This window comes from Burkholderia dolosa, from assembly GCF_902499135.1.
Taxonomy (GTDB): Bacteria; Pseudomonadota; Gammaproteobacteria; order Burkholderiales; family Burkholderiaceae; genus Burkholderia; species Burkholderia dolosa.
Window position 1 is genome coordinate 1 of record NZ_CABVPR010000045.1, and the last position, 46,017, is coordinate 46,017.

A 46,017-nucleotide genomic window follows, 5' to 3' on the forward strand; every position below is an offset into this window, starting at 1 on the left:
CGGCACGCCGCCCGGCGGACGCTGCATCGGCCAGCCCGGCTGCGGACGCCCTTGCGCGGGCGGCATCCCGCCCGGGCCGATCCGCGGCTCGGCGCGATGCGCCCAGCGGTCGCGATCGTGATACCACGGCCGATGCCGGTAATAGCGATCCCAGTACGCGCCGATCGCGAAGCCGGTCACCGGCACGCCGATGACGGCGCCGTATTCGAGCAACGGCACGTAACTGCCCTGATACGGATAGTCGAGCAACTGCGCGTCGATCCACCCGCGCACGCCCGGCAGCGCGACGTCGCACCACGTGTAATCGCTGACGCAGCCGAACACGTCGAGCGCCGTGCCGGGCGGCAGTTCGGCGACCACCGGATAATCGGGCGCCGGCCCCGCGTACAGCTCGGCCGGCGAGTTGGTATATGCACTGCTCTGCGCGTCGGCCGCGCCCGGAATGGCCGCCAGCCCGAACAGCGCAGCGCACAGGCTTCGGACGATCGTGTTAGTCATGATGCTCTCCCGCGCGATGCCGCCGCGCGTCGCTCAGTGCCGATGGCCGCCGCGTCCGCCGCCCCAGTGACCGCCGCCCCATGGACGGTGCCGGTATCCGCCGCCGCCCCAATGTCCCCAGAAGCCGAAACCGATCGCGACCGGCGGCCCGTACCAGCCCGGATAGTACGCGGGGTAGTAATACGGATACGGCACGTAGACCGGCGCGACGTATACGGGCGCTTCGGTTTCGGCGCCCGCCGTCGTCCCGCTGGCGGGCACGGCAGGCGTCGCGGCGACGGCCGGCACCTCGCGCTGCGCGACCGCGGCTGGCACCGCTGCGTAATAAGGCGCGTAACCGTACGGGCCCCCATAGTAGTAACAGCCGCCCAGCGCGAGCGTGGACAGCGCGATGGCCGCGGACGTCGCGGCGGGAAGCGGATTCATCCGGTGCTCCGACGAAAATTCCTCTGCGCGCCGCCGGGCGCGCGTCTGACTGTAGCTTACGTCTCCTGCATATTTCCGCGGGTATGATCCGTTACTTTTTGTTTCCCGCGACATACGCGCGGCGCGTGCGGCCGCGGGCATGCGTCGTGCTCGCGCGTTCGCCGCGCCGGCGTTGAAGTTGGCGCAGATGCCCTCACGTTGAACGATGTCAGGCCGGCCGGCGCGGACGAGTGTTCGCGGCGCTCCGGCGGCCGGAAACCCGCGGGCCCCGGCCCGCCCAGACAGGAATGCGGCTCGCGCCGCCATCGACATGACTACGCCACGCTCCGCTGCCCGAGCGGACACGCCGCTCGATCCGATCATCCAGTTGCTCGCGCTGGCCGGCGAGCAGGGATATCTGACGCACGCCGATCTCGTCGACGCGCTGCCGCCCGAAAGCGACAGCGCCGACGCGCTGGAGGTCGTGCGCGCCGCGCTCGCGGACATCGGCATCGCCGTGCTCGACGAACCGCCCGCACCGGTGCCGTTCACGGGCGCCGCGCCGGTCGACGTCGATCGCGACGCGCTCGACGAAGGCCGCGCGCTGCTCGGCGAGCTCGCGCGCGGCGCGAGCGCGTCGACCGATCCGCTCGCGCTCTACATGCGGCGCATGCACGCCGTGCCGCTGCTCACGCGCGAAGATGAAATCGCGCTCGCCCGCGAGATCGAAACGGGCCGTCATCAGGTACTGCATGCGCTCGCCGGCTGTCCGGCGGCGGTCGACGCGCTGCTCGCGCGTCACCGGGCGACGGCCGCGTCGGCATCGGCCGACGACGAAAACGGCGCGCCGATGCCCGCCCGCTACGACGCACTCGACGAAGCCGTCGCCGCGGTGCGGCACGCGTTGCACGCGCACGGCAGCCGTACCGCCGAGTACCGCGATGCGCGCAACCGCCTCGCGACGCTGCTCGGTTCGATCGAATGGATGGCGTCGGCCGTCGACGATGCGAGCCGCGTCGTGCGCGCGCTCGCTGCCGCCCCGAACGAAGCCGCCGCACACGCTGCCGCCGGCGCCGACGCCGGATACTTCGACGCCGTCGCGCGACGCGCGCTCGCCGCGGCATTGAGCGACGGTCAGCAGAAGCTGCGTGACGGCACGCGCGCAATGCTGGAAGCGAACCTGCGGCTCGTGCTGTCGATCGCGCGCAAGTACATGAACCGCGGCGTCGACCTGCCCGATCTCGTGCAGGACGGCTGCGTCGGGTTGATGCGCGCGATCGAGAAGTTCGAATACCGGCGCGGCTTCAAGTTCTCGACTTACGCGACCTGGTGGATTCGGCAGGCGGTCGCGCGCGCGGTCGCCGACCGGTCGCGCACGATCCGCGTGCCGGTGCACGTCGGCGATCAGTATCAGCGCGTGCAGCGGCACGCGCTGCGTTTCCGGCAGCGCACCGGCCGCCGCGCGACGCCGGCCGAGCTCGCGGCCGAAACCGGGCTCGACGAGGACAAGCTGCGCGCGATACTCGCGCTGCCGGCCGAGCCGGTGTCGCTCGACACGCCGCTGCCCGACACCGACACAGGTCTCGTCGACACGATCGAGGATCAGGCATCGGCAAGCCCGTTCGAGCGGCTCGCCGACGCGCGCATGCGCGAATGCGTGACGTCGCTGCTGCGCTCGGTCACGCCGACCGAAGCCGACGTGCTGCGCCGGCGGTTCGGCCTCGGCGGCGCCGAGCCCGACACCTACGATGCGATCGCGCAGGACGCGGGCATGTCGCGCGAACGCGTGCGGCAGATCGAGAAGCGCGCGCTCGCCGCGCTGCGTACGGTCGCCGAGGCCGAAGGCGCGCAGACGTTTCTCGACGTGTAACGCGTGACGGATGCGGTTCGTGCGGCGCGGCGGCACGAATCGCATCAACGCGCGCATGGCCGTGCAACGTTTGCCGTTGACGCGCATCAATTTTTTCTCCTCGCGCCCCGTAACAATGGTGAAATATCGACCGGCGCATCGTCCGTCGAGTCGATGCCGTTTGCGCGCATCCAGGGGCCTCGCCATGCAGACGCCCGTCAGCCAAACGCACGAGGAAAACCGGCACATCGCGAGCTGCCTGCGCGAGGCCGCGCAGCGGCTCGCCGAACAAGGCGCGAACCCGTATCGGGCGGCCGCCTATGCGGCGTCGGCGGACACCGTCGACGCGCTCGACATCGACGTGCGTGCGCTGTTCGATGCCGGCGGCGTCGATGCGCTCGGTGCGCTGCCCGCGATCGGCACCGGCGTCGCACAGGCGATCGCCGAGTGGCTCGTCACCGGGCATTGGCGCCAGCTCGACCGGCTGCGCGGGGAAGCCGAATACGCGTCGGCGTTCGAAGCCGTGCCGGGCATCGGCCACGCGCTCGCGCTACGCATTCACGAACGGCTGCACATCGATACGCTGGAGGAACTCGAACGCGCGGCGCGCAGCGGCCGGCTCGAAACGATTCCGGGCGTCGGCCCGCGTCGCGCGGCCGGCATCCGTGCCGCGCTCGGCGACGTGCTGAGCCGCCGCCGGCGCTGGCAAAGCCACGTATGCGACGCAGGCCCCGGCACCGAGCCGCCGGTCGAACTGCTGCTCTACGTCGATCGCCTGTACCGCAGCAAGGCCGCGGCCGGCACGCTGCCGATGCTCGCGCCGCGGCGGCTGAGCGCCGATGTCGTCGTGCCGTCCCCGGTGATGCACATGACCAAGGGCGGCTGGCACTTCACCGCGCTGTGCCCGCATCCGGGCGCGCGTGCGTCGGACCCCGCGCGCACCGCGGACTGGGTCACGCTGTACTTTTACGATGCGCGGCAATGCGAGCATCAGCGTACGGTATTCACCGGAACGCTCGGCTCGCTCGTCGGCAAGCGCATCGTGCGCGGGCGCGAAATGGAATGCCGCGTGTATTACGCGGGCTGAGCCGCGATGCGCGTCAAGCCGGCGGCGAGCCGCTCAGGTTTTTTGTGCCTTCTCTCCCTTCTCTGCCTTCTCCGCGCCGTTCACCCGGCGCGCCGGACGACGATGCGCGGCCACCCGCAGCAGCTTCCGGAAAGTCGGGCATTCTAGATGGCTCGGCGCCGGACACACGGCCGCATGCCGCAGCGCATCGCGCACCGCGACGAGCCGCCGGATCGTGCGATCGAGCTCGTCGGCCTTGCCGTCGAGCTTTGCGCGATCGATCGCCGGGCGGCCGTCAACACCGAACATCGCGAGGATGTCGTCGAGCGAAAAACCGGCCTCGCGGCCGAGCGCGATCAGCGCAAGACGTTCGAGCACGGACTCGTCGTATTGTCGCCGCAGCCCGTGCCGGCCGTTCGGCACGATCAGCCCCTTTTCCTCGTAGTAGCGCAGCGTCGACGCCGGCAATCCGGTGCGTCGCGCAACGTCGGCAATGTCCAGACGGCTCATGCTTGACCTCAAGTGAACTTGAAGCTGCAAGATAGGCGCTCCCGTCGTCGACGACAAGCCTGGACTGCCATGAGCACGCTGAAAACGATCCGAACCCCGACGCGCGGCGCGCCCGCCTGTGCCGATCGCGCCGATGGAGGCGCCCGATGAGCGGCGCCGATCTGCTGTGGCACGCGCTGCCCGTCGGCGCGGGCGCGACGCTCGTGATGGACCTGTGCACGCTGCTCCGACGGCGCGCGTTCGGCACGCCGTCGCTCGACTACGCGCTCGTCGGCCGCTGGCTCGGCCACATGACGCGCGGCCGGTTCCGGCACGCGTCGATCGCCGCCGCGCCGCGCGTGCGCGGCGAGCGCGCGCTCGGCTGGCTCGCGCATTACGCGATCGGCGTCGCGTTCGCGGTGTTGCCGGTCGTCATCGCCGGAGCCCGATGGCTCGACGCGCCGACGCTTGCGCCCGCGCTCGCCGCCGGCCTCGTCAGCGTCGTCGCGCCGTTCTTCGTGATGCAGCCCGCGTTCGGCTTCGGCATCGCGGCGTCGCGTACGCCTCGGCCGGCCGTCGCGCGTGCACGCAGCATCGTGTCGCACCTGTCGTACGGCGCCGGTCTGTATCTGAGCGCGCTGCTGCTGGCCGCCGCAACGACGCGCTGACGGCGCTCGCCGCGCGTCGCATCGGGCCGAGACGGCGATGCGGTCCGCTCCAGCACTCCAGCGCTCCCGGGCTCCCGGGCTCCCGGGCTCCCGGGCTTCAGGGCTTCAGGGCTTCAGGGCTTCAGGGCTTCAGGGCTTCAGAGCTCCAGCGCTCCAGCGCGTCACGCCTTCATCGTGCCGGTCCGCACGTACCGCTCGTGCCACGACAGCGCGTCCGCGAGCAGATGCGGCGTGTGCTTGCCGAAGCTCTCGCGCGACGCGCGTTCGAAATAGTCGTCGAGCATCGGCCGGTAATCGGGGTGCGCACAGGTCGAGATGATCTGGCGCGCGCGCTGCTTCGGCGACAGCCCGCGCAGGTCCGCGAGCCCCTGCTCGGTGACGACCACCGCGACGTCGTGCTCGGTGTGATCGACGTGGCTCGCCATCGGCACGATCCGCGAGATCGCGCCGCCCTTCGCGGTACTCGCCGACATGAAGCACGCGAGATAGCCGTTGCGCGCGAAGTCGCCCGAGCCGCCGATCCCGTTCTGGATCTTCGTGCCCATCACGTGCGTCGAATTCACGTTGCCGTAGATGTCGGCCTCGATCATCCCGTTCATCGCGATGCAGCCGAGGCGGCGCACGAGTTCCGGATGGTTGCTGATCTCCTGCGGGCGCAGCACGATCTTCTCGCGAAACGTCGCGATCTCGTCCGCGAAGCGCTGCACCGCGGCCGGGCTCAGCGACAGCGCGGTCGCCGATGCGAAGCTCAGCGTGCCGTCGGCGAGCAGGTCGAGCATCCCGTCCTGGATCACTTCGGTGTACGCGGTCAGGTTCGAGAAGCCGGCCGAGCTCAGCTCCGCGAGCACCGCGTTCGTGATGTTGCCGACGCCCGACTGCAGCGGCAGCAGGTTTTCCGGCAGCCGGCCGCGCCCCACTTCGTGGCGCAGGAAATCGATCAGCTGCTGCGCGATCTGTTTCGACGTGTCGTCCGGCGCGGAGAACGCGTTGCTGCGGTCCGGCGCGTCGGTCTCGACGATCGCGACGATCTTCTCTGCCGGGCAGCGCAGATACGGTTCGCCGATGCGGTCGTCGCTCTTCGTCAGCGGAATCGGCTTGCGATGCGGCGGCAGCGCGGTGCCGTAGTAGATGTCGTGCATTCCGTCGAGGCCGAGCGGCTGCCGCACGTTCACTTCGAGGATCACGTGCTTCGCGCGCTCGAGCCAGGTCTTGTTGTTGCCGACCGATGCGGACGGAATCAGCAGCCCGTCCTCGCGGATGCCCGCCACTTCGACGATCGCGACGTCGAGATCGCCGTACAGCCCGAACCACGCATATTGCGCGACGTGACTCAGATGGACGTCCTGATAGTCGACTTCGCCGCCGTTGATCTTGTCGCGCAGCGTCGGGTCCGACTGGTACGGCAGGCGCATCGAGATGCCGTCGGTGCGCGCGAGCGCGCCGTCGAGTTCCGGCGCGGTCGACGCGCCCGTCAGCACGTTGATCCGGAACGGCTCGCCGCGCGCATGCGCGGCTTCGATGCGCGCGGCGAGCGCGGCCGGCACGGCCTTCGGATAGCCGGAACCGGTGAAGCCGCTCATCGCGACGGTCATGCCGGGACGGATCAGCGCGGCCGCTTCGTCGGCGGTGCGGACGAGCGAACGCAGGGCGGGAGCGAGGATGCGTGATGAAGACATGGCTGAATCTCTGACGCGTTTTGGTCTGTCGTTGACGTCGCGGGGCGGTGTCTCCTGAGCGACGCGAAGCCCTGGGGCCGCGTGACGCGGCCGGCACCACAGGCACGGCCGGAGTATCGCAGACGCGATCGCCGCGAAATGTCCGCCGGATGCAAAAGATCCTTGCCGGATTTGCCGGATATCGAACGGCCGTTCTGTGACAGACGCGCGGCGCGCGCGGCCAATGCCGAAAGCTCCATGAAAGCGCGAGACCCGCTTGCCGCGCGACGGACGTCGGCCTTCGCACATCGGCGGCGCATCGATACCGCCGATACCGGGCGCGTGCCGCCCTGTCGTCAGGCGCCGGCGAACATCGCGGTCGATTGTCGCCGGCCGCCGTTTTTTCGGGTCTGATGCAGGTCAAGCGGCGCGCGGTCGATCGATCCGAAAAATCGCGAACGCGGCCGCGTCTCCGCTCGCCCGACGAACGACGATCCGCCCTTGACAGCCGCAACATGCGCGCCACACTGGAACGGATGAAACGCCCGCTCACCGTCCGTTTCGCGACTCCGTTTCGCGGCCGGCCGATTCGTGCAATACGCGGTAACACTCCCGCATGTCAGGATATTGAACGAAGAAAAAGCAACAAATTACAATTCCGTATATATTTCGCCGATGGACCAAAGAAAAACCGCCACACGTTCCGAGCCCCCGCTGCCGCGCACCTGGGATGCGCGCCTGGCGCGCTCGCTTGTCCGGCCGCTCGTCGACACGCCGGTCACCCCGAATCACCTCACCACCGTTCGTCTGCTGATCGGCCTCGCCGGCGCCTGGTGCCTCGCGCAAGGCGGCTTCGGCTGGAGCAATGCAGGCGCGTTCCTGATCGTGCTGTCGAACTTCGTCGACCACACCGACGGCGAGCTCGCCCGCATCAGCGGCAAGTCGAGCAAGATCGGTCATTTTTACGACCTCGCAGCGGATGCGCTCGTCACGATCGCGCTGTTCGTCAGCATGGGGCTCGGCATCGTCGCGCAAGGCGGCCGGATGGCCGCGTCGCCGGTGCTGCTCGGCGCGGCGGCCGGCGCAGCCGTGGCGCTGATCTTCTATCTGCGCATGCGGATCGAATCGTTCGCGGGCAAGGCCGGCACCAAGCAGGCGTTCGTCGGCGGCTTCGAAACGGAAGACGTGCTGTACCTGCTGCCGCTCGTCACGCTCGCGGACGGCGTCCGGCCGTTCCTGCTCGCGGCGTCGATCGGCGCCCCGCTGTTCGCCGCGTGGGTCGTGATCGACTGGTGGCGCATCGTCCGGCGCGGCCATCTTCCGCAGAACCCAACCGAAATCCAGGCTTCCAAATGACTCCTAGCACGCGCGACGACACCGTGCTGAGCCCGGCACGCCCCGCGCCTGCGCGCGCGGCGGCAGCCGATCCCGATCGCACCGTGGCCGACTGCGTCGGCCGCCTCGACATCGACCGCCTGCGCAGCGACTACACGCGCCAGGGGTCGTTTCTGTATCTCGACACGTTTCTGCCGCCCGACGCGCACGCGAAGCTCGCCGCCGCCGCGCGCGCGATGCAGCCGAGCCTGAACCGCAATTACCTGCCCGGCCACAAGCAGGGCGGCAGCGTGAGCCGGCACACGATCGACGAACAGGCGCCGTACATCGCCGAGCTGTACCGCTCGAAAGCGCTGATCGGCTTCCTCGAGAAGATCACCGGCGACAAGCTGATGCCGTCGCCGGACGACGATCCGCACGCCTATGCGCTGTATTACTACACGAAGCCCGGCGACCACATCGGCTGGCATTACGACACGTCGTACTACGACGGCCGCCGCTACACGCTGCTGATCGGCGTGATCGACGAATCGTCGTGCCGCCTCGACTACGAGCTGCATACGCGCAACCCCGACGTGCCGGACGAGCCGGGCTCCGTGCAGATCGCCGACGGCGGCATCGTGCTGTTCGACGGCGACAAGCTGCGCCATCGGATCACGCCGCTCGGCCACAACGAAACCCGCGTGTCGCTCACGTTCGAATACGTGACGAACCCCGGCATGCGGCCGTGGAAGCGCTTCATCTCGAACATGAAGGACGCGATCGCGTATTTCGGCTTCCGCCAGGTCTTCAAGCAGCTGGCGTCGCGGCGCACGACGGCGGGGTCATGACGCGCGCCGGCCTGATCCTGCTGTCTCTCGGGATGGCGCTGTTCGTCGCGCTGCTCGCGTGGCAAGGCGTCGGCGCAGTCACGTCCACGCTGCTCGCGGCCGGCTGGGGGCTCGCGCTGGTCGCGGCGTTCCACGTCGTGCCGCTCGCGATCGACGCGGTCGCGATCTCGGTGATGTTCCGCTCCGGCCAGCCGGGCGCCGATCTCGGCAACGCGGTGCGCGCGCGCTGGGTCGGCGAGTCGGTGAACAGCCTGCTGCCCGCCGGCCAGATCGGCGGGCCGGTGCTGATGGTGCGGCACCTCGCGCAGCGCGGCACGCGGATGGCCGATGCGGCCGCCGCGATCACCGTCAGCACGACGATGCAGGCGCTCGCGCAAATGGCGTTCGCGCTGATCGGCATCGCCGCATTCAGCGTCTATGCGACGCACGACTCGGTCGCTCATCTTCGTACGCCCGCGCTGATCGCCACGGGCGTGCTCGGCGCGCTCGCCGTGCTGTTCTATGCGGCGCAGCGGCGCGGGCTGTTCGGGCGCGGCATGCGTCTCGCATCGAAGCTGCTCGGCCCGCGCGACTGGTCGTCGCTCGCGACCCGCGCGGACGCGATCGACGGCGCGGTCGGCGCGCTGTACCGCGATCGCGCGAAGGTCGCGAAGACCTTCGCGCTGAGTCTCGTCGGCTGGATCGCCGGCACCGCCGAAGTGTGGCTCGCGCTGCACTTCCTCGGTCATCCGGTGAGCTGGCTCGACGCGCTGCTGCTCGAAAGCGTCGGCCAGGCGATCCGCGGTGCGGCCTTCGCGATCCCGGGCTCGCTCGGCGCGCAGGAAGGCGGCTACCTGCTGCTCGCGCCGCTCGTCGGCCTGCCGCCCGACGCGGCGCTCGCGCTGTCGCTCGCGAAGCGCGCGCGCGAGCTCGCGCTCGGCCTGCCGGGCCTGCTCTATCTGCATTTCACGGAAAGAAACTGGCAGCGGCGCCGTGCGCCGCAGCCGCTCGCCGACTGATCGTCCAGCAAACGATCGAAAGGCTTTTTGGTTGGAGAACCCATGCGAGCCATCATCCTTGCGGCAGGCCTCGGCTTGCGCCTGCAACAACCGCCTGAAGCGCAATACCCGAAGTGCCTGCTGCGCTTCGACGACGTGTCGCTGCTCGAGCGCCACCTGCGCGCGCTCGACGCGGCCGGCGTCGACGAGATCGTGCTGGCGCTCGGCTTCCAGTCCGACAAGGTCGTGCAGGAACTCGCGCGCCTCGGCCGCACGGCCGAGATCGTGCTGAACGAGCGCTACGATCTCGGCAGCGTGCTGACCGTGCACACCGTCGCCGATGCGATGACGCGCGGCGGCGACGTGCTGCTGATGGACGCCGACGTGCTGTACGACGAGCGCATCCTGCACGCGCTCGTCGCCGATCCCGACCGGCCGGTGGACCGCGTGCTGATCGACCGCGACTTCGAGGCGGGCGACGAGCCCGTCAAGCTGTGCGTGAAGAACGGCGTGCCGGTCGAGCTGCGCAAGCAACTCGCGGTCGGCCTCGACTACGACACGATCGGCGAGTCGGTCGGCTTCTTCCGCTTCACCGAGAGCACTGCGCGCCGCCTCGCGACGATCGTCGCGGGCTACGTCGACAGCGGCCGCGCGAACATGCCGCACGAAGAAGCCGTGCGCGACCTGCTGCTCGAGGGCGGCCGCACGTTCGACATCGCCGACGTGACCGGCGCGCCGTGGATCGAAATCGATTTCCCCACCGACGTCGCGCGCGCCGCGCAAGACGTCCTTCCCCTGATTCAACGCACTACCGCGGGAGCCGCACGATGAATGCACGCGAACCCAATTTCACCGAATCGCGCAGCGCACGCCTGCGCCGGATGCTCGTCAGCAACGAACTCGAATTCCTGATGGAAGCGCACAACGGCCTGTCCGCGCGGATCGTCCGCGAGGCCGGCTTCAAGGGGATCTGGGCATCGGGCCTCGCGATCTCCGCGCAGTTCGGCGTGCGCGACAACAACGAGGCCAGCTGGACGCAGGTCGTCGACGTGCTCGAGTTCATGGCCGACGCGAGCGATCTGCCGATCCTGCTCGACGGCGACACCGGCTACGGCAACTTCAACAACGTGCGCCGCCTCGTGAAGAAGCTCGAGCAGCGCGGCATCGCGGGCGTGTGCATCGAGGACAAGCAGTTCCCGAAGACGAACAGCTTCATCGACGGCGAGCGCCAGCCGCTCGCGGAGATCGACGAGTTCTGCGGCAAGATCAAGGCCGGCAAGGATTCGCAGAGCGACCCGGACTTCTCGATCGTCGCGCGCGTCGAGGCGCTGATCGCCGGCTGGGGGATGGACGAGGCGCTGCGCCGCGCGAACGCGTACGCGGAAGCCGGCGCCGACGCGATCCTGATCCACAGCAAGCTGTCGCGTCCCGACGAAATCCTGCAGTTCGCGCGCGAATGGAGCGGCAAGGCACCGCTCGTGATCGTGCCGACCAAGTACTACAGCACGCCGACCGACGTGTTCCGCCAGGCCGGCATCAGCACCGTGATCTGGGCGAACCATCTGATCCGCGCATCGGCGTCCGCGATGCAGGCCGTCGCGCGCGAGATCCACGAAAGCGAAACGCTGATCAACGTCGAGGATCGCGTCGCGTCGGTCAACGAGATCTTCCGGCTGCAGGACGCCGACGAATATTCGGCGGCCGAGCGCATCTACCTGTCGTCGTCGTCGCGCGCGTCGAACGCGGCGATCGTGCTCGCCGCGAGCCGCGGCAACGGGCTCGAGGCCGTCACCGAAGACAAGCCGAAGGTGATGCTGCCGGTCGCCGGCAAGCCGCTGCTGCGCTGGCTCGTCGACGGCTTCAAGAAGCACGGCGTGAACGACATCACGGTCGTCGGCGGCTATCGCGCCGACGCGATCGACACGTCGGGCATCAAGCTCGTCGTGAACGAGCGCCACGCGGAAACAGGCGAACTCGCATCGCTCGCGTGCGCGGCCGAGCGCCTGACCGGCGACACGGTGATCTCGTACGGCGACCTGCTGTTCCGCAGCTACATCCTGCGCGACCTCGCGGAGAGCGAGGCCGAGTTCAGCGTCGTCGTCGATTCGTCGCTGACCGAGCCGTCGAACCAGAGCGTGCGCGACTTCGCGTTCTGCTCGGCTGCCGACGATCGCGGGCTGTTCGGCCACAAGGTGCTGCTCGAACGCGTGTCGAGCGATGCCGCAGAACGCACGCCGCACGGCCGCTGGATCGGGCTGCTGAACGTGCGCGGCGCGGGCGTCGAACGCCTGAAGGCGATGCTCGCGACGCTGCAGGCGCGCGACGATTTCGACACGCTCGACATCCCCGCGCTGCTGAACGAACTGATCGCCGCCGGCGAGAAGATCGAAGTGCAGTACGTGCACGGCCACTGGCGCGGCGTGAACGATCTCGAGGACTTCCGCCGCGCGGGCGACTTCGCGCACGGCCAGACGCCGCTGTCCGAGCCGGGCGCCGGCAACGGGGGCGCGCAATGATCGAAGCGGCCCAGTTCGTCGAGGCCGCGCGCGAACGCGGCTTCGACTGGTACGCGGGCGTGCCCTGCTCGTACCTGACGCCGTTCATCAACTACGTGCTGCAGGATCCGACGCTGCACTACCTGTCGGCCGCGAACGAAGGCGACGCGGTCGCGCTGATCGCGGGCGCGACGCTCGGCGGCAAGCGCGGGATCGCGATGATGCAGAACTCGGGGCTCGGCAACGCGGTGAGCCCGCTCACGTCGCTCACGTGGACGTTCCGGCTGCCGCAGCTGCTGATCGTCACGTGGCGCGGCCAGCCGGGCGTGCCCGACGAGCCGCAGCACGCGCTGATGGGTCCGATCACGCCGACGATGCTCGACACGATGGAAATCGCGTGGGAGACGTTTCCGACCGACCCCGCACAGGTCGGCCCGGCGCTCGACCGCGCGATCGCGCACATGGACACGACCGGCCGCCCGTACGCGCTGGTCATGCAGAAAGGCAGCGTCGCGCCGTACGAGCTGAACGCGAATCCGGCCGCGAAGCCGCGCGCGCATGTGACGCCGCAATCGTCGTCGCGCGCCGCGTCGCCCGCTGCGTGGCCGACGCGCCACGCGGCGCTGCAGCGCGTGATCGCGCATACGCCGGTCGATTCGACGGTCGTGCTCGCATCGACCGGCTTCTGCGGCCGCGAACTCTATGCGATCGACGATCGTCCGAACCAGCTGTACATGGTCGGCTCGATGGGCTGCGTGACGCCGCTCGCGCTCGGGCTCGCGCTCGCGCGCCCCGACCTGCGCGTGGTCGCGGTGGACGGCGACGGCGCCGCGCTGATGCGGATGGGCGCGTTCGCGACGCTCGGTACCTACGGCCCGGCGAATCTCACGCACGTGCTGCTCGACAACGGTGCGCACGAATCGACCGGCGGCCAGGCGACGGTGTCGCAGCACGTGTCGTTCGCGGGCGTCGCGGCCGCGTGCGGCTACGCGTCGGCCGCCGAAGGCGACACGCTCGACGTGCTCGACGCGGCGCTCGACGCGTCGAACGCGGTCGACGGCGCGCGCTTCGTGCGGCTCGCGATCCGCACCGGCGTGCCGGACGGCCTGCCGCGCCCGACCGTCACGCCGGTCGAAGTCAAGACGCGCCTGATGCAGCACATCGGCGCCGCGCAGTCCGAAGCCCACGCTGAAGGAGCCCATTGATGCTGCTGCTGAACCCCGGCCCGGTGACGCTGACCGAACGCGTGCGCCGCAGCCTGCTGCAACCGGACCTGTGCCATCGCGAAAGCGAATTCTTCGATCTGCAGGACGAAGCGCGTGCGCGGCTCGTCGCCGCATACGAACTCGATCCGGCCGAATGGGCGGCCGTGCTGATGACGGGCTCCGGCACCGCTGCCGTCGAGAGCATGATCGCGGCGCTCGTGCCGCAAGGCGGCAAGCTGCTCGTGATCGAGAACGGCGTGTACGGCGAGCGGATCGCGCAGATCGCGACGCAGTACGCGATCGCGCACGACGTGCTCAAGCACGAATGGATGCAGGCGCCCGACGTCGCGCAGATCGCCGCGCGGCTCGACGCCGGCGGCTATTCGCACGTGGCCGTGATCCATCACGAAACGACGACCGGCCGGCTGAACGATCTCGGCGCGATCGCCGACGTATGCCGCGCGCGCGGCGTCAAGCTGCTCGTCGACGGCGTCAGCAGCTTCGGTGCGGAAGCGATCGACTTCGCGGGCGGCGTGATCGACGCGGTGGCCGCGACCGCGAACAAGTGCCTGCACGGCGTGCCGGGTGCCGCGTTCGTGATCGTGCGCCGCAGTGCGCTCGCGAACGCGGCGAGCCGCACGTACTACCTCGGCCTCGGCCGCCTGGCGAAGCTGCAGGATCAGCGCAACACGCCGTTCACGCCGTCGGTGCACGCGTACTACGCGCTCGTCGAGGCGTTGCGCGAGTTCGACGAGGCCGGCGGCTGGCGCGCGCGTCATGCGCGCTATCGCGCGCTGGCCGACCGCGTGCAGGCCGGCCTCGCCGCGCGCGGGATGCCGCTCGTGCTGCCCGACGGCGCATCGTCGGTCGTGCTGCGTGCGTACCGGCTGCCGCAGGGCGTCACGTACGAAGCGCTGCACGACGGGTTGAAGGCGCGCGGCTTCGTGATCTACGCGGGGCAAGGCGGGCTGTCGAAGGAGCTGTTCCGGATCTCGACGATGGGCGCGATCGAAGCGGCCGACGTCGATCGGTTGCTGGACGGATTTACCGCGCTGACGCGCTGAATATCGCGCGTTCGCCGGTTGGAGAAAAGGCCCGCAAGGGCCTTTTTTTCATTCTTCGTTCCGACGCTGCGGCGACGGCGGCCATGCCGCGATGCCGCGATGCCGCCCGAATGCGCGATCGAATCGGCATAATGACGATCGTCGTCCGGCGGCGTCCGGTCCGATGCGCGCGCAACGGATGCTCGTCGTGCCGCGTGTTCCGGTCGCGCGCAAACGGGCCCGCAACGTCGTCCGCCTTCTGTCGCCCCTTCACGAGGAGTCTGCCTGTGTATCCACCGATCGAACCCTATGCCCACGGCCATCTCGATACCGGCGACGGTCATCGGATCTATTGGGAGCGCTGCGGCAATCCGGCCGGCAAGCCGGCCGTGTTCCTGCACGGCGGCCCCGGCGCGGGCTGCAACGCCGACCATCGCCGGCTGTTCGATCCCGAGCGCTACGACGTGCTGCTGTTCGACCAGCGCGGCTGCGGCCGCTCGACGCCGCATGCGAGCCTCGACAACAACACGACGTGGGATCTGGTCGCCGACATCGAACGTCTGCGCGAGATGGTCGGCGCCGAGCGATGGCTCGTGTTCGGCGGCTCGTGGGGCAGCGCGCTCGCGCTTGCCTATGCGCAGACCCATCGCGAACGCGTGAGCGCGCTGATCGTGCGCGGCATCTTCACGATGCGTCGCGCGGAGCTGCTGTGGTACTACCAGGAAGGTGCGTCGTGGCTGTTCCCGGACCTGTGGGCGGAATTCGTCGCGCCGATTCCGGAAGCCGAACGCGGCGACCTGATGGCCGCATACCATCGCCGGCTCACGGGCGACGACGAAGCGGCGAAGCTCGAAGCCGCACGCGCGTGGAGCATCTGGGAAGGCCGGACGATCACGCTGCTGCCGAATCCGGCGCTCGCCGAGCATTTCGCGGACGGCCACTACGCGCTCGCGTTCGCGCGCATCGAAAACCACTACTTCGTGAATGGCGGTTTCGTCGACGAAGGCCAGTTGCTGCGCGACGCGCACCGCCTCGCCGGCATTCCGGGTGTGATCGTGCAAGGCCGCTACGACGTCGCGACGCCTGCACGCACAGCATGGGAACTCGCGCAGGCGTGGCCCGATGCGACGCTCGAGATCGTGCCCGACGCCGGACACGCGTACAACGAGCCCGGCATTCTGAAAGCGCTGCTAGCCGCGACGGACCGGTTCGCCGCGTAGCCGACACGGTGCGGCTCGACATCCGTGCGTGCGGCACGCGCAGCCGGCGATCAAAGCGCCGTTTCGACGATCGTCCGGTCGTGAATCGCGCGCTCGACGAGCCGCTCGTCGCCGACCTTGCGAATCGCGTCGTCGAGCAGCCCTTCCGGCTGCTCGGTCGCGACCTTCAGCAGCCCCGACAGCCCGCGCGCGTCGAGCACCACGAGCGTCTCCATGGAATCCGCGCGGCTGACCAGCACGCGGCGCCACGCCGGGCCCGCGCCGAAGCTCGCGCACAGTGAAATCGTGTCGTTGCCGAGCGGATAGTCGAAGTTCTTGATCATGATGTGCCGCCGTTGCAATGGACTGGCGACGCGCGACGGCGCGGCGCCGTGACGTCGACGCACCCGCGCGTGCCGCCGGGACGGGCCGCGATCGGGCCCGGCTACCGACATCGTCATGCTAGGCCTGCAGTATTAACGAAGACTTAAACGGCGCGCGCCGCTTGCCGGCGGGCGTGATCGCGCATCGGGCGGTCGATCTGCGCGCTCGGTCGTTTGATCGCGATACGGCAGTCGCCGGGCAGCCCGATCGCATCGCAAGCGCTGCCGGCGCGTGGCCGCAACGAACGGCGCGGTCGCCGGAAGCGATTGGCGCCGCCGTGGCCGCAACATCGCGGCCACGGCGGCGCCGACTACATCGACATTGCCGGTCGCCGAACCGGCACCGCGACGTACGCGGCACCGCGTTGCTCGCCGTCACGTCGGTTTCCCTTCAGCCGACGAGCGATTGCGCGCTCAGATATAGACGAGGTCGAACGTCGCCTGACCGTCCAGCTTTTCGGCCGTACCCGTACCGAGCTCGCTCGCCGAGTTCAGCATTGCGCGCACCTTGATCGGGAACGTGAAGTTCGTCCCGTTGATCGCGTGCGCGACGCCGCCGCCGACCACCGGCACGGTCGACAGCGCGTTGCCGATGTTGAACGCATTCACGGCCGAATACTTGAAGTTCTTCGCGATATACAAGCCGGTATCGCTGTCGAACGAGCCGAGCATCCCGCTACGCGTGATCCACAGCCCATGCGATGCGTTGAGGCCCGGCACCATGCCGGCGATCGTCTTGTATGCGGAATCGGCGATGCCGCCGACCGCCGGCATCCAGTCGCTCAGCGACACGCCGGTCGTGACCGCCATGTTGGTGATCGCGCCGAGGCCGCCGCTCGTCGAACCCGTGACCTTCGCCGCGCCGAGCTGCATCGAGTACGCGCCGATCTTCGCGCCCTTGGTCGTCTTGCCGAGGCCGAACAGCTGATCGTTCCAGCCCATGATGCCGCCGCCCTCGTTCGCGAGGTTCGGCACCAGCCAGCTCATCACCGTGTCCTTCGCGTTCGTCAGCACGCCGCGACTGACCTGCGTGCCGTTGCGGTTGTCGGTGACCTTGAACGCGATGAACGACGGCGACGTGCACGAGATTCGCAGCGACGTCTTTTTCTCGCCGACCTTGGTGAAATCCGCGCGGGGCGACACCTGGCCGAAATCGATCGTATCGCCGCCCTCGAACGTCGGCGTGCAGGCCGGCGGAACGATCGTGCCGGTGACCTTCAGCACCGCGGACGACTGCGCGAACGCATGCGGCGCAGCGCCCATCATCGCGACACCGATCGCGATCGCGCCAAGAGCCGGGTTCAACTTGATTCGATTCATGACTGCTCTCCTGTTGTATAGGCAGATTGCTTAATAAATATCCGATATGGAATGACCCAAAATCGGACGGAACAAATTCTATTTTTCAGTGATCCGAATTTATATAGAACAAGTTCTAAATTCGACGCCGATCACCGGGCGAACTTCCAAAAGTCAGCGCGATGCCGCGCCGCTCGGTGCGACACTCGCATCGCGGCCGTCCGTCGGCGTTTCGATCCGCGCGTCGTAGAGATCGGCCATATAGCCGTAGCTGGTCGCAGGCTGAAAGCGGATCGACGTCGCGCCCGGGAAGAGCTTCAGCATCTCCTCGACCTCGGCCTTCGTCTCGGCCGTCACGTCGGCATTCTTCTGCGCCGGCTTGCGCGGCGCACCTTTTCGCTTGTCGTCCTTCGGCATCATCACGTACGTCGACTGACCGGGCAGCATGTAGGTGTTCGGCAAGTACGCCTGCTTTTTCATCGGAAGCACCTCGACGGTCGCGCCCAGGCGCACGACGTACGGGCTCGCATTCACGACCCGCAACTTGCCGTCGACGGCTTCCCACTTCAGCAGCTTCCACGGTTCGCGATTCACCGCGAGCCCCTTCGGATGAATGATCACCGGCAGGTTCTGACGGACGCGAATCGCGACGACGCTCGCGTCCGGATCCTTGCGCTCGCCGATGCTGTCGAACACCACGCGCGCGAGCCGCTCGGTCTTCAGCGGCGTCTTGTTCGTCAGGATGAAACGCACGAGCTGCGTCTGGCCGGGATCGACGCGTGCGACGGGCGGCGTCACGGTGAACAGCTTCTCCTGATCGTCGGGCACGTGTTCGATGATCGTGTACAGCAGCGCCGACTTGTCGTCGGTGTTCCGGACTTTCATCGTCGCCTCCCCGACCGCCTCGTCGATCAGAACGACGGACGTTTCGGGAACCATGCCGGCCGCGTGCGCGGACGCGCCCGTACCGACGGTCAGAAAGAGCGGCAGCAGTGCCGACAGCAAACGTGAAAGACGAGACATGAGTAACTCCATACGGTTAAGGAAGGCGAATTGAACGGAATGCGCTCACGGCGCGGCAACGACACTGAAGCGAGGCTCGGACGTGACGGTGACCTCGCCGTTCAGCGCCGTCTCGGCCGCCCGGAACGCGTCGATCCGGATCAGCACGTCGAGACGTCTGCCGGCTGCCGGACGGTCGGCGTCGTACGGCACGAGCGTGTCGCCCGGCCGGAAAGTCTGCGGGACCGGCGCGACCGCCGTCGCGCTGCCGCTTCGCGCGAGGCCCGCGAGCACGTCGCGTCCGTCGAGCGCGACGCGCGTCACGGTGATCGTGTAATCGGCCACGTTGCCGAGGCGGATGCTGCCGTCCGGCGACGGGATGCCGTCGAAGCGAATGGCCGTCACGTCGGCCTGCCGGCACTGCACGGCGATCGCGCGATTCGTCGACGCGACCGGACGGCGATCGGCGCCGCGCGCCGCGCCGACCCGGTCACCGAACACCCGCCCGAAATCGACGTTCGGATCGTTGACGGTGATCGCGCATTGTTCGGCGCGGGCGAGCGTCATGCCGCCCAGCACGAGCGTGGCGGCGATGGCAAAAGCACGAATCGTGTTCATCGGATACTCGTCAAATGGCAGGTGGATCGGCATCGCAGGTCGCGTCGATCCGGGCGACGGTCGGCGCCGCGCTCGGTCCGTCCGGCGCCTGAAACCGCAGGCTGCAGCGGCCGCCGCCGGGCAGGCGCGCGACGAGCGACCCCGCCGGTTCCTGGTCGAGATAGACGACGCCGTCGCCGACGGCGGTCGTCACGTAGTTGTCTTCGGCATCGCGAATCGACGAGCCGACAGGCAGCGGAGTCCCGTCTCGCAGGCGCACGTCGAGCAGCATGCGTTTGGTCCTGCGCACCTCGATGTCGATGAAATTGACCGACCCGCGCCCCGCATTGAGTTCCGCGTAGCCGTTCTTCACGTCCACGTCGCGCGGCAGCGTCTGCGTACGGACGACCGTGCTGACGTCGGTATAGGCGGGAATGGTGCCGATCACGGCCTTGCCTCGCGCGTCGGTCCACACGACGCCCGCCGGCGTGCTGATGCTCACGCCCGACAGATCGCCGGTCGACACGATGCCGAACGTATCGCCGATGCCGTACGGCGACAGCGTGACGCCCTCCTTCGTCGCGACGATTCCGCCCTGAACCTGCGCGGACAGCGAGCCGCTGTTGCGCTGCGCCGAGCCGCTGACCGACACCTGCGTGTAGCGCGGGCGCAAGCTGAGCGTCGCGAATCCGCGCTCGCTGCCGCTGGCCTGCCCGCGCTCCGCGCCGACGTTGTAGCTGACGACGTCGTTGACGGTCTGGCTCGCATTCACGCCGCCGCGCAGCATCCCGCCGTTGCGCGTCACATAAGTGCTCAGGTGAACGGGCCCGAGCGGAAAGCTCAGCGACGCGTAGATCGCCGTGTCGTCGCCGGTCGTACCGCGGCCGAGCGAGCGGTCGACGTTGATGGACAGGCTCGCGCGCCCGAACTGGCGATTCCACGATGCGGCGACGTGCTGGCCGGAGAAGCCCGCATAGGTCGAGAAGCGGTTGAACGACACGGACAGCGCACCGAACCGGTTGCTGTTCCAGCTCGCGGCGCCCGACATCACGTCGCGTATCCGGTAGTTGCGCATGATGTCCCAGTACACCGAGCGGCGAACGGTGTCGGGCACGTCGTACAGCGTGTCGGACAGCGTGCGGAAGCCGACGCTCTGCCGGTTCGCCTGCACGTTCAGCGAGACGTCGCGCGGAAGTTGCGCGGACAACGACAGCCCGACGCTCGCGCCCCGCTCGCCGAGCGCCGGCGAACGACTGATCTGCGCGTTGGTTCCGACCGATACGCTGTTTCCGAACAGCGGCATCGCGTGGTTGACGCCGACGGCCTGATGACGGGAAGACACGACGGCCCCGGCGACCACGCTCGATCGCCGGCCGACGTTCCATCCCTTCGCGACAGAAATCACGACCGGACGCGCCATTTCGGTCGGCCCGCGATACTGGTACACGCGTCCGACGGCCAGCGACAGCCCGGCCGGTGCGCCGCGAGGCGCGACGAGCGACGCAGGCAACACGGTAAAGCGGCGCTTGTTGTTCGCGTCGTCGATCAACGTGACCTCGACCAGCGACGAACGGTCGATGAGCGTCACGTTGCGCAACAGGAACGGTCCGGCCGGCACCAGCGTCGTATAGAGCAGAATGCCGGCTTGCCGAACCTCGACGCGCGACTGCTGCGTCGCGACGCCGCGAATCGTGCTGCCGCTGTCGACGGCCGCAAGCGCATCGTCGGGCATCAGTTGCACGCCCTCGATCGGCATTCCGCTGACGACCGGGTTGCGAATCGCGATCTGTCCGAACTGGACCAGATAGCCGGTTTCGACGTCGGTTTTCTGCGCGAAGACGTACGGCATCTGGAATTCGGCTTGGCCCTGCTGGCGCCAGTACGACTGCGCGCTGCGCACGATCCAGTCGCCGACATTGAATCCGGCTTCGGTATCCGCGGACACGAACGTCGCGGTACGGCTGCCGCTCGATCGACTGCCGCCCGCCACGACGTTGTAGTTGAGCATCGCTCCGGCTCCGCCCGACGATGCGTTGTCGCCGGGACGCGGCCGCGTCAGCGCATCGGCAGGCACGACGATCTCGACCAGATCGCGCGACGAATCGGCATTGACCTCGGTCTGCGGTTGAAACGAGCGATAGTCGTAGCAGTTTTCGGCGATCGGACTTGCCGACGATCGTCCGGGTAACGCGGCACGGCTCGCGTCGCGGGCGACGGCTCGCTCCGTGTCGCTGCCGCGCGACCGCGCATCGCCGACGGGCGGCTCGGGCGCACCGTCTACCGCAGATTCGGGACGCAGCGGGCTTTGTCCGCTCAGGAACGCCAGCACGCTGCGCCGCCGCCGTGGCGCCAGTTCGTCGGGCAAGCGCAGACGCGCACGTGCGATCAGCGTGCGATCGAAGCAGACGTTGCCGTGATCGTCGAAGCGGACGTCGACCGTGCCGCGCGGCTGACCGTTGACCGACAGCGACACACGATGCACGCCGCCGACAAAACGCGGCTTTTCCGCAAAGTACTGCGCGAGCGCCGGATCGAGGCCGCGCTCCTTCAGTGTCTCGATGTCGAAATCGACGCTTGCGTCGGACGTCACCGTTGCTCGCTCCGACGGCGTGCCGGCAGGCGCCGGCACTGCGTGGCAATGCGCGCTGCTCAACGCAGCTACGCAGGCGACGACAAACCCGAAGAATTTGATACCGCGGGTGGCAGCGGTGCGTACGGCACCGACTTCGTATCGTGGAGCGCCTGACAGGCGGTAATTCCGATTCACGGCGCGTCGACTTCAAAAGATTCACTGACGATTTACAACATTCGCCCGAATTTTTTCATGGCGCGCGCACCGCACAAATAATACGAGTTCGAAATGGTTTTCAAGAAATCGGAGATTCGTCCCAATCAACTTCTATCGCACTTACAGCCCAGAATATCAGGACATAGTGCATGTCAATTTTTAATATAGAAAAACACCTCGAATCGAAAACAATAAAGAGATATAACGAAAGACGCTATTGACGTATTCCGATCATATATCTCCGGATCGGCGAATGACGAAGTCGCTCTATCCGGTGACGCAAGCCAATCCGGACTTACGGACTTGTCGGTCATATCTGCTCACGATCGGACTTGTTTCACCGGACATTCGGCAGGCAGAGTCGCCCGTTGCAATGCCGGCGTCGAAATACGGCACCGCGTAGTCGTGCGGCGACCGCGCAGCTATCGCTTCGTGGAGTTCGGAAATATGGAAATGCGCGAATGCGCTGCGTGCATGCGTGCGTAAACGGGCGCCGCATCCGATACGGACTGCGTTCCACCCGACGCCGTAGCGGCGGACCGCCGCGTCACGACCGACGACGCATTGGCACACGCGACTCGAACGACCGGACCCGAATGCGGATGGAATGCGGATCGCACGCGAAGCGGAATACCGAGCGGAAACCCCACCGTGCAACAGTGCGAAAGCAGCCGACGTGTATATCAGAGCTGTCGCCGACGATGCCGCCGCCCGCCCATCGCGCACACGGTCCTCGCTGCCAATCGGCAGCGTGCGCTCAACCGTCCAGCGGCTCGACCGTCACCGCGACCTTCAGCTCCTGCCCCGCGCCGCCGCCGCGGATCACGCCGCGCAGCGGCGCCACGTCCGCATAGTCGCGGCCGATCGACAGCATCACGTAGTCGTCGCCGGGCGCGCGATCGTTGGTCGGATCGAGCTGCAGCCAGCCGCCGTCTTCGGGCCATGCCGGGTCGTACACGGCGGCCCACGCATGCGATGCGTCCGCGCCGATCAGGCGCGGCTGCCCGGGCGGCGGCTGCGTGAGCAGATAGCCGCTCACGTAGCGCGCGGCGAGTCCGAGCGAGCGCAGCGCGCCGATCATCACGTGCGCGAAGTCCTGGCACACGCCGTTGCGCAGCCGCAGCGCGTCGAGCGCGGTCGTCGTGATGTCGGTGCTGTTCGGCGTGTACGCGAAGTCGGCGTGGATTCGCCGCATCAGGTCCCACGCCGCCTGAACCAGCGGCCGCCCCGGCGTGAAGCTGACGGCCGCATACGCGGCGAGCTCCGGATCGCACGGCACGTGCGGCGACGCGAACATGAACTCGCTCGCCGCATCGTACGGCTGCCCCGCGCGAAACCGCAGGCGCTCGCGCACGGCTTCCCACGCGGTCGCGTGCGCGGCGCCGGGACGCGCGATCGCCGGCGGCGGCGCGCCGCGCACGCCCTTCGACCACACGGGCGCGCTCACGCGCACGGTGCTGCAGCTGCGCACGAACAGCGCATCGTGCGGCTGATTCAGCGCGAACGACGCGCGCGCGTTGCCGAACGCGTCGACCTCGTTGCCAACCGATTCCGGCGCGGGCTCGATGTCGAGCGAGAACGACAGCAACTGCTGGCGCGGCGTCGCGAGCGGCTGCAAACGCGCCTGATGCTGCGCGGATTCGACGCGCGCCGCGTAGCGGTATTCGGTGTCGTGCGTGACGCGCAGCAGCCGGCCGGGCGCAGCGGTCGCCGCGGACGGCGTCGCGTTGCCGGCGCCGGCGGGCGTCTTCGCGGCGTGCTTCGACGTCACCATAGCGTCCTGCCCGCCTCGCGCACGTGGCTGAAATAGCGTTCGCCGATCCGGTTCGACAGTTCCCCTACGGCCTTCGCGGTCGTATCGAGCGCGGCGAGCAGCGCATCGTGCCGGCCGTCGTCGCCGGTCTCGCACAGTTCGTGCAGCGACCATGCGGATACGTCCGGAATCGTCTCGGCCAGTTCGGACAGCGCGTAGCCCTCGCTGCGCTCGACCTTCGTCAGCCGGCCGCGCAGCGCCTGCACGACCCAGCCGAGCGAACGCGGGTTGTCGGTGTCGAGCACGACGAGCGACAGCAGCGGCGCGACGTCGAAGCCGCGCTGGAACCGCGAGCGGAACGTGATCGTGCTGTCGAACAGTTCGAGCACGAGTTCGAAGCCGTCCTGCCGATGCACGGCGCCGTCGTCGAACGCGAAGCGCAGCACGCTGCACAGAAAATCCAGCCGGTCGATCTGCCGGCCGATCGACAGCAGCCGCCAGCCGTCGTCGCGCGTCATGTTGTCGGTCTGCGCGCCGGTGATCGCGCCGAGCAGCAGGCCGAGGCGTTCGAGCAACTGCAGCGCTTCGTTGCCGATCTGCTCTTCGGCTTCCGGATGATCGGCGCTGTCCGCGAACAGCTGCGTCGCGTCGTCGATCAGCCGCCACTGGTCGCTCGACAGCCGCTCGCGAATCGCGGCGGCCGCGCCGCGCATCCCGAACAGGCACGCGGCGATCCCCGACGTGCGATCCGCGCCGCGCGTGAGCGACGTCGCGAGCGCGTGCTGGAACGCACGTGGCGCATCGACCGCATTCGGCGCATCGGCCGCGACCAGTCCCGTGTCGCGGCACAGCGCGTCGATCAGCTCGAGGTGCGCGGGGCTGTCGACGTCGTCTTCGCCGCGCAGCCGTTCGAGCGCCGCGCGCGCGAGGCGCATCAGGTTGGTCGCGCGCTCGGTGTAGCGGCCGAGCCAGAACAGGTTCTCGGCCGCCCGGCTCGCGATCGCGCGCGGCCGCTCGACGAGATCGTCGGGGCCGAGACGCGTCTGCAGCAGCGTCGTCGAATCGACGATGCCCTCGGTCATCACCCACGTATCGACGGTGCTGCCGCCGCGCGGCATCGGCGCATTGAACAGCGTGTCGCGCGTGCCGACCCGCGACAGCCCGCCCGGCAGCAATCGCCAGCGCTGCGCGCCGTCGGCGAGCGCGAACACGCGCAGCAGCAGCGGCTTCGGCACGATGCGCGCGCTGCCGTTGCCGTCCGGCGCGTCGTGCGCGCGCCACGTCGGCGCCTGCGACAGCGGCAAGTCGGCCTGTACCGTGTACTGTTCGGGCCGCGCGAGAATCCGCGCGCGCCATTCGGCGAGCTGCGCGTGCGTGAGCCGCGCGCCGATCACCGGTTCGAACGCGCCAGCCGCCGCGCCGTCGGCCGGATACGATGCGCGCACGATGCTTTTCGCGAGCTGCGGCAGCGCGTCGTCGCACGCGGCCGCTTCGCCGCACCACCACGAATGCACGGCGGGCAGCGTCAGCGTCTCGCCGAGCACGGCTTCCGCGAGGCGCGGCATGAAGCCGAGCATGCCCGGCGACTCGAGGAAGCCGGAGCCCGGCGCATTCGCGAGCAGCACGTTGCCGGCCCGCACCGCCTGCAGCAGCCCCGGCACGCCGAGCAGCGAATCGGGGCGCAGCTCGAGCGGATCGAGCCACGCGTCGTCGACGCGCCGCAGGATCCCGTGCACGGGCTCGAGCCCGCGCAGCGTCTTCAGGAACACGTGGTTGTCGCGCGCGGTGAGGTCGCCGCCCTCGACGAGCGTGAGCCCGAGGTAGCGTGCGAGATACGCATGCTCGAAATACGTCGCGCTGTGCGGCCCCGGCGTCAGCAACACGATCCGCGAATTGCGGCGCGCCGGACTGAGCGCCTGCATGCTGTGCAGCAGCGATCGATACGCGGACGCGAGCCGCTGTACGCGCAGCCCGCGAAAGCCGCGCGGAAAGAGCCGCGACACGATCAGCCGGTTTTCGAGCAGATAGCCGAGACCGGCCGCGCCCTGCGTGTGCTGCGCGACCATCCGCCACTGGCCGTCCGGCCCGCGCGCGAGATCGAACGCGACGACGTGCAGCCACGTATCGCCCGGCACGCGCGCGCCGCGCATCGCGCGCAGATAGCCGGGATGTCCGGTGACGAGCGCGGGCGGCAGCAGCCCGCGCGCGAGGATCGTCTGCGGGCCGTAGAGATCGGCCATCGTCGCGTTGAGCAGCCGCACGCGCTGCAGCACGCCGCGCTCGATCGCGACCCAGTCCTCCGGCGTGACGATCATCGGCAGCAGATCGAGCGACCACGGGCCGGCCGCGCCGTCGCCGGCGCGCTGTTCGTGCAGCTGATAGAACAGGCCGTTCTCGCGCATGCGCCGCTGCAGCGCGTCCGCGCGGCGGTCGAGATCGGCGACGCCGTCGCTGCCGATCGCGGTGAAGAAGCTGCGCCACGCGGGCGCGAGTGCGGGCGCGTGCAGGCCGGCCGCACTGCCGCGCAGTTCGTCGTAGCGGCCGGCCGCGGCCGGCGCGGCGAGCGCGGCGGCCAGCTCGGCAGCATCCGGTTGTGCGCCGGTATCGAAGAGCGTGGGCATCGCGTCGGCGAGAGCGTCGGGGTGAATGGGCGGCACGGTGTCGTTCCGTCGTCAGCGGGCGGGCGCGCACATGCGTGCCCGGATCGGCAGGCCGCGGCGGGCGGCCGCAGCCTGCCCGCATCCTAGCACTGCGGCCGGCGCGCCGCGAGGTCGGAAGCCGTGCATCGTGGTCGGTCTCGTCATCGGCCGGTCAGGGCCGCCGCAGGTCGAGCGTGAACGGGAATTCGCGGCTCGGCGCAGCGGCCGCGACGTCCATCCGCCCCGGCGTGTGTCCCATCGCGACGAAGCGCGCGAGCCGGCGGCTTTCGGCTTCGTATGCATTGACCGGAAACGTCGCGTAGTTGCGCCCGCCCGGATGCGCGACGTGATACCGGCAGCCGCCGAGCGAGCGCTGCAGCCATGTATCGACGACGTCGAACGTAAGCGGCGCATGCACGCCGAGCGTCGGGTGCAGCGCCGACGGCGGCGACCACGCCTTGTAGCGCACGCCGGCGACGTATTCGCCGGCGGTGCCGGTCGGCTGCAGCGGCAGCGCGCGGCCGTTGACGGTCACGACGTGCCGGTTGTCGTTCAGCCCCGTCACGCGCACCTCGAGCCGCTCGACCGACGAATCGACATAGCGCACCGTGCCGCCCACCGCGCCCTCCTCGCCCATCACGTGCCACGGCTCCAGCGCGCCGCGCAGCGTCAGCTGCATTCCGTTCACCGCGATCTGGCCGAACAACGGAAAGCGGAATTCGAAGTGCGGCGCGAACCACGCGGTGTCGAACGCGAAGCCGGTGTCGCGCAGCTCGTTCAGCACGTCGTCGAAGTCCATCTTCACGAACGCGGGCAGCATGAAGCGGTCGTGCAGCGCGGTGCCCCAGCGCGTCAGCGGCGTCGTGTACGGCGCGGCCCAGAAGCGCGCGATCAGCGCGCGCAGCAGCAGCTGCTGCACGATGCTCATCCGGGCGTGCGGCGGCATCTCGAACGCGCGCAGCTCGAGCAGGCCGAGCCGGCCGGTCGGCGAATCGGGCGAATACAGCTTGTCGATGCAGAACTCGCTGCGGTGCGTGTTGCCGGTCACGTCGATCAGCAGGTTGCGCAGCACGCGATCGACGAGCCACGGCGGCGTCGGCTGACCGCCGTCCGCATGACGCCGGATCTCCGCGAACGCGATGTCGAGCTCGTACAGCTGATCGTTGCGCGCTTCGTCGACGCGCGGCGCCTGGCTCGTCGGCCCGATGAAGAGTCCGGAGAACAGGTACGACAGCGACGGATGGTTGTGCCAGTACGCGATCAGGCTCGCGAGCAGGTCCGGGCGGCGCAGGAACGGGCTGTCGGCCGGCGTCGCGCCGCCGAGCACCACGTGATTGCCGCCGCCGGTGCCGACGTGGCGGCCGTCGACCATGAATTTCTCGGTCGAAAGCCGCGACTGCCACGCGGCGTCGTACAGAAATTCGGTATGGCCGACGAGCTCGTCGAAATTCGCGGCCGGATGAATGTTCACCTCGATCACGCCGGGATCGGGCGTCACCTGCAGCACCTTCAGCCGCGCGTCGCGCGGCGGCGGATAGCCTTCGAGCACGATCTTCACGCCGAGCGCGTGCGCGGTCGCCTCGATTGCGGCGAGCAGGTCCAGATAGTCGTCGAGTGCGGCAAGCGGCGGCATGAACAGATACAGGATGTCGTTGCGCACCTGCGCGCACAGCGCGGTGCGCGTGATCCACGCGGCCGATTCGAAGCGTTCGGGATACCGCGATGCGCGCGCGCCGTGCTCGTCGTCGCACAGTCCGTCGTCGCGCCACTGCATCACCGTCTGCGCCGGCGCCTCGCGATGCACGCCCGGCACGTAGCGCGGCGCGGCGCCCGCGTCGGGCGACGCGGCCGCGCCGCCGTAGCGCGCGCGCAATGCGGCGGCGTCCGGCAGCGCGTCGGACGGCGCGAACGGATCGCGTTCGAACAGATGCGGATAGTCGCCAGCGGCGACCCACGGCAGCGAATCGAGCGGCAGCCGGTAGCCCATCGGAGAATCGCCGGGCACCAGATACATCCGCTCGTCGCGGAAGAACCACGGCCCCGTCTGCCAGCGCGGGCCGTCGAGCGCGGGCGCGCCGTCCGCGCGCCTGATCGGCAGCACGTAGCCGACCACGCTGTCGAGCCGCCGGTCGAACACGTTGCGCAGCCGCGCGCGTTCCAGCTCGTCGTCGACGCGCGAATCGAACGGATCGACGTTCACGGGCAGCCGGCGCTCGCGCCACAGGTAGTACCAGACGTCTTCGTAGCCGGGCCGGATGAAGTCGCCGCTCAGGCCGAGACGTGCGGCGAGCGCGTCGATGAAGCGCTTCGCGTCGTCGGTGCCCAGCGCGGACGGCTCGCGCTCGTCCGCGAACAGCGACGGATCGTCCCACACCGGCTGGCCGTCCGCGCGCCAGAAGATCGACATCGCCCAGCGCGGCAGCTGTTCGCCCGGATACCACTTGCCCTGCCCGACGTGCAGAAAGCCGCCGCGCCCGTATTCGGCGCGCAGCCGCTGCACGAGCTCGGTCGCGTAGCCGCGCTTGGTCGGGCCGAGCGCGTCGGTGTTCCATTCGGCGCCGTCGCGGTCGTCGATCGACACGAAGGTCGGCTCGCCGCCCTGCGTGAGCCGCACGTCGCCGGCCGCGAGCGCGCGGTCGACCTGCGTGCCGAGCGCGCGCACCGCATCCCATTGCGCATCGTCGTACGGCTTCGTCACGCGCGGCGATTCGTAGACGCGCGTGACCGTCATCTCGTGCTCGAACGCGACTTCGCATTCGTCGATCAGCCCGTCGACCGGCGCGGCGCTCGTCGGCTGCGGCGTGCACGCGAGCGGAATGTGCCCTTCGCCGGCGAGCAATCCCGACGTCGGATCGAAACCGATCCAGCCGGCGCCCGGCAGGTACACCTCGCACCATGCGTGCAGGTCGGTGAAGTCGACCGACGTGCCGCTCGGACCGTCGAGCGACTTCACGTCCGGCACCAGCTGGATCAGATAGCCGGACACGAAGCGCGCGGCGATGCCGAGATGCCGGCACAGCTGCACGAGCAGCCAGCCGCTGTCGCGGCACGACCCCGAGCCGAGCTCGAGCGTTTGCGCGGGCGTCTGCACGCCCGGCTCCATCCGTACCAGGTAGCGGATGTCGCGCTGCAGCCGCTGGTTCAGCGCGACCAGGAAGTTCACGGTGCCGGCCGGCGTGCGATCGACGCCGTCGAGATACGCGCGAAACGCGGGCGATGCGCTCGTCTGCGGGTCGCATGCGAGATACGGCGCGAGTTCGACCTTCAGCGCATCGTCGTAGCTGAACGGATACTGCTCCGCGCTGCTTTCGAGGAAGAAGTCGAACGGGTTGTACACCGACATCTCGGCGACCAGATCGATCGTGATGTCGAAATGGTCGGTGCGTTCGGGAAACACGAGCCGCGCAAGATGGTTCGAGAACGGGTCCTGCTGCCAGTTGATGAAGTGCCGTGCAGGCTCGACCGTCATCGAATACGCGACGATCGGCGTCCGGCAGTGCGGTGCGGGACGCAGCCGCACGACCTGCGGGCCGAGATTGACGAGCCGGTCGTAGCGATAGCGGGTGGCGTGGTGCAGCGCGACGTGGATGGGCATGGGAGCTCGGGTCGGGGGTTGGGTCGGCCGGCGCCGCGTCGGCATCGACGCGGCGCGCACGGCACGGCGGTTGCGGCGAACGGGCGCGTCAGACGAGTTCCGGCGACTGCGCGACGCTGATGTCGACGCCGACGGCGGTCGCGCCGATTCCGGTCACCGGCTGCGCGTCGCGGCAGTCGAGCCCGACCGCGATGCGCACGTAGCGCTCGTCCGGGCAACGGTTCATGAACGGATCGAAGCCGACCCAGCCGAGCCCGTCGACGTGCGCTTCGGCCCACGCGTGACCGGCCGGCGGCCGCATCAGCGCCACCGGCTGCGGCTGTGCGCCGAGCGCCGCCTGCAGATGCGCCGGCCCCTGCGATTGCGACTGCGCGGCATGCGATGCGCCGAGCATCTGCTGCATGCCGTCGCCGCTCTGCAGCGCGAGCGCTTCTTCGCGTTCGCCGCCGGCGCTCTGCTTCGCGTCGGCGATGCGCTGCATCGCGCTGTCGGCCAGCACGTAGCCGGAGATGTAGCGCGCAGGGATCTTCAGCGCGCGCGCGGCCGCGATGAACGCATGCGCATGGTCGCGGCTCGTACCCTCGCCGCTTTGCAGCGCCGTCTCCGCGTCGACGGGCGCGTCGGCCGCGTTCGGCGCATACGCGATGCGCTCGTGCACGGCCGTCATCAGCCAGTGCAGCGCATCGAGGCTGCGCGGCTCGATCGGCAGCGCGGCGGCCAGCTCGCGCACGACGTCGCCTGCCTTGGTCAGCGCGGTTTCGCGCTCGAACAGCCACGGCGGCGCATAGCCGTCCGGATGGCCGACGATGCCCGCCCGGTCCTGCGTGTCGACGACGCCGGCCGCGACGACGACGATCTCCGGCTTCGCGCCGCGATCGTGCCGCACGAGATCGATCCGGTTGCCGAACCCGTCCTCGTACGCCAGCGTCGGCTCGACGCCGTCGATCGTGACCTGCCACGCGCGCACGGTCTGCCCGGGCCCGGATTGCGGGCGCAGCCGCAGACGCTGCAGCGCGTGCGTCGCTTGATCATCGAACTGGTAACGCGAGATGTGTCGAATGGCGAGTCGCATGGCGAGCCTCAGTTGAAGTTGTATGCGTCGGCGATGTCGATCCCGAGGCCGTTGTTGCGGCCGATGAAATCGGTCAGGAATTCGTGCAGCCCGCTCTTGAAGATCCGCTCGACCGACGTGTCGGACAGCATCTGCAGGATCTTCGTCGCCGTGTCGTGACACGGATGCGTGACGCCGTAATCCTTCGCGAGCAGGTTCAGGCTCGACACGACGCGCCCGTAGCAATAGCGCAGCGAGCGCGGCATGCGGCCGTTCAGGATCAGGTAGTCGGCGATGTTCATCGGCTTGTACTGCACGTCGTACACCCAGCGGTACGAACGGTGCGCGGCCACGCAGCGCAGGATCGTCTCCCACTGGTAGTTGTCGAGGATCGTGCCGACGTGCGACACCGACGGCAGCAGCAGGTGGTATTTGACGTCGAGGATCCGCGCGGTGTTGTCCGCGCGCTCGACGAACGCGCCGATCTGCGCGAAATCGAAGATCTCGTTGCGCAGCATCGTGCTGTAGAAGCTGCCGAGAATCAGCGCGGTTTCGCGCTTCACCTCGTCGAGCACCGCCGGCAGCCCGCTTTCCGGCACCGGCTGAGCGAGCGCGCGGCGCAGCGCGAGCCACGCGCCGTTCACGCTCTCCCATGCCTCGCGCGTGAGCGCCGTACGCACCATCCGCGCGTTCGAGCGCGCGGCTTCGATGCACGACAGCACGCTCGACGGGTTGTCGTGGTCGCGCAGCAGATAGTCGGTCACCGTATCAGCCGCGTACGCGTCGTATTTCTGCCGGTAGCCGGCGTCGGCGCCCGAGCTGACGAGCACCGACGACCATTCGGCCGGCGCGTCGGACGTGCGCGTGAGCGCCATCCTCAGCCCGGCATCGACGATGCGCGCGATGTTCTCCGCGCGCTCGATATAGCGGTACATCCAGTAGAGCCCGCTCGCAGTCCGTCCCAGAAGCATCTCGTGTCCACTCCGTGTTCGTTCGGTTCGTGCCGCGCGTCCGGCGCGCGGTCGCATCGCGCTCAGTCGGCCAGCACCCACGTGTCCTTGGTGCCGCCGCCCTGGCTCGAGTTGACGACGAGCGATCCCTCCTTCAGCGCGACGCGCGTGAGCCCGCCCGGCGTGATGCGGATGCGGTCGGACACCAGCACGAACGGGCGCAGATCGACGTGACGCGGCGCGAGCCCCGCTTCGGTCAGGATCGGCGTCGTGGACAGCGCGAGCGTCGGCTGCGCGATGTAGTTCGCGGGGCGCGCGCGCAGCTTCGCCGCGAACGCGTCGAGCTCGGCCTTCGACGCGCACGGCCCGACGAGCATTCCGTAGCCGCCGGAGCCGTGCACTTCCTTGACCACCAGTTCGTCGAGATGGTCGAGCACGTACTTCAGGCTGTCGGCGTCGCCGCAGCGCCAGGTCGGCACGTTCTCCAGCAGCGCCTTGCGGCCCGTGTAGAACTCGACGATCTCCGGCATGTACGAGTAGATCGCCTTGTCGTCGGCGATGCCGGTGCCCGGCGCGTTCGCGATCGTGATGTTGCCGGCGCGGTACACGTCCATGATTCCCGCGACGCCGAGCACCGAATCGGCGCGGAACGTGAGCGGGTCGAGAAACGCGTCGTCGACGCGGCGATACAGCACGTCGATCGGCTGGAAGCCCTCGGTCGTGCGCATCGCGACGCGGCCGTCGATCACCTGCAGGTCGCTGCCTTCGACGAGGTGCACGCCCATCTGGTCGGCGAGGAACGAGTGCTCGTAGTACGCGGAATTGTGGATGCCGGGCGTCAGCACGGCGACGGTCGGGTTGTCCGCGTTGCCGCCCGGCGGACACACCGCCGCGAGCGACTGGCGCAGCATCTGCGGATAGGTCTCGACCGGGCGCACCTTCACCTGCTGGAACAGCTCCGGGAACAGCTGCATCATCGTCTCGCGGTTTTCCAGCATGTACGACACGCCGGACGGCGTGCGCGCGTTGTCCTCGAGCACGTAGAAGTCGTTCTCGCCGGTGCGCACGATGTCGACGCCGATGATGTGCGTATAGACGTTCCCGGGCGGCCGGAAATCGATCATCTCCGGCAGGAACGCGTCGTTGTGCGCGATCAGGTGCTTCGGCACGATGCCCGCCCGCACGATTTCCTGCCGGTGATAAATGTCGTCGAGGAACGCATTGAGCGCCATCACGCGCTGCTCGATTCCGAGCGACAGCCGGTTCCATTCCGCGCCCGAGATGATGCGCGGGACGATATCGAACGGAATCAGCCGCTCGGCGGCCTCCGCGTCGCCGTAAACGGCGAACGTGATGCCCGTCCTGCGGAACACGCCTTCCGCGTCGTGGGCTTTCTGGGCGAGGCTCGCGGGGTTCTGCGTGTCGAGCCACTGCTTCAGGCGCGCATAAGGCAGCCTGACCATGTCGCCGGATTGCAGCATTTCATCGAACGGTTTCATCGACTTGTTCTCCATCGTTCTGCCGGCATTGCGCATGCCGGACCGGCGTTCATACTGCCCTGCAAGGAGCGTGCCTTGCGAATCCCCCGCTTTTGCGCCGCACGGGCACCGGCGCGCGACATGCCGCACCACGACGGTGCAGCGCTCGACGCGCAGCGCGGCACCGATGCGCCGCGATCGCGCACGACCGATGCGATGCGCGCGGCCGGCTTCGCGCGCCGGCTTCTGCTGCGCGCCGCCATCCTGTCAGCCGCCCGACGATACAAGCGAAGATCGAAACGGAAGCAAAGCGGCTGGATGATTTCCGGCGCCTCGCGCACACGATGCACTTTTCCGGCGCCGCGCGCCATCGGCACCTCACGCAGTGCGCATTCAGCAGACGGATCGCCGCAATGGAAGCGTGGATGGATGCGAAGCCGGCCGACTGCAGCGTCGACTCCATCGCGCTGACGCCGGCCGACCGAACGTTCGTCGCATCGGCGGCCGACAGTTCGCGCCGCATGTACGCGGTGCGCGACCTCGTGACGGCTGCGACGACTTCGCGGAAAGCGACGACGTCGTGCGTTTCGCGACCGCACATGCGCTGGGGTCGCGCTGCTTCCCGGACGGCCGAAGCGATTCGATGGCGACATCGTTCACACGAGAGCGCGCGGCAACGGGCGAACGTACCCGAGCGCGTGCAGCAGCTCGTCGCGCCCTGCGCGATTGACGCGAAGATAGTGGCGAAACCGCAATAACGTTTTCTCGACCAGAGGGCCGAATTCGAAATCGAATAATCGAAATAATGCAAACGTTTGCGGAATGCCGAGCATTATTCGATCCTGAAACGCCTCACGCTCGATTAACGGATCGGTCAGATCAGGCAGATACATTCGGTTACAAAGAAAAATAAAAGTTGCCATTTGACAGACAGCGTTTCATTGCTACTTCGACATCGCGCCCCGATTCCCGAGAATGCAAGTTTTTCATGCCGTTTACCCCAAAATACGCGGCACGAAAGAAAAATTTCCTTTCATCAGTCGTTATTTGTCGGCATTAATTTCTACACGTCAGACTAATACATATTACGTATCGACTCAATAATACCGTCGTGTAGAACCTCATATCGGCAAATTCGCCTTTCCTCTGCGGGGAAGCACACATAACCGAGTCGATACCGTCTTTAAATAATATCTTTCTGTCCGCGCCATTCAGAACACACGCGATTGTTTGTTAAAACCCATTCGTGTATGAATAGCGTGTCGTGAAAAAAGCGCGGCTAATTCTCGTAAAAGGCTGCCGCTCGTTCCGGACGGAGATCGCAATGTCACCCTCGTTTTCGCAGCACGTTCGTCCGTTATGCGGCGCCCTCTTCGCGGCGCTGTGCATGAACTCCGCGGCCCTCGCTCAGACGGCCGTGTCCGAGCCCGACGCAGGCCGCTACGTGATCTCGTACGTGTGCGGCGACGCGCGGGTCGACAGCACGGCGCCGCTGCCGCCCGACGGCCGGCCGTACAACCTCGGCGTGTCGTTCGCATCCGCGCAGACGGGGCAGCCGCTCGCCAACGTGCAGGTGCGGCTCCGACGTCACGGACGCGTGCTCGCCGAATTCAATGCGGCGGGCTCGCGCTGCCTGTTCAGCGCGCCGGATGCGGAGTACCGGATCGAGGGCGTTTATCAGGGAAACCTGCAGTACGCGATCGTCGAGACGGGCACGTTGACGGCGCAGCTGCGATGGTGAGCGCGACGCTCGCCGTCCGTCGGCCGCCGCGGTCGCGTGATCCGCGGCATACCTATCGAACCATCCAGGAGCCATACATGACCCGATCAGAACCGCCGGACCAGCCTTCCGACGGCCAGCCGAAACCGTCGTGGGGGCCCGGCAAGAATGCCGCGCTCAGCGTCGTCGCGTTTGCCGTGATCTTCGGCGTTTTCGCGTATATCGAGCGCGAACCCGGGATCGGCCGAGCAAAGACGGCGCACGACTCGCCCGGCATGATCGGCATGACCCCGCCCGCGCCCGGCCGGCCCGCCATTGCCGCCGCCGGCGCAGCGGCGTCGGTACCGGCTGCGACGATCGCGCAGGCCGCGCCGCCGGCATCGACGGTATCGGCCGCAGCGCCGCGCGCGCAGGAAGCCGCGCAATCGGCCGCGCTCGCGGCAGCGCCCCGCCCCGCCACGGGCTTTCCGCGGTCGTCGCAAGCACGCACCGCGACGACGGCAGCCGACGCCCCTGCCAAGGGGCGGCATCCGGACGCGCATCGCACGCCACGGCGACGCGAGTTCGCGAACACGAGAAAACGCATCGATCTCGCGCAACAGTCGCCGCCGACGTTCGCGAGCGATGCCGGCCGCCTGCAGCCCGCGAGCGTCACGCACGACGAGCTGGAAGGCGCCCGCGCGCTCGCCAGAGCGCGCTCGTGCATGCAAATCAACGAATGGAGCTGCGTCGAACAGAACGCGAGCCGCGCGCTGGCGATCGATCCGAACAACAGCGAATCGCGTGCGCTGCTCGAGCAGGCGATCCGCAATCGCCTGTGACGCGAACGCGGATGGAGGGCGCGCTGCCCGACCGCGCGACGGCCGCCGCAGGCGTCGTCGTGCGCGCAATCGACGTGACGGTTTCAAAGGGAGGGGACACACCGTGGCCAACCATCGCAAACAACAACGCACTGCCATCGCGCCGCCGAACCGGCGGATCCTCCTGCACGCGCCGCTCGTGCTGATGCTCGTCGCATCCGGCCCGTGCTTCTCCGCCGATGCCGAGGCGGAACCGGGCGACGCGGGCAACGTCGCCGGCACCCGCGGCACGCCGGAAGCCGCGACGACGGCCGCGTCGGCCGCGCCCGCTACCGCACCGCACGTCGTATCGATCGAGATCGCGCAAGCGTTCGACGTGCCGCCGGCCGATGCGCGCATGCAGGTCGCGCAGGACCCGGTCGCGCCGATGCCGGACACGGCGCCGGCGGCCGCATCGGGAACGAATGCGCCGCCCGCCGCGGCCGGCACGCAGAACCCGCCGACGCCCGAAGCGGAAACGCCGAACGCGCAGCCGCCCAATCTGCGCACCGCCGATCCCGCGACGATCCGCAGCGACGTGTTCGGCCTCGCGTCGAGCGGCGGCGCGGTCAAGGCGCTCGAGGAAGCGCAGGCGCGCCCCGACGTCTTCAGTGCCGTCGACGTCGCGCAGCTCGAGGAACTGTCGATCCGCCAGCAGGTGCGCGGCGGACGCGACAAGTCGCGCTCGATGACGAGCGCCGACCGCTTCGACGGCATCGACAGCGCGTTGATCGCGGCCGACGATCTCGACAAGCGGCTGCCCGCGACGCCCGAATATTCGCCGGTCAGGACGGCGCTCGCCGGCGACCGGACCGTCGCATACGCGGCGCGCGGCGAAATGACGAAAGCCGTCGCGACGTTCGAAACGATTCCGCCCGATGCGGAGATCTCGATCGACGCGCTGGCCGCCGTCGGCGACGCGTACCTGTATCTGAGCGAACCGGCGAAGGCCAACGTCGTGTACCGGCGTGCGCTCGAGCAGGCGACCGCGTCGCCGTCCGATCATGCGACGCGCGGCTTCCAGTACGGCGCACGCACGCGGCCGATCGAGCTGCGCGAAGGATTGTTCTGGTCGTACGTCGACCAGGGCCGCGCGCGCGAAGCGGGCGAAGTGCTCGACGACATGGGCAAGTCGCTGCCGCCGGCCGGCGAGCTGCGCGCGTGGGGGCCGGGAGGCGACGACTACCTGCGCTACTACCGGCTGCGCGCGCAGTACCTGATCTACACCGGCCGCGTCGACGAAGGGATCGCCGCGCTGGAAAAGCTCGAGAACGAAGTGCCGTTCAACGCGGAAGTCCGCTCCGCACATGCGGACGCGGTGTCCGGCCAGTCGCACCCGAGGCAGGCGATCGCGATGTATCGCGCGTCGCTGACCGATCACCCGGACAGCGTCGAGATGCTCGCCGGCTACGGCCGCGCGTCGCTCGCGGCCGACGATTACGCGGCCGCACGCGGCGTCGACCAGACCTTCGGCAACACGTTCCCGGACAGCGGCGCCGTGCGTGCGTTCAAGCGCGACTACAACGCGTACCGCAGCCCGCTGTTCACGACGGACCTGAGCTTCGAGCACGGCAACAGCGCGCTCGCCGACAACAGCTTCACGTCGGACAGCTATGTGTATTCGCCGCCGTTCGGCGACAACTGGCGCGTGTTCGCACACACGTTCTACGGCCACGCGCAAACCGACACCGGCACGATCAGCCGCACGCGCACCGGCGTCGGCGGCGACTACCGGCACGGACCGCTGACGCTGCAGGCCGAAGTCACGCGCTCGCTCGGCGGCAACGGACGCACCGGCGGACGCGGCTCCGTCACGTTCAACCTGAACGACTACTGGACGGTGAGCGGCGGGCTCGACAGCGACGTGAACTCGCTGCCGTGGAAGGCATACGCCGCGCATATCTGGGGCCGCGCCGCGAACGTCGAAGTCGTGTATCGGCAGAACGACCGCCGCGAGGTGCGCGTGAGCTACGGCGTGAGCCGCTACAGCGATTCGAACCTGCATCAGGAAATCGCGGCGACCGGTACGCAGCGCGTGTACACGTCCGCGAACCAGCTCGTCAACGTGTCGCTGAATCTCGGCACCGACAGCAACTCGCGGCAGGACACGCCGTACTTCAGCCCGCGGCGCGACTACGCGGCGGCCGCGACGGTCATGCACCAGTTGACGATGTGGAAGAAAGGCGACATGTCGCTGCAGCAGCGCATCTCGGTGTCGGGCGGCGCGTACAACCAGCGCGGGTTCGGCACGAGCGCGCTGTGGGCCGCGCGCCTCGAGCACGCATGGACGTTCAAGCACGACATCACGTTGAGCTACGGCATCGAAGTCAACAGCCACGCGTACGACGGTCAGCGCGAGCGCTCCGAGACCGGTTTCCTGTCGGTCAATCTGCCGTTTTAGGAGAGGAATCGATGCAATCGAGACGGACCTTCATGTGCGGATGCCTCGGCGCATTCGCTGCCTGTTCGCTGTTCCCCGGCGCGACGCGCGCCAAGATGATCGACCTGCTGCCGCCGTCCGATCCGGCCGACGGCAAGACGTTTCGCGTGATCTGCCTGCACGACGTGCGGGACAACCTGCTGTCGACGTTCTCGACGTCGTCGATGGTCGACCCGTACGCGGTCGACACCGGCACGCTGACCGCGATCTTCTCGTGGCTGCAGGCCAACAACTATCACACCATCACGGTCAAGCAGATCGAGGCGTCGCGGCGCGGCGGCAAGCCGCTGCCGCCGCGCGCGGTGCTCCTCACGTTCGACGACGGCTATCGCAGCCACTACACGAAGGTGCTGCCGCTGCTCGAGCGCTTCAACTACCCGGCGGTGATGGGGCTCGTCACCGCGTGGATCGACGCGCCGCCGGACGTGCCGATCCGCATCAGCGACAAGGTGCAGGTGCCGCGCGACTACTTCCTGTCGTGGGACGAGGTGCAGAAGCTCGGCGCGTCGCGCCTCGTCGAGCTCGCGTGCCACACGCACAACCTGCACCACGGCGCGGTCGCGAATCCGCAGGGCAACGAGCTGCCGGCGACCACGTCGCACCTGTATCTGCAGGACGAGAAGCGCTACGAGACCGACGCGGAGTTCGAAGCGCGCGTGCACAACGACCTGCAGACGTGCATCCGGCAGATCCGCGAACGCACCGGCATCGTCGCGCGCTCGATGGTGTGGCCGTACGGCGCGGAGAACCAGCCGGTGCGCAGGATTTCCACGTCGCTCGGGATGAACATCCAGTTCAGCCTCGACGCCGGCCCGAACACGCCCGACGTGCCGCTCGATCGCCTGCGGCGGATCCTGCTGATGTACGACGTCGACATCGGCGGGTTCGAACGGTCGATGCGCGAGCCGGCGACCAACCGCGGCGACGTCGATTCGGTCGAGCGCGTCGTGCAGGTCGACCTCGACCAGGTCTACGATCCGAATCCCGCGCGGCAGGAAGAGAATCTCGGCAAGCTGATCGAGCGCATCTACCGGATGCAGCCGAAGTCGGTATACCTGCAGGCGTTCGCCGATCCGAAAGGCACCGGCGTCGCCGAATCGCTGTACTTCCCGAACCGGCACCTGCCGATGCGCGCGGACCTGTTCTCGCGCGCCGCATGGCAGCTCAACACGCGCGCGAACGTGCAGGTCTACGCGTGGATGCCGGTGCTCGCGTTCCGTCCGCCGCCCGACAAGCATCGCGGGCTCGACGCGGTGGGCGCGTACGAAGGCGCGCCGCCGCGCGAGAAAGGCTCGCGCGTGTTCCGGCTGAGCCCGTTCGATCCGGACGCGCGGCTGATGATCGAGCAGATCTACGAGGATCTGGGCAAGTACGCGTCGTTCGGCGGCCTCCTGTTCGGCGACGACGCGATGCTCGACGACTACGAGGACGCGAGCCGCCACGCGCTGCGCACGTATGCGCAGTGGGGACTGCCGGCCGACGTCGGCAAGATTCGCGCGAATCCCGAACTGATGAAGCGCTGGACCCGGCAGAAGACGCGGCACCTGACCGATTTCACGCGGCAGCTCGAGCAGATCGTGCTTGCGCACCAGAACGCGGGCGACGTGCTGACCGCGCGCAACATCTTCGCGATGCCGGTGCTGAAGCCCGAGTCGGAAGCGTGGTACGCGCAGAACTACGACGACTTTCTTGCCGCATACGACTTCGTCGCGCTGATGGCGATGCCGTACATGGAGCAGGCGTCGAACGCCGGACGCTGGCTCGACGACCTGGTCGAAACGGTGTCGGCGCGACCGCAGGGCTTGAGACGCACCGTGTTCGAGCTGCAGTCGTACGACTGGCATGCGGGCAAGGCGATTCCGGGCAGCACGCTGCTCGCGCAGATGCGCCGGCTGCGCAGCCAGGGCGCGGTGAACTTCGGCTACTACCCGGACAACTTCCTGAACGACCAGCCTCATCTCGACACGATGCGCGACGTGATGTCGCTGAAGTCGCGCCTCGATCCGACCTCCGTCAACGCACTGATGCAGATGCAACAACCCAAGGGGACGAAAACACCATGACGACTCACGGCATCATCCAGCGCCTGCAGGATTTCGTCTTCTACTACCCGTTCTTCATGTCGTATCTGTGGATGATCGGCGGCGTCGTGCACTACTTCCTGCTCGAGGAGGGACGCGTGCTGTCGACGCGCAAGATCGCGTCGAGCGGCATTCCGAAGATCTCGATCGTCGTGCCGTGCTTCAACGAGGAAGCGAACGCGCGCAGCGTGATCACGCATCTGAACGCGATGGACTATCCGAACTACGACATCATCGCGGTCAACGACGGCAGCAACGACCGCACCGGCGAGATCCTGAACGAGCTCGCGGTCGACATGCCGCGGCTGCTCGTGATCCATCACGCGCGCAACGAAGGCAAGGCCGTCGGCCTGACGACCGCCGCCGCGGTGTCGAACGCGGAATACCTGCTGTGCATCGACGGCGATTCGCTGCTCGCGCACGACGCGATCGGCTGGATGCTCGAGCATTTCCTGACCGATCCGGGCGTCGGCGCGGTGACCGGCAACCCGCGCATCCGCACGCGCACGTCGCTGCTCGGCCGCATGCAGGTCGGCGAGTTCTCGTCGATCGTCGGGCTGATCAAGCGCACGCAGCAGGTGTACGGCCGCATCTTCACCGTGTCGGGCGTGATCACGATGTTCCGCAAGACCGCACTCGCGGACGTCGGCTACTGGAGCTCCGACATGCTGACCGAGGACATCGACATCAGCTGGAAGCTGCAGTGCCGCGACTGGCGCGTCGTGTACGAGCCGCACGCGCTCAGCTGGATCCTGATGCCGGAGACGCTGAAGGGGCTGTACCGGCAGCGGCTGCGCTGGGCGAAAGGCGGCATCCAGGTGCTGCTCAAGTACGCGGGCACGCTCGCACGGCCGACGCAGATGATGATGTGGCCGCTGTTCGCGGAATACCTGATCGGCATCGCGTGGGCGTACTCGATGTCGTTCATCCTGCTGCTCGCGCTCGTCGACGTCGTGCATCCGCTGCCGCCCGACTGGCACGTGTCGGTGGTGCCGCACTGGCACGGGATGCTGCTCGTCGCCACCTGCATCCTGCAGCTGATCATCGGCAGCATGATCGATCGTCGCTACGACGAGAAGCTGCTGATGTACTTCCTGGATACCGTCTGGTATCCCGTCGCTTTCTGGTTGATCAGCATGATCACCACCGTCGTCGCCCTGCCTGCCGTCGTGCTTCGCGGCCGTGGCAAGCGGGCCGTATGGATCAGTCCCGACCGAGGCATTCAACATGAAGAACGCACCGATTATTGACCTTTCCCTGCGCGCGCCGCGCGAAATGATCGCCGAGCGAGGCCGCATCGTCGGCCCCGTGCTCGTCGCATGGTTCCGCCTGATGCGACCTGCGCTGGTCGGGGCCGTCTGGGCGTCGATCTGCATCTATACGTATCGCTACCTGCTGCCGTTCAACGAGGCCGAAATGCCGATCGAGCAGATCGTGTTCTACGTGACCTGCATCTCGATCATCGCCGGCACGATCGTCACGTGGCTGATCGCCGGACGCGTCGTGCATCCGCTCGCGTACCGGATCCGCGTGTCGAAGATGATGCGGCGCTCGGCCAGCGTGAAGGTGCGCTCGGTGCCGTCGACGATGCTCGCCGGTTCGCGCCGCCGCGACGCGCGGCACGCGACGCGCATTCTCGTCGCGTCGCACGACGCGAACGGATCGATCTGCGGGATCGAATGGATCGCGCACACGGGGCCGCAGCCCCGCGAGTAGCGATCGGCCGATACGCGGCGCACCGTGCGGCACGCGTGCCGCGCGGGGTCGCGCCGCGCCTGACGTCGTGCGGCCGCGCCACGCGCGGCACGCCGGCAATCCACTGTGAACGAGGGGAACAATCATGTGCGGAATCGTCGGAGCAAGCGGCCTGAGCAATCAGGTGCCGCAACTGGTCAGCGCGCTGAGCCGGCTCGAGTATCGCGGCTACGACTCGTGCGGGATCGCCGTGCAGCGCGACGGCCACCTGCGCAGCGAGCGCACGCTGCGGCGCGTGACCGACCTGCAGGACCGCGTGCTGACGCTCGGTCTCGAAGGCCACACGTGCATCGCGCATACGCGCTGGGCGACGCACGGCGCGCCGTCCGAAGTAAATGCGCACCCGATCATGTCCGGCGACATGATCGCGGTCGTGCACAACGGCATCATCGAGAACCACGACACGCTGCGCGCCGAACTGCGCCGCCTCGGCTATACGTTCCGCGGCGAGACCGATACCGAGGTGATCGCGCATCTGATCCACAGCCTGTATCGCGACGATCTGTTCGACGCGGTCATGCGCGCGGTCAGGCGGCTGCAGGGCGCCTATGCGATCGCGGTGCTGAGCGCGCGCGAGCCGCAGCGCCTCGTCGCCGCGCGCGCCGGTTCGCCGCTCGTGATCGGCATCGGCGCGGAGCAAAACTATCTCGCGTCCGACTGCGCAGCGCTCGGCGAGCTGACCGACCGTTTCGTGTATCTGGAGGACGGCGACGTCGCACTGATTACGCCGGACCGGATCGCCGTCGTCGACGCGCTCGGCCACGACGCGCAGCGTCCGCTGTGCGAAGTGAAGGCGCGCGAAGGCGACGCGGCGCTCGGCCCGTACCAGCACTTCATGCAGAAGGAGATCTTCGAGCAGCCGAACGCGATCGCGAACACGCTCGACGACGTCGACACGATCTCGCCCGCGCTGTTCGGCGCGGACGCCGACACGTACGCGCTGCTGTCGAAGGCGAAGAGCGTGCTGCTGCTCGGCTGCGGCACCAGCTACTACGCGGGCCTGACCGCCAAGTACTGGCTCGAGAGCATCGCCGGCATACCGGCGCAGGTCGAGATCGCAAGCGAATTCCGCTATCGCGATACGGTGCCCGACCCGCGTACGCTCGTCGTCGGCATCTCGCAGTCCGGCGAGACGGCCGACACGATCGGCGCGCTCGATCGCGCACGCGCGATGGGCCAGGAGCTGTCGATGGCGGTCTGCAACGTCGCGACCAGCACGATCGCGCGCACCGCGCCGCTGCGCTTCCTGACGCGAGCCGGCGCGGAGCTCGGCGTCGCGTCGACCAAGGCGTTCACGACGCAGCTCGTCGCGCTGTTCGTGCTGACGCTGACGCTCGCGCAGCTGCGCGGCCGGCTCGACGCCGCGCAGGTCGCGACGCACGTGAAGCAGCTGCGCGACCTGCCAGAGCGCATCGCGCACGCGCTCGCGCTGGAAACGCAGATCATGGGCTGGGCCGCGAAGTTCGCGAAAACGGAGAACGCGCTGTTCCTCGGGCGCGGGATCCACTACCCGATCGCGCTCGAGGGCGCGCTGAAGCTGAAGGAGGTGTCGTACATCCATGCGGAGGGCTACCCGGCCGGCGAACTGAAGCACGGTCCGCTCGCGCTGGTCACGAGCGCGATGCCGGTCGTCACGATCGCGCCGGACGATCGCCTGTTCCAGAAGCTGAAGTCGAACATGGCCGAAGTCCGCGCGCGCGGCGGGCGGCTCTACGTGCTCGCCGGCGATCAACTGGACATCGACGCCGATCGCGATACGCATCTGATCCGCGTGCGCGAGTCGGGCGACGCGCTCGCGCCGATCGTCAACGTGATTCCGCTCCAGTTGCTCGCGTATCACGTCGGCTGCGCGCGCGGCGCCGACGTCGACAAGCCGCGCAACCTCGCGAAATCGGTGACGGTGGAATGAGCGCGTTCGCGTTACGACGCGCCGCGCGGCGGTCGACGACGGGCCGGCGCGCGGCCGCTTCGCTCGTCGCGGCCGCGTTCGGCGCCGGGCTCGGCATCGCAGCGGCGCCGCACGCGGCGCTCGCGGGCGTGCCGGTCGTGCATACCGTCGTCGTGCAGGCCGCCGCACCGCCGCCCGCATCGCCGAAGGACACCGGCGACCTGCGGCGCTTCATGCACGGCGTCGGCGTGGCCGACGCCGGCAACGGCAAACGCTGGGTGTTCTTCAGCAGCTCGGGCGTCGTGCCGCGCGGCGCGATGCGCAGCGGCAACTGGCCGCACGACGTGTACGTCGGCGAATGGCTGCCCGGCAAGCAGCGGATGCAGCGCGTACGCACGTTCATCAGCCGGCCGGAAGCGCAGGAACCCGTGTCGGTCGCGCAGAACGATCGCGGCGACATCTTCGTCACGTTCGAGGACGGCTGGAACGCGACGCAGGAGGTCAGCCAGCGGTACGGCGTCTATCGGCGCGACCTGAAGCCGATCAAGCCGTATCCGAACGACGTCGAGTCGGGCGGCCATTCGGGGCACGTCGCGGCGGTCGGCGAGCGCTTCGTCGTGTTCTACTCGACCGGCTGGGTCAACGGCGGCGGCGTCGACAACCTCGGCACCGGCGACGGCGTGTACGTGAAAACCTACGATGCCGCCGGCCGCGTGCTGAACCACGTCGCGGTCGCGCCGCACCGTCGCGAATGGTGGCCGATGATCGCGGGCTCGCCGACCAGGGCGCTGCTCGTGTGGCAGAAGTTCATCGGCGGCAGCACCGACGCGACGCTCGAATACGCGCTGTTCGATCCGGTCACCGCGAAGCTCGACAAGCTCGGGCCGCTGGCCGACGCGATCCAGTACTACGTGTATTCGTCCGCGTACGTGCCGGCGATCGATCGCTTCATCGTCGTCACGACGACCGCCGACGAGCGCGGCGTCGCGATGCTGATCGACCCGGACGGGCGCCGCACGGCGACGCTCGACTGCCTGCCGGCGTCGGTCCGCGAAGCCGGCATCGGCGTTTCGGGCTCGCATGCGTACGTGCCGACGCGCGACGGCCGGCTGCTGACGTTGACGCTGACGCCGGACGGCATCGCCGCGACCGGCATGCAGCGCGCGCCGATTCCGTGGGGCGCGACCGGCATCGCCGCGTTCCCGGCGCGCGGCACCGCGATGCATTTCGTGTCGCTGACGCCGTCCGGCGCGCGCGAAGCCGACATCGAACCGGAACGCGACACGCCGCTGCAGAAGGTGAACGCGACGTGCGCGCGTCGTTGACGGCTGCCGCCGATCTATGGTGCGCGGCGCGGGACGATGCGGGACGCCGGCGGCACGATGCGGCGGCCGCCCTCGCCTTTGCCGGGTCTTGAAGACCATCTCGATGTGTTGAATGCGGAGAGGTCGCTGAGATCGCTGAAGTCGCGGAACACGCTGAGTCGGCTGAGTCGGCTGAGTCGGCTGAGTCGGCTGAGTCGGCTGAGTCGGCTGAGTCCGCTGAGTCCGCTGAGTCCGCTGAGTCCGCTGAGTCCGCTGAGTCCGCTGAGGCCGCTGAGGCCGCTGAGACCGCTGAGACCGCTGAGACCGCTGAGACCGCTGAGTCGGCTGAGGCCGCCAAGTCGGCTGAGGTCAAGCCCGCTGAGCCGGCTGAGGCCGCTGAGGTGCTGAAGTGCTGAGGTGCTGAAGTGCTGAGGTGCTGAGGTGCTGAAGTGCTGAGGTGCTGAGGTGCTGAGGTGCTGAAGTGCTGAGGTGCTGAGGTGCTGAGGTGCTGAGGTGCTGAGGTGCTGAGGTGCTGAGGTGCTGAAGTGCTGAGGTGCTGAGGTGCTGAGGTGCCGAGGTGCTGAGGTGCCGAAAGCGGCGAAGTCGCTGAACGCCTGATGTCGCTGACAGCGCTGAAGCCGCGAAGCCGCCAAAGCAGCAAAAGCGGGCCTATCCGTGATTTCGTGGGCGGGGCATATCATGAGGTGTAAAAGTCATGGATATGCCAATGAAGAAGAAAAG

36 protein-coding genes are annotated in these 46,017 nt (G+C 68.4%); 20 read left to right on the plus strand and 16 right to left on the minus strand.

Features of this window, described 5'->3' with window-relative positions:
- Both BUB20358_RS19350 and BUB20358_RS19355 read right to left on the minus strand, forming a co-directional pair.
- The coding region (locus BUB20358_RS19350) for an SH3 domain-containing protein (protein ID WP_174905102.1) at nt 1-498 on the minus strand (498 nt) is incomplete at its 3' end.
- A gap of 33 nt (nt 499-531) precedes the next feature.
- Nucleotides 532-924, minus strand: a complete 393-nt coding sequence (locus tag BUB20358_RS19355; protein WP_035973955.1) for a hypothetical protein — start codon at nt 922-924, stop codon at nt 532-534.
- 310 nt (nt 925-1,234) lie between these two features.
- On the opposite strand from BUB20358_RS19355, the gene BUB20358_RS19360 reads away from it, so the two are divergent.
- Complete coding sequence (locus tag BUB20358_RS19360; RefSeq protein WP_035973953.1) at nt 1,235-2,773, plus strand: sigma-70 family RNA polymerase sigma factor; 1,539 nt, start codon at nt 1,235-1,237, stop codon at nt 2,771-2,773.
- Between the two features lie 184 nt (nt 2,774-2,957).
- Nucleotides 2,958-3,839: a helix-hairpin-helix domain-containing protein gene (locus BUB20358_RS19365; protein ID WP_035973950.1), complete on the plus strand. Its 882-nt coding sequence runs from the start codon at nt 2,958-2,960 to the stop codon at nt 3,837-3,839.
- Nucleotides 3,840-3,872: 33 nt separating this feature from the next.
- On the opposite strand, the gene BUB20358_RS19370 is transcribed toward BUB20358_RS19365, so the two are convergent.
- A complete protein-coding gene (locus BUB20358_RS19370; protein WP_006765742.1) occupies nt 3,873-4,328 on the minus strand; it encodes a helix-turn-helix domain-containing protein in 456 nt (151 codons plus the stop codon).
- Between the two features lie 146 nt (nt 4,329-4,474).
- Here BUB20358_RS19370 and BUB20358_RS19375 point away from each other — a divergent pair, with 146 nt between their 5' ends.
- Entirely contained in the window at nt 4,475-4,975 is a 501-nt protein-coding gene (locus tag BUB20358_RS19375) for a DUF2938 domain-containing protein (protein WP_006765741.1), read from the plus strand.
- Between the two features lie 161 nt (nt 4,976-5,136).
- On the opposite strand, the gene scpC is transcribed toward BUB20358_RS19375, so the two are convergent.
- Complete coding sequence (scpC, locus tag BUB20358_RS19380; RefSeq protein WP_035973948.1) at nt 5,137-6,651, minus strand: succinyl-CoA:acetate CoA-transferase ScpC; 1,515 nt, start codon at nt 6,649-6,651, stop codon at nt 5,137-5,139.
- 654 nt (nt 6,652-7,305) lie between these two features.
- Between scpC and BUB20358_RS19385 the strand changes: the two genes are divergently transcribed.
- The 8 genes from BUB20358_RS19385 (at nt 7,306) to pip (ending at nt 15,735) form a co-directional block, all read left to right on the plus strand.
- Nucleotides 7,306-7,986, plus strand: a complete 681-nt coding sequence (locus BUB20358_RS19385; protein ID WP_006765739.1) for a CDP-alcohol phosphatidyltransferase family protein — start codon at nt 7,306-7,308, stop codon at nt 7,984-7,986.
- Nucleotides 7,983-8,795, plus strand: a complete 813-nt coding sequence (locus BUB20358_RS19390) for a HalD/BesD family halogenase (RefSeq protein WP_035973946.1) — start codon at nt 7,983-7,985, stop codon at nt 8,793-8,795. The genes BUB20358_RS19385 and BUB20358_RS19390 overlap by 4 nt, the downstream gene beginning before the upstream one ends.
- Complete coding sequence (locus BUB20358_RS19395) at nt 8,792-9,793, plus strand: HpnL family protein (protein ID WP_035973944.1); 1,002 nt, start codon at nt 8,792-8,794, stop codon at nt 9,791-9,793. The genes BUB20358_RS19390 and BUB20358_RS19395 overlap by 4 nt, the downstream gene beginning before the upstream one ends.
- 42 nt (nt 9,794-9,835) lie before the next feature.
- Nucleotides 9,836-10,603 (plus strand): phosphocholine cytidylyltransferase family protein, encoded by a 768-nt coding sequence (locus BUB20358_RS19400; RefSeq protein ID WP_035973942.1) that lies wholly within the window; start codon nt 9,836-9,838, stop codon nt 10,601-10,603.
- A complete protein-coding gene (gene aepX / locus BUB20358_RS19405; protein WP_035973940.1) occupies nt 10,600-12,288 on the plus strand; it encodes a phosphoenolpyruvate mutase in 1,689 nt (562 codons plus the stop codon). The genes BUB20358_RS19400 and aepX overlap by 4 nt, the downstream gene beginning before the upstream one ends.
- On the plus strand, nt 12,285-13,472 hold the full coding sequence (gene aepY / locus BUB20358_RS19410; protein ID WP_035973938.1) for a phosphonopyruvate decarboxylase: 1,188 nt from the start codon (nt 12,285-12,287) through the stop codon (nt 13,470-13,472). The genes aepX and aepY overlap by 4 nt, the downstream gene beginning before the upstream one ends.
- Nucleotides 13,472-14,536 carry a 2-aminoethylphosphonate aminotransferase gene (locus BUB20358_RS19415; RefSeq protein WP_035973937.1) on the plus strand — a complete coding sequence of 355 codons (1,065 nt, stop codon included), beginning with the start codon at nt 13,472-13,474 and terminating at the stop codon, nt 14,534-14,536. Before aepY ends, BUB20358_RS19415 begins: the two co-directional genes overlap by 1 nt.
- A gap of 266 nt (nt 14,537-14,802) precedes the next feature.
- Nucleotides 14,803-15,735: a prolyl aminopeptidase gene (pip, locus tag BUB20358_RS19420; protein ID WP_035973935.1), complete on the plus strand. Its 933-nt coding sequence runs from the start codon at nt 14,803-14,805 to the stop codon at nt 15,733-15,735.
- A 50-nt stretch (nt 15,736-15,785) separates the two neighbouring features.
- On the opposite strand, the gene BUB20358_RS19425 is transcribed toward pip, so the two are convergent.
- The 11 genes from BUB20358_RS19425 to BUB20358_RS19475 form a co-directional block, all read right to left on the minus strand.
- Nucleotides 15,786-16,058 (minus strand): hypothetical protein, encoded by a 273-nt coding sequence (locus BUB20358_RS19425; protein ID WP_035973933.1) that lies wholly within the window; start codon nt 16,056-16,058, stop codon nt 15,786-15,788.
- A 453-nt stretch (nt 16,059-16,511) separates the two neighbouring features.
- Nucleotides 16,512-17,417, minus strand: a complete 906-nt coding sequence (locus BUB20358_RS19430) for a DUF1120 domain-containing protein (RefSeq protein WP_035973931.1) — start codon at nt 17,415-17,417, stop codon at nt 16,512-16,514.
- Between the two features lie 153 nt (nt 17,418-17,570).
- Nucleotides 17,571-18,419 carry a fimbria/pilus chaperone family protein gene (locus BUB20358_RS19435; protein WP_035973930.1) on the minus strand — a complete coding sequence of 283 codons (849 nt, stop codon included), beginning with the start codon at nt 18,417-18,419 and terminating at the stop codon, nt 17,571-17,573.
- Nucleotides 18,420-18,464: 45 nt separating this feature from the next.
- Entirely contained in the window at nt 18,465-19,016 is a 552-nt protein-coding gene (locus BUB20358_RS19440) for a DUF1120 domain-containing protein (RefSeq protein WP_035975220.1), read from the minus strand.
- A gap of 10 nt (nt 19,017-19,026) precedes the next feature.
- Complete coding sequence (locus BUB20358_RS19445; RefSeq protein WP_223296976.1) at nt 19,027-21,585, minus strand: fimbria/pilus outer membrane usher protein; 2,559 nt, start codon at nt 21,583-21,585, stop codon at nt 19,027-19,029.
- A gap of 955 nt (nt 21,586-22,540) precedes the next feature.
- Nucleotides 22,541-23,557, minus strand: a complete 1,017-nt coding sequence (locus tag BUB20358_RS19450; protein ID WP_035973928.1) for a transglutaminase family protein — start codon at nt 23,555-23,557, stop codon at nt 22,541-22,543.
- Nucleotides 23,551-26,157: a circularly permuted type 2 ATP-grasp protein gene (locus tag BUB20358_RS19455; protein ID WP_045552254.1), complete on the minus strand. Its 2,607-nt coding sequence runs from the start codon at nt 26,155-26,157 to the stop codon at nt 23,551-23,553. Before BUB20358_RS19455 ends, BUB20358_RS19450 begins: the two co-directional genes overlap by 7 nt.
- A gap of 190 nt (nt 26,158-26,347) precedes the next feature.
- Complete coding sequence (locus tag BUB20358_RS19460; RefSeq protein ID WP_035973926.1) at nt 26,348-29,770, minus strand: transglutaminase family protein; 3,423 nt, start codon at nt 29,768-29,770, stop codon at nt 26,348-26,350.
- An 88-nt stretch (nt 29,771-29,858) separates the two neighbouring features.
- Nucleotides 29,859-30,842, minus strand: a complete 984-nt coding sequence (locus tag BUB20358_RS19465; protein WP_006765728.1) for a transglutaminase family protein — start codon at nt 30,840-30,842, stop codon at nt 29,859-29,861.
- Between the two features lie 8 nt (nt 30,843-30,850).
- A complete protein-coding gene (locus tag BUB20358_RS19470; protein WP_006765727.1) occupies nt 30,851-31,792 on the minus strand; it encodes an alpha-E domain-containing protein in 942 nt (313 codons plus the stop codon).
- 62 nt (nt 31,793-31,854) lie between these two features.
- A complete protein-coding gene (locus tag BUB20358_RS19475) occupies nt 31,855-33,270 on the minus strand; it encodes a circularly permuted type 2 ATP-grasp protein (RefSeq protein ID WP_035975218.1) in 1,416 nt (471 codons plus the stop codon).
- Between the two features lie 323 nt (nt 33,271-33,593).
- Between BUB20358_RS19475 and BUB20358_RS19480 the strand changes: the two genes are divergently transcribed.
- Nucleotides 33,594-34,007 (plus strand): helix-turn-helix domain-containing protein, encoded by a 414-nt coding sequence (locus BUB20358_RS19480; RefSeq protein ID WP_236694434.1) that lies wholly within the window; start codon nt 33,594-33,596, stop codon nt 34,005-34,007.
- Here BUB20358_RS19480 and BUB20358_RS28450 read toward each other — a convergent pair.
- On the minus strand, nt 33,906-34,172 hold the full coding sequence (locus BUB20358_RS28450) for a hypothetical protein (RefSeq protein WP_162487085.1): 267 nt from the start codon (nt 34,170-34,172) through the stop codon (nt 33,906-33,908). The two genes, BUB20358_RS19480 and BUB20358_RS28450, sit on opposite strands and share 102 nt — an antisense overlap.
- Before the next feature lie 401 nt (nt 34,173-34,573).
- Here BUB20358_RS28450 and BUB20358_RS19485 point away from each other — a divergent pair, with 401 nt between their 5' ends.
- The 8 genes from BUB20358_RS19485 to BUB20358_RS19520 all read left to right on the plus strand — a co-directional run bounded on the left by BUB20358_RS19485 (nt 34,574) and on the right by BUB20358_RS19520 (nt 45,297).
- The gene (locus BUB20358_RS19485) at nt 34,574-34,990 is read left to right on the plus strand and encodes a hypothetical protein (RefSeq protein WP_035973924.1); all 417 of its coding nucleotides are present in this window, start codon (nt 34,574-34,576) and stop codon (nt 34,988-34,990) included.
- Nucleotides 34,991-35,067: 77 nt separating this feature from the next.
- A complete protein-coding gene (locus BUB20358_RS19490; protein WP_035973922.1) occupies nt 35,068-35,790 on the plus strand; it encodes a hypothetical protein in 723 nt (240 codons plus the stop codon).
- 103 nt (nt 35,791-35,893) lie between these two features.
- Nucleotides 35,894-38,209 (plus strand): poly-beta-1,6 N-acetyl-D-glucosamine export porin PgaA, encoded by a 2,316-nt coding sequence (pgaA, locus tag BUB20358_RS19495; RefSeq protein ID WP_035973921.1) that lies wholly within the window; start codon nt 35,894-35,896, stop codon nt 38,207-38,209.
- Nucleotides 38,210-38,220: 11 nt separating this feature from the next.
- The gene (pgaB, locus tag BUB20358_RS19500; RefSeq protein WP_035973920.1) at nt 38,221-40,311 is read left to right on the plus strand and encodes a poly-beta-1,6-N-acetyl-D-glucosamine N-deacetylase PgaB; all 2,091 of its coding nucleotides are present in this window, start codon (nt 38,221-38,223) and stop codon (nt 40,309-40,311) included.
- Nucleotides 40,308-41,579, plus strand: a complete 1,272-nt coding sequence (pgaC, locus tag BUB20358_RS19505) for a poly-beta-1,6-N-acetyl-D-glucosamine synthase (RefSeq protein ID WP_035973919.1) — start codon at nt 40,308-40,310, stop codon at nt 41,577-41,579. Before pgaB ends, pgaC begins: the two co-directional genes overlap by 4 nt.
- Nucleotides 41,557-42,045, plus strand: a complete 489-nt coding sequence (locus tag BUB20358_RS19510; RefSeq protein WP_035973918.1) for a hypothetical protein — start codon at nt 41,557-41,559, stop codon at nt 42,043-42,045. The genes pgaC and BUB20358_RS19510 overlap by 23 nt, the downstream gene beginning before the upstream one ends.
- A gap of 124 nt (nt 42,046-42,169) precedes the next feature.
- Nucleotides 42,170-43,993 carry a glutamine--fructose-6-phosphate transaminase (isomerizing) gene (gene glmS, locus BUB20358_RS19515; RefSeq protein ID WP_045552255.1) on the plus strand — a complete coding sequence of 608 codons (1,824 nt, stop codon included), beginning with the start codon at nt 42,170-42,172 and terminating at the stop codon, nt 43,991-43,993.
- Nucleotides 43,990-45,297 carry a hypothetical protein gene (locus tag BUB20358_RS19520; protein ID WP_035973916.1) on the plus strand — a complete coding sequence of 436 codons (1,308 nt, stop codon included), beginning with the start codon at nt 43,990-43,992 and terminating at the stop codon, nt 45,295-45,297. The genes glmS and BUB20358_RS19520 overlap by 4 nt, the downstream gene beginning before the upstream one ends.
- The last annotated feature ends 720 nt before the right edge of the window (nt 45,298-46,017 follow it).

Coding starts and splice junctions, on each gene's coding strand:
- BUB20358_RS19425 (WP_035973933.1), bottom strand. CDS start 16,058: ATGATCAAGAACTTCGACTATCCGCTCGGCAACGACACGATTTCACTG.
- BUB20358_RS19485 (WP_035973924.1), top strand. CDS start 34,574: ATGTCACCCTCGTTTTCGCAGCACGTTCGTCCGTTATGCGGCGCCCTC.
- BUB20358_RS19375 (WP_006765741.1), top strand. CDS start 4,475: ATGAGCGGCGCCGATCTGCTGTGGCACGCGCTGCCCGTCGGCGCGGGC.
- BUB20358_RS19435 (WP_035973930.1), bottom strand. CDS start 18,419: ATGTCTCGTCTTTCACGTTTGCTGTCGGCACTGCTGCCGCTCTTTCTG.
- glmS (WP_045552255.1), top strand. CDS start 42,170: ATGTGCGGAATCGTCGGAGCAAGCGGCCTGAGCAATCAGGTGCCGCAA.
- BUB20358_RS19355 (WP_035973955.1), bottom strand. CDS start 924: ATGAATCCGCTTCCCGCCGCGACGTCCGCGGCCATCGCGCTGTCCACG.
- BUB20358_RS19430 (WP_035973931.1), bottom strand. CDS start 17,417: ATGAATCGAATCAAGTTGAACCCGGCTCTTGGCGCGATCGCGATCGGT.
- BUB20358_RS19415 (WP_035973937.1), top strand. CDS start 13,472: ATGCTGCTGCTGAACCCCGGCCCGGTGACGCTGACCGAACGCGTGCGC.
- BUB20358_RS19360 (WP_035973953.1), top strand. CDS start 1,235: ATGACTACGCCACGCTCCGCTGCCCGAGCGGACACGCCGCTCGATCCG.
- BUB20358_RS28450 (WP_162487085.1), bottom strand. CDS start 34,172: ATGGCAACTTTTATTTTTCTTTGTAACCGAATGTATCTGCCTGATCTG.
- BUB20358_RS19465 (WP_006765728.1), bottom strand. CDS start 30,842: ATGCGACTCGCCATTCGACACATCTCGCGTTACCAGTTCGATGATCAA.
- BUB20358_RS19440 (WP_035975220.1), bottom strand. CDS start 19,016: ATGAACACGATTCGTGCTTTTGCCATCGCCGCCACGCTCGTGCTGGGC.
- BUB20358_RS19490 (WP_035973922.1), top strand. CDS start 35,068: ATGACCCGATCAGAACCGCCGGACCAGCCTTCCGACGGCCAGCCGAAA.
- BUB20358_RS19390 (WP_035973946.1), top strand. CDS start 7,983: ATGACTCCTAGCACGCGCGACGACACCGTGCTGAGCCCGGCACGCCCC.
- BUB20358_RS19370 (WP_006765742.1), bottom strand. CDS start 4,328: ATGAGCCGTCTGGACATTGCCGACGTTGCGCGACGCACCGGATTGCCG.
- BUB20358_RS19455 (WP_045552254.1), bottom strand. CDS start 26,157: ATGCCCACGCTCTTCGATACCGGCGCACAACCGGATGCTGCCGAGCTG.
- scpC (WP_035973948.1), bottom strand. CDS start 6,651: ATGTCTTCATCACGCATCCTCGCTCCCGCCCTGCGTTCGCTCGTCCGC.
- BUB20358_RS19365 (WP_035973950.1), top strand. CDS start 2,958: ATGCAGACGCCCGTCAGCCAAACGCACGAGGAAAACCGGCACATCGCG.
- BUB20358_RS19395 (WP_035973944.1), top strand. CDS start 8,792: ATGACGCGCGCCGGCCTGATCCTGCTGTCTCTCGGGATGGCGCTGTTC.
- BUB20358_RS19400 (WP_035973942.1), top strand. CDS start 9,836: ATGCGAGCCATCATCCTTGCGGCAGGCCTCGGCTTGCGCCTGCAACAA.
- pgaC (WP_035973919.1), top strand. CDS start 40,308: ATGACGACTCACGGCATCATCCAGCGCCTGCAGGATTTCGTCTTCTAC.
- BUB20358_RS19450 (WP_035973928.1), bottom strand. CDS start 23,557: ATGGTGACGTCGAAGCACGCCGCGAAGACGCCCGCCGGCGCCGGCAAC.
- aepX (WP_035973940.1), top strand. CDS start 10,600: ATGAATGCACGCGAACCCAATTTCACCGAATCGCGCAGCGCACGCCTG.
- BUB20358_RS19475 (WP_035975218.1), bottom strand. CDS start 33,270: ATGAAACCGTTCGATGAAATGCTGCAATCCGGCGACATGGTCAGGCTG.
- BUB20358_RS19480 (WP_236694434.1), top strand. CDS start 33,594: ATGCACTTTTCCGGCGCCGCGCGCCATCGGCACCTCACGCAGTGCGCA.
- BUB20358_RS19520 (WP_035973916.1), top strand. CDS start 43,990: ATGAGCGCGTTCGCGTTACGACGCGCCGCGCGGCGGTCGACGACGGGC.
- BUB20358_RS19510 (WP_035973918.1), top strand. CDS start 41,557: ATGAAGAACGCACCGATTATTGACCTTTCCCTGCGCGCGCCGCGCGAA.
- aepY (WP_035973938.1), top strand. CDS start 12,285: ATGATCGAAGCGGCCCAGTTCGTCGAGGCCGCGCGCGAACGCGGCTTC.
- BUB20358_RS19385 (WP_006765739.1), top strand. CDS start 7,306: ATGGACCAAAGAAAAACCGCCACACGTTCCGAGCCCCCGCTGCCGCGC.
- pgaB (WP_035973920.1), top strand. CDS start 38,221: ATGCAATCGAGACGGACCTTCATGTGCGGATGCCTCGGCGCATTCGCT.
- BUB20358_RS19470 (WP_006765727.1), bottom strand. CDS start 31,792: ATGCTTCTGGGACGGACTGCGAGCGGGCTCTACTGGATGTACCGCTAT.
- BUB20358_RS19460 (WP_035973926.1), bottom strand. CDS start 29,770: ATGCCCATCCACGTCGCGCTGCACCACGCCACCCGCTATCGCTACGAC.